The sequence below is a fragment of the Pseudomonas sp. NBRC 111143 genome (genome assembly GCF_001320965.1).
Taxonomy (GTDB): Bacteria; Pseudomonadota; Gammaproteobacteria; order Pseudomonadales; family Pseudomonadaceae; genus Aquipseudomonas; species Aquipseudomonas machongensis.
Genome location: NZ_BCBT01000043.1, coordinates 1 through 57,425, shown reverse-complemented (window position 1 = coordinate 57,425; position 57,425 = coordinate 1). Strand labels below are relative to the sequence as shown.

The window sequence follows — 57,425 nt, the reverse complement described above, 5'->3', positions numbered from 1 at the left end:
CTTGTCCCGCGATGGCATGCGAAGCAGGCCTAGGCCCCTTACCAAAGGATCAAGCATGAGTGATTCCGCCCGCGCCGATGCGCTGTTGGCGAGCCTGCCCCGCAACGGTCGCGGCAGGCTTAAAGTATTTCTGGGCGCAGCTCCCGGTGTGGGCAAGACGTTCGCCATGCTCCAGGCCGCCCATGCCCAGCAGCGCCAGGGGGTAAAGGTGCTGGCGGCGGTGGTGGAGACCCATGGCCGGGCCGAAACCGAGGCGCTGCTCGGTGGCTTGGCGCAGCAGCCCTTGCTGCGCAGCGAGTACCGCGGCGTCATCCTCGAAGAAATGGACCTTGATGGCCTGCTCAAGGCTGCACCACCGCTGGCGCTGGTCGACGAGCTGGCTCATACCAACGCCCCCGGCAGCCGTCACGCCAAGCGCTGGCAGGATGTTCAGGAACTGCTCGCTGCCGGTATCGATGTGTATACCACGGTCAATGTCCAGCACCTGGAAAGCCTCAACGACAAGGTTCGCGACATCACGGGCGTTCAGGTGCGCGAAACCCTGCCCGACTGGGTGCTGCAGGAAGCCTTCGAGCTGGTGCTGATCGACCTGCCGCCACGTGAACTGCTCGAGCGCTTGCGCGAAGGCAAGGTCTACGTGCCTGAGCAGGCACGGGCGGCGATCGATGCGTTCTTCTCCCAGACCAACCTCACCGCCTTGCGCGAACTGGCCATGCAGACCGCTGCAGCCCAGGTCGATGCCGACCTTGCCCATGGCTACCGCCAACGCGGCGAGCAGGCGCCGACCTTGCGAGGGCGCCTGCTGGTCGGGGTCGATGGTGATGAGCAGGCCGAGCGTCTGGTGCGCCATGCCAGCCGCGTCGCCCAGCGTCGGCATTTGCCGTGGAGCCTGGTGCATGTCGACAACGGCAAGCTGCGTGACGAAGGCGCTCGTCAGCGCCTGCAGGCCGCACAGCAACTGGCCGAGCGCCTGGGCGGCGAAGTCGTGGTGCTCAGGGCCGGGGAGGTGGCGCGCACGCTCATCCAGCATGCGCTGGAACGACGGGCGAGCCTGGTGCTGGTCGGCCAGTCCCGCGACCGTCTGCGCCGCCGCGTGCTCGGTGCGGGCGTCGCTGCACGCTTGCTGCGCGACAGCCGGGGGTTGGAGATCAATGTGCTCGACCGCGACGCTCAACCTGTACCGACACGGGCGGTGGTCAATCGTGTGTGGGTCTGGCGCCACTATTGGCTGGCGCTGCTGGCGACCATGCTGGCGGCAGGGCTGGCCTGGGCCGTGTCCAGTGTGCTGGCCTTGCCGAACATTTCGCTGGTGTTCCTCGCGGCGGTGCTGCTGGTCGCGGTGCGCAGCAGCCTGGGGCCTGCGCTGGCCTGTGCGGCGCTGTCGTTCCTGACCTACGACTTCCTGTTCATCCCGCCGAGCTTTTCGTTCAGCATCCAGCGCGAAGAGGACGTGCTGACCCTGGTGTTCTTCCTGCTCATGGCGGCCCTGACCGGCAATCTCGCCGCTCGTCAGCGCCGTCAGTTGCAGGCGCTGCGCGAAACCCAGGGCGAGACCCGGCAACTGCTCGACCTGTCGCGTCGCCTGACCGTGGCCACGGATCGCCAGGCGGTTTTCAGTGCCGCCGGGCAGCACCTGAACGATTGGCAGGGCATCCAGATCTGTCTGCTCGAGCGCGATGCCGAGGGCTTGTTGCAGGTGGCCAGCGGCGGGCCGCAGGTCTTTACCGACAACGAGCGCGCCGCTGCCGAATGGGCCTGGCAACATGGCCAGGCAGCAGGGCATGGCAGCGATACCTTGCCCCATGGCCGCTGGTGGTGGTGGCCGCTGGCGGTCGACGAGACTCCCTTGGCCTTGCTGGGTGTGCAGCCGGCCTCGGGCGAGCCGTTGAGCGCACAGCGCCGTCGCTTGCTGACGGCGCTGGCCGAGCCGCTGGCCCAGGCCCTGGCCCGCGCGCGCCTGGGCGAGCAGCTCGAAGCCGCGCGCCTGCATGGCGAAACCGAGCAGTTGCGCAGCGCCTTGCTTGCCTCGGTGTCCCATGATCTGCGCACCCCGCTGACCGCCATGCGCGGTAGCATCGACAGCTTGCTGGCACTGGGTGATGCGATCCCTCCGGACGATCGCCGTGAGCTGCTCGAAGGCACACGCAACGAAGCCGAGCGCCTGGATCGTTACATCCAGAACCTGCTCGACATGACCCGGTTGGGCCATGGCGGCTTGAAGCTTGCGCGTGACTGGGTGTCGCCCGGCGATATCGTTGGCAGCGCTCTGAACCGTCTGCGCGCGGTGCTGGCACCGTTGCGCGTAGACACCGAGGTACCTGCAGAGCTGCCCCTGCTGTTCGTGCATGCAGCGCTGATCGAGCAGGCGCTGGTCAACGTACTGGAGAATGCCGCACGTTTCTCGCCGGTCGATGGTCGCCTGGCGCTGCGGGTGGAGGTGCAGGACGAGCACCTGTGCTTCGCGGTCGCGGATCAGGGCCCGGGCATTCCGGTGGCCGAGCGCGAGAAGATCTTCGACATGTTCTACACCGCTGCCCGCGGTGACCGCGGCGGGCAGGGCACAGGCCTGGGGCTTGCGATCTGCCAGGGCATGATCGGCGCCCATGGCGGCAGCATACTGGTTGGCGAGGGCATCGATGGCCAGGGCACCTGCATCACTCTATGCTTGCCGTTGCCTCTTCAACCCGACAGCGACAGTGAAGCCCCATGAGCCAAGCCGCCACCCTTCTGGTCATCGACGACGAACCGCAGATCCGCAAGTTCCTGCGCATCAGCCTCGTGTCCCAGGGCTACAAGGTGATCGAGGCTGCGACCGGCGGCGAAGGCCTGGCTCAGGCGGCGCTGAGCAAGCCTGATCTGGTGGTGCTCGATCTCGGCTTGCCGGATATGGACGGCCAGCAGGTGTTGCGCGAACTGCGCGAGTGGAGCGCCGTGCCGGTGATGGTGCTGTCGGTGCGAGCCAGCGAGGTGCAGAAGGTCGATGCGCTGGATGGCGGTGCCAACGACTACGTGACCAAGCCGTTCGGTATCCAGGAGTTCCTTGCCCGGGTGCGCGCGCTGTTGCGGCACAAACCCCAGGCGGGTTCCGGGCAAGCGGCCAGTGCCAGCTTCGGTGCGCTGGTGGTCGACTTCGCCTATCGCAAGGTCACGCTCGACGGCGTCGAGGTGGCACTGACACGCAAGGAGTATGCGCTGCTGGCTCAATTGGCCGGGCATCCGGGACGGGTGATCACCCAACAACAACTGCTCAAGGATATCTGGGGCCCGACCCATGTCGACGACACCCACTACCTGCGCATCGTGGTGGGGCATCTGCGGCACAAGCTGGGCGACGATCCGACCGCACCGCGGTACATCATCACCGAGGCGGGAGTGGGCTATCGGTTGGTGGCGCCGCCATCGGTTTAAACGCTGCGGACGGTCCTTCAGGCTGCAGCCCATCGCGCGATATAAGCCCGGTCAATGGTGGCAGACGTCTCGCACCTTACCCTCTAGATTTCGTCAGGCGTGCTGGAAGCCCTGAATAACGATAACGAGGGACCCGACCATGACCACCGCCCCCCAAGCGTCCAATGCCTGGCGCATCTTGTTCCTGCTGTTTCTGGCCAACCTGTTCAACTTCTTCGACCGTACCATCCCCGCGATTATCATCGAACCGATCCGCCTGGAATGGCACCTGAGCGACTTCCAGATCGGCCTGATCGGCACCGCTTTTACCTTGGTATACGCCATCGCTGGCCTGCCGCTTGCGCGCATGGCCGATACCGGCTCGCGCGCCAAGCTGATGTGCTGGGGCCTGGCGGCCTGGAGCGGGCTGACGGCGGTCAACGGCATGGTCGGCAGCTTCTGGAGTTTTCTGCTGGTGCGCATGGGCGTGGGCATCGGTGAAGCCAGCTATGCGCCGGCCGCCAACTCGCTGATCGGCGATCTGTTCCCGGCCGAGCGACGGTCGCGGGCGATGGGCATCTTCATGCTCGGCCTGCCGCTGGGCCTGTTGCTGGCGTTCTTCACCATCGGCGCCATGGTCCAGGCGTTTGGCAGCTGGCGTGCGCCGTTCTTCATCGCTGCGGTACCCGGCCTGGTGTTGGCGCTGTTCATCTTCCTGATCCGCGAACCTGCGCGCGGCGCTGCGGAAACCGTTGCCATCTCCCAGGCTCCGATTGATCGACCGCTGCGTCGGGTACTGAGCGTACCCACGTTCGCCTGGCTGGTACTGGCGGGACTGACCTTCAACTTCGCCTCGTACGCCTGCAACTCGTTCATGGTGCCGATGCTGCAGCGCTACTTCGCCTTGCCCTTGCACGATGCGGCCGTGGCAACGGGGATGATCGTCGGTCTGAGCGGCCTGGTGGGGCTCACGCTGGGGGGCTGGGTGGCCGACAAGGTGCACCAGCGTTTTGCCAATGGGCGTCTGTTGTTCGCCGCGCTGAGCATGTTGGTTGCCACTCTCGCCACCGCCTGGGCACTGCATGCCGGGCGTATCGAGCTGGGGCTGTTCGTCGCGGTGTTCGGCGTCGGCTGGCTGTTCTCGTACAACTTCTATACCTGCGTGTACACGGCGATTCAGGATGTGGTGCAACCGCGCCTGCGGGCTACCGCCATGGCCCTGTACTTCGCCGGGCTGTACCTGCTCGGCGGCGGCCTGGGGCCGGTGGTGGTCGGCGGGCTGTCGGATCATTTTGCCGTGTCGGCCATGGAGGCGGCGGGACAGGTGGTGATGAGCGAGGCGTTCAAGGCTCAGGGGCTGCATGACGCGATGTACCTGATCCCGGTGGCGCTGCTGCTGACCCTGGTGTTTCTGCTGGCGGCGTCGCGTTGCTTTGTGCGTGATGCGCAGAAGATGCGCGAGGGGATGGTGCTCGAAGGCGACGCAGTGACTGCCCGCGCCGCCGAAGCCTGAGCGCTAGCCGACTTGAGCCTGCTCACTCCTATCAGGGCTGAGCAGGCTCTTGGGTTTTGAACGAGTTAGTCGCTCTTTGTCATTGCACAAAGGGATCAACTGTTCGCCGTCTCCAGAAACGCCGCCTCCAGCAACTGACGCGTATACGGATGCTGCGGCGCATGGAAGATCCCCTGCGCATCGCCTTGTTCCACCACGTGCCCGTGCTTGATCACCATCAACTGGTGACTCAACGCCTTGACCACCGCGAGGTCATGGCTGATGAACAGGTACGTCAGGTTGTACTTCAACTGCAGATTGCGCAGCAGTTCCACGACCTGGCGCTGTACGGTGCGGTCCAGCGCCGAGGTCGGTTCGTCCAGCAGGATCAATGCCGGCTTCAACACCAGTGCCCGGGCGATCGCGATCCGCTGCCGCTGCCCGCCAGAGAACTCGTGCGGATAGCGGTGCCGTGTGCGCGGGTCCAGTCCCACTTCCTCCAGCGCCGCTATGATCGCGGCTTCCTGCTCGGCGGGGGTGCCGATCTTGTGAATCCGCAAGCCCTCGCCAACGATGTCGGCCACGCACATGCGCGGGCTCAGGCTGCCGAACGGGTCCTGGAACACCACCTGCATTTCGCGGCGCAGCGGCCGCACTTCCTGCTGCTTCAGCCCTTCCAGCGACTGCCCGTGGAAGCGAATCCCACCCTGGCTTGCGATCAAGCGCAGGATCGCCAGCCCCAATGTCGATTTGCCGGATCCGCTCTCACCAACGATCCCCAGGGTTTGCCCCTGCGGGAGGCTGAAATTGATCCCGTCGACGGCTTTCACATGATCGACAGTGCGGCGCAGCAGGCCCTTCTTGATCGGGAACCACACCTTCAGATCGTTGACTTCCAGCAGCGGTTTGCCGATCGCGTTCGCCGCCGGGCCACCGCTGGGTTCGGCATTGATCAGCATCTGCGTATAGGGGTGCTGCGGGGCCTTGAACAGTGTCTCGCAGTCGGCCTGTTCGACGATCTTGCCGGACTGCATCACGCACACGCGGTGGGCGATACGCCGCACCAGGTTGAGGTCGTGGCTGATCAGCAGCAGCGCCATGCCCAGGCGCGCCTGCAGGGACTTGAGCAAATCGAGGATCTTGAGCTGCACGGTGACGTCGAGCGCGGTGGTGGGCTCGTCGGCGATCAGCAGCTCGGGTTCGTTGGCCAGGGCCATGGCGATCATCACGCGCTGGCGCTGGCCGCCGGAGAGCTCGTGAGGCAGGGCCTTGAGGCGCTTCTTCGGGTCGGGGATGCCGACCAGTTCGAGCAGCTCCAGGGTGCGCGCGGTAGCCTGCTTGCCGGTGAGGCCTTTGTGCAGCAGGAGGATCTCGTTGATCTGCTTCTCGATGCAATGCAGCGGGTTCAACGAGGTCATCGGTTCCTGGAAGATCATCGCGATGCGGTTGCCGCGGATGCGCTGCATGGGCTTCTCGCCCAGGTGCAGGAGGTCCTTGCCGTCGTAGTGGATGGTGCCGCTGGGGTGGCGGGCGAGCGGGTAGGGCAGCAGGCGCAGGATCGAGTGGGCGGTGACCGATTTGCCCGAGCCGCTCTCACCGACCAGGGCGAGGGTCTCGCCCTTGCGGATGTCGAAACTGATGCCATCGACGACGCGGTTGACCTGTTCGCCGGTGACGAACTCCACCGCCAGGTCGCGCACTTCGATCAGGGTGTCTTGGCTCATGTCATTTCCTCGGGTCGAAGGCATCGCGGGCGGATTCGCCGATGAACACCAGCAGGCTCAGCATGACGGCCAGCACGGCGAAGGCGCTGATGCCCAGCCACGGCGCCTGCAGGTTGGACTTGCCCTGGGCGACCAGTTCGCCCAGCGACGGCGAGCCTGCGGGCAAGCCGAAGCCGAGGAAGTCGAGGGCGGTGAGGGTGCCGATGGCGCCGGTGAGGATGAATGGCATGAAGGTCATGGTCGAGATCATGGCGTTGGGCAGGATGTGGCGGAACATGATCGGGCCGTTGCGCATACCCAGGGCGCGGGCGGCGCGCACGTACTCGAGGTTGCGTCCGCGCAGGAACTCGGCGCGCACGACATCCACCAGGCTCATCCATGAGAACAGCAGCATGATGCCGAGCAACCACCAGAAGTTGGGCTGCACGAAGCTTGCGAGAATGATCAACAGGTAGAGCACCGGCAGGCCCGACCAGATTTCCAGGAAACGCTGGCCAGCAAGGTCCACCCAGCCGCCATAGAAGCCCTGCAGGGCACCGGCGATGACGCCGACGATGGAGCTGGCGATGGTCAGCGTCAGGGCGAACAGCACCGAGACGCGGAATCCGTAGATCACCCGGGCGAGCACGTCGCGCCCCTGGTCGTCGGTGCCGAGCAGGTTGTCGGCCGAAGGCGGCGCGGGGGCAGGGACCTTCAGGTCGTAGTTGATGCTCTGGTAGCTGAACGGGATCGGCGCCCACAGCACGAAGCTGTCCTTTTTTTCCAGCAGTTCGCGGATATAGGGGCTCTTGTAGTTGGCTTCCAGCGGGAATTCGCCGCCGAAGGTGGTTTCCGGGTAGCGCTTGAACGCCGGGAAGTACCACTCGCCGTCGTAGCGCACGGCGATGGGCTTGTCGTTGGCGATCAGCTCGGCACCCAGGCTCAGGCCGAACAGGATGAGGAACAGCCACAGCGACCACCAGCCGCGACGGTTGGCCTTGAAGCGCTCGAAGCGCCGGCGGTTCAGGGGAGAGAGGGCCATGTCAGTGCTCCCGGCTGGCGAAGTCGATGCGCGGATCGACCAGGGTGTAGGTGAGGTCGCCGATCAGTTTCACCACCAGCCCCAGCAGGGTGAAGATGAACAGGGTGCCGAACACCACCGGGTAGTCGCGGTTGATGGCCGCTTCGAAACTCATCAGGCCCAGGCCGTCGAGAGAGAAAATCACCTCGATCAGCAGGGAGCCGGTGAAGAAGATACCGATGAACGCCGACGGGAACCCTGCGATCACCAGCAGCATGGCGTTGCGGAATACATGGCCGTAGAGCACGCGGTTGCGGCTCAGGCCCTTGGCCTTGGCGGTGATCACGTACTGCTTGTTGATCTCATCGAGGAAGCTGTTCTTGGTCAGCAGGGTCATGGTGGCGAAGTTGCCGATCACCAGCGCGGTGATCGGCAGCACCAGGTGCCAGAAGTAGTCCATCACCTTGCCGGTGGTGGACAGCTCGTCGAAGTTGTTGGAGGTCAGGCCCCGGAGCGGGAACCAGTCGAAATAGCTGCCACCGGCGAACAGCACGATCAGCAGGATGGCGAAGAGGAACGCGGGGATGGCGTAGCCGACGATGATCGCCGAGCTGGTCCAGACGTCGAAGTGGCTGCCATGGCGCACCGCCTTGGCAATCCCTAGCGGGATCGACACCAGGTACATGATCAGTGTGCTCCACAACCCCAGCGAGATCGACACGGGCATCTTCTCGGCGATCAGGTCGATGACCTTGGCATCGCGGAAGAAGCTGTCGCCGAAGTCGAGCTGGGCGTAGTTCTTGACCATGATCCACAACCGCTCCGGGGCTGACTTGTCGAAGCCGTACATGCGTTCGATTTCAGCGACCAGCGCCGGGTCCAGGCCTTGGGCGCCGCGGTAGTTGGAGCCGGCTACCGATACTTCGGCACCGCCGCCGGCAATGCGGCTGGTGGCGCCATCGAAGCCTTCGAGCTTGGCGATCATCTGCTCGACCGGGCCACCGGGGGCGGCCTGGACGATGATGAAGTTGATGATGAGGATGCCGAACAGGGTCGGGATGATCAGCAGCAGGCGGCGCAGAATGTAGGCAAGCATGTCAGTTCGCCTCGTCCACGAGTGGCACGCGCGCTTCGCTGACGGCCGGGGTCACGTCAGGCTTGATCCACCAGGTGTCGATGCCGATATCGTATTTGGGTGACACCTTCGGATGGCCAAGGTGGTTCCAGTAGGCGACGCGCCAGGTCTTGATGTGCCAGTTGGGGATGACGTAGTAGCCCCACAGCAGCACACGGTCCAGCGCGCGGGTGTGGGCGACCAGGCTCTGGCGCGAGTCGGCATTGATCAGGTCTTCGACCAGTTGGTCGATGGCCGGGTCGCGCAGGCCGATGGTGTTGCGGCTGCCCGAGCGGTCGGCGGCGGCGCTGGTCCAGTACTCACGCTGTTCGTTGCCCGGCGAGTTGGATTGCGGGAAGCCGCCGACGATCATGTCGAAGTCGCGCGAGCGCAGGCGCGTGATGTATTGCGAGACGTCGACGCGGCGGATGGTCAGGTCGATGCCCAGGTCGGCGAGGTTGCGCTTGAACGGCAGCAGGATGCGTTCGAACTCGGTCTGTGCCAGGAGAAACTCGATCGACACCGGCTTGCCTTGGGCGTCGACCATTTTGTCGTTCTCGATCTTCCAGCCGGCGTCCATCAGCAACTGGTAAGCCTTGCGTTGCTGCTCGCGAATCATGCCGCTGCCGTCGGTGACGGGATTGTGGAACGCCTCGCTGAAGACCTGCTCGGGGATCTTGCCGCGCAGCGGCTCGAGAATCTTCAACTCGTCGGCGGAGGGCAGGCCCGTAGCGGCCATCTCGGAGTTTTCGAAGTAGCTGCCGGTGCGGGTATAGGCACCGTTGAACAGCTGCTTGTTGGTCCATTCGTAATCGAGCAGCAGGCTCAGGGCCTGGCGCACGCGGATGTCCTGGAACACGGGCTTGCGCAGGTTGAAGATGAAGCCCTGCATGCCGACCGGATTGCCGTTGGGCAACTCTTCCTTGATCAGACGCCCGTCGCGCACCGCAGGGACGTTGTAGGCGGTGGCCCAGTTCTTCGCGCTGACTTCCAGGGCATAGTCGAACTGCCCGGCCTTGAGCGCCTCGAGGGCGACGGCAGTGTCGCGGTAGGAGTCGAAGGTCATGGCGTCGAAGTTGAACATGCCACGGTTGATCGGCAGGTCCTTGGCCCAGTAGTCCTTGACCCGCTCGTAACGGATCGAGCGTCCGGCCTTGACCTCGGCGACCTTGTACGGGCCGCTGCCCAGCGGGATCTCTAGGTTGCCGCGGGTGAAGTCGCGAGTCTCGTACCAATGCTTGGGCAGCACTGGCAACTGGCCCAGGATCAGTGGCAGTTCGCGGTTGTTGCTGTGCTTGAACTTGAACAAGACGCGCAGCGGGTCCTCGACGATCACCTCGGAGACATCACCGTAGTACTGGCGGTACAACGGCGCGCCCTGCTGGGTGAGGGCGTTGAAGCTGAACACGACGTCTTCGGCGCGGATGGGGTGGCCGTCATGGAAGCGTGCTTCAGGTCGCAGGTAGAAGCGTACCCAGCTGTTGTCAGGGGCCTTTTCGATCTTGCCGGCGACTAGCCCGTACTCGGTGAAGGGCTCGTCCAGGCTCTGGCGCATCAGGGTGTCGTAGATGATGCTGATGTTGTCGGCCGATACGCCCTTGTTGATGAAGGGGTTGAGGCTGTCGAAACCGCCGAAGCTGGACTGGCGGAAGGTCCCGCCCTTGGGGGCATCGGGATTGACGTAGTCGAAATGCTTGAAGTCGGCGGGGTACTTGGGCGGTTCGTCGTAGAGCGTCAGGGCGTGTTGCGGGGCGGCCAGCGCGGGTAGGCTCAGGCAGGCGAGCAACAGGCTGCAGGCCAGGCGCAGGCGAGGCGTCGGCATCATTTGGCTTTCTCCGAAGTCTTGAGCCACCAGCTGTTCAGGCCCAGGGTGTAGGGCGGCGTGGTGACGAAGGCGAACCGGTTGCGGTAGGCCAGGCGATGGTTGTCCAGGTACCAGTTGGGAATCATGTAGTAGTGCCACGACAGCACCCGGTCCAGCGCGCGCGCAGCGGCGACCTGATCATCGCGGGTGCGGGCGGCCATGAGCGTGTCGAGCAGGTGATCGACCACAGGGTCCTTGATGCCCGCGTAGTTCTTGCTGCCCTTGACGGTGGCCTGGCTCGAGTGGAAGTACTGCCACTGCTCGAGGCCGGGGCTGAGGGTCTGGTTCAGGGTCATCAGGATCATGTCGAAGTCGAATTGGTCCAGCCGTTGTTTGTACTGGGCTCGGTCTACCGTGCGCAAGCGCGCGTCGATGCCGATGCTGGACAGATTTTCGACATAAGGTTGCAGGATGCGTTCCAGATTCGGGTTTACCAGCAGCAGCTCCAGGCGCAACTGGCGGCCTTTGGTGTCGACCAGGCGCTGCCCGTCGAGCTTCCAGCCGGCTTCGCCTAGCAGGCCCAGGGCCGTTCGCAAGGTCTGGCGGTCGATGCCGCGCCCGTCGGTCTGGCTGACCTGGTAGGGCTCGGTGAAGAGCTTGGCGGGTAACTGTTCGCGAAACGGTGAGAGCAGCAGCCATTCCTTGCCGGTGGGCAGCCCGCTGGCGGTGAATTCACTGTTGGGGTAGTAACTGGTCGAGCGACGGTAGGCACTGCTGAACAGGGCACGGTTGGTCCACTCGAAATCGAGCATCAGCCCCAGCGCCTGGCGTACCTTGGGGTCGGCGAAGGCGTCGCGGCGGGTGTTCATGAACAGACCCTGGGTCTGGGTCGGGATCCGGTGCGGGATCTGTGCCTTGATTACATCGCCACGACGGATCGCCGGGAAGTTGTAGCCGTTGGCCCAGTTCTTGGCCTGGTGTTCGATGTAGATGTCGAACTCGCCGGCCTTGAACGCTTCGAAGGCCACGGTCGCGTCGCGATAGAACTCGAACTCCACGCGGTTGAAGTTGTACTTGCCGCGGTTGACCGGCAAATCCTTGCCCCAGTAGTTCTTCACCCGGCTGAATACCAGGCGCCGACCGGGTTGTACCTCGGTGATGCGGTACGGACCGCTGCCCAGCGGCGGCTCGAAGGTGGTGGCCTTGAAGTCACGATCTTGCCAGTAGTGCTTGGGCAGCACTGGCATTTCGCCCAAGCGCAGGATCAGCAGCGGGTTGCCGGCGCGCTTGAAGACGAAGCGGATGCGCAACGGCCCCAGGATGTCGACGCGCTGCACTTCCTGCAGGTTGGTGCGGTACAGCGGATGGCCTTCCTTGAGCAGGGTGCGGTAGGAGAACGCCACGTCGGCCGAGGTGATGGGGTGCCCGTCATGAAAACGCGCCTCGGGACGCAGGTTGAACACCACCCAACTGCGGTCTTCGCTGTACTCCACCGAGCGGGCGATCAGGCCGTAGCTGGAGGTCGGTTCGTCGCCGGAAGGATCGTATTGGCCTGTGCCGACCATCAAGGTCTCGTTCAGCTCGTTGACGCCGTACTGCTGGAAATTCGGCGTCGAAACGGGGCTGGTGCCCTTGAAGGTGTAGGGGTTGAGCGTGTCGAAGTTACCGAATGCCATGGCCCGCAAGGTTCCGCCTTTAGGCGCCTGCGGATTGACCCAGTCGAAATGGGTGAACGTGGCCGGGTACTTGAGCGTGCCGAACTGCGCATACCCGTGGCTTTCGGTCACGGTCGCGACTGCGGGGAAGCTCAAGGCCAGGCTCAGTGACAGGAGGAGGGGTCTTATCAAGTCTGGAATCCGGTCAAGGCGGCGTTGGGCTTGGTCCGGCGTACAGTAACAGCTTGTCTGGAATGGAAAAAGGGTATGGCGGGGGCGGTTGTGGAAGCGGGCTGGCGCCGCGAAAAGACACCGCGGTGCATGGCGCCGGCTCGCCGCCCTGACAAGCCCGCGCCTACGCAGTCAGCGCGTCAGGTAGACGGTGAGGGTCTGGCCGGGCTTGAGTGCCTGGCCGCTGCGCGGGTTCCAGCGCTTGAGGTGTTTCATCTCGACGTTGAACCGTTTGGCCACCAGATAGTACGAGTCGCCCTTGCGTACCTTGTACTGGGTGGAGCGCTGCTTGGCTGCCGCGACGCGGTTGGCTGAGGCGCTCGGCGCGTTACCGCCACGCAGGGCCAGAACCTGGCCGACTTTCAGGTTGCTGCCCGACAGGCGATTCCAGCGCTGGATGTCCTTGACCGACACACGGTTGGCCTTGGCGATGGCGCCCAGGTTGTCGCCGCGCTTGACTCGGTAACTGCTGGTTGCGGCCGGTGCCTTGGCCTCGGCGAGGGCGGCCTGGAACACGGCCTTGTTCGGTTGCAGGCTGACCAGTTGCTCAGGCTTGAGGTTGGACAGGCTGCTGGTCAGCAGTTGCGCCTTGGCGGTAGGAACGAGCAGTTGCTGCGGGCCATCAACCGTCATGCGTTTCTTGAACGCGGGGTTGAGCTGGATCAGTTCGTCTTCGTCGATATTGGCGAAGGCGGCGACGCGGGTCAGGTCGAGGCGCTCGTTGATGGCGACGGCTTCGAAGTAGGGCTCGTTGGCGATGGGGCTGAGGTTGACGCCATAGGCCTGTGGTGTCAGGACCACCTGCGACAGCGCCAGCAGCTTGGGCACGTAGTCGCGGGTCTCCTGAGGCAGCGGCAGGTTCCAGTAGTCGGTGGGCAGGCCGAGGCGCTCGTTGCGTTCGATCGCCCGGCTGACAGTGCCTTCACCAGCGTTGTAGGCGGCCAGGGCCAGCAGCCAGTCGCCATTGAACATGTCGTGCAGGCGGGTCAGGTAGTCCAGCGCGGCATTGGTGGAAGCGGTGATGTCGCGACGACCGTCGTAGAAGTTGGTCTGGCGCAGGTTGAAGTGGCGCCCGGTGGACGGGATGAATTGCCACATGCCTGCCGCGTGGGCGCGGGAGTAGGCCATCGGGTTGTAGGCGCTTTCGATGGCCGGCAGCAGCGCCAGCTCAAGAGGCATGTCGCGTTCTTCGAGGCGCTCGACGATGTAGTGCAGGTAGAGGCTGCCACGCTCGCCGGCGTTCTCGAGGAAGCTCGGGTTGCTGGCGAACCACAGGCGCTGTTGCTCGATACGCGGGTTGACGTCGATGCTGTCTTGCAGGGCGAAGCCCTGGCGCATGCGCTCCCAGACATCCTCGGGCGCTTTTTGCTCGGCCGGCTTGATCATCAGCGGCGCTGGTTTGTGCTTGATCCGGGCCTGGTAGTTGTGTGCGCGAACGCTGTCGGATTCGTCGACCTGACGGGTGCTCTGGCAGCCCACGAGGGTGGCGGCCAAAGCGAGTGCGCTGACTTGGGCCAGGCGCGTCAGGGCGGCGGAATGAGCGGTGCGGCGGCTACGGGAAGACATCGGCGGACACGGTTTTCCGGGCAAAAAATTTCGGCGATTCTAGAAACCGCATCCAGTCGGGTCAACCTTGGATGTCATCCTGCGATATATCGTGAGGTTATCAGAAGCCGTCTTTCCAAGACCTCAAGGCAGCAAAAACAGCGGGTTGGGATTCGTTTGAATGTCCCTTCCATTCGTCTGCTTTTTGTTTAACGGATGTTTCAGTTGTGCGAAGAAACGGATTGGTCAAGCGCTCCAGGCCGATGGTCGAGGGCAGGGTGATGCGATTGTCGGCGCGCAGGCGGGTAACGGCTTCGAAGCGTTGGATAACATGCGGATTATCGGGCTCCACAGCCTTGGCAAAGCGCAGGTTGCTCAGAGTGTATTCGTGGGCGCAGTAGACGGCAGTGGCTTCGGGTAGCGCGGCCAGGCGCTGCAGGGCCGGTTGCATCTGTTCGGGGGTGCCTTCGAACATTCGCCCGCAACCGGCGGCGAACAGGGTGTCGCCGCTGAACAGCAACGGGGTCGGTGTTTTTGCACTGTAATAGGCAATATGGCCGAGGGTGTGGCCAGGTACGGCAAGCACCTCGAAGGTCACGCCCAGCGCCGTCACGGTGTCGCCGTCGTCCAACGCCACGTCGCGGCTCGGAATGCGTTCGTTGGCCGGGCCGTAGACCTTGGCACCGGTCGCCTGCTTGAGTTGTTCCACACCGCCGACATGGTCATTGTGGTGGTGGGTGATGAGGATATCGGTGAGCGTCCAGTCGGTGTGTGCCTGCAGCCACTGCAGCACCGGACCGGCGTCACCGGGGTCGACCACCGCGCACTGGCGTTTGGCAGTATCCTGTAACAACCAGATGTAGTTGTCGGAGAAAGCGGGAAGGGCATCGATCTGTATCATGGCGCGGATCCGAATCATCTGGCGTGGGACATGAAGGCATCTTAGCTGCGATGGCGTGGCTGAAGAAACCTTCGAGGGAGAATGCAATGACCGACCAAGCCTTTGCCCAGGCCGACCCCGAGTGGGTGGAGCTGATCAGCCTGGCCCGCGACTGGTTCGCCGGGCCCATCGGGCAACTGATGCTCAAGGAGGAAGAAAAACTGCTCGAGGATGAGCTGGGCCGCTTCTTCGGCGGTTTTCTCGTGCACTATGGGCCGAGCGCCGATACACCGCCCAGCGCGCCGCAGGTGCAACGCACGGTGCGCCTCGGCGCGCCATTGCCGGGTGTGGAGATCGTCTGCGAGGAACAGGCCTGGCCGTTGTCCGAGCATGCGGCTGATGTGGTGGTGCTGCAGCATGGCCTGGATTTCAGCCTCTCGCCCCACGGTCTGTTGCGCCAGGCTGCCAGCGCGGTGCGCCCGGGCGGGCACCTGCTGATCGTTGGCATCAATCCCTGGAGCGCCTGGGGGGCGCGGCACTTTTTCGGCCGCGGGGCGCTGCGCAAGGCGCGCTGCATCTCGCCGTCGCGGGTCGGCGATTGGCTCAACCTGCTGGGCTTCGCGCTGGAGAAACGCCGCTTCGGGTGCTATCGTCCGCCGCTTTCCTCCCCAGTCTGGCAACAGCGCCTGGCGGGGTGGGAGCGGATGGCCGGGGGATGGCAGACCGCGGGCGGGGGTGTTTACCTGCTGGTGGCGCGCAAGATGGTGGTTGGCCTGCGACCGCTGCCCATGGAGCGCCGCGAGCCGATGGGCAAGCTGTTGCCCCTGCCGCTGGCCAAGGTCAATCGTCGTCACAGCGAGCCCTGACCGCGCCGTCCATGGTCGATAACCTGCAAGCGAACGAAGGCGGTACATGAGCGATAGCGTCGAGATCTACACCGATGGTGCCTGCAAGGGCAATCCTGGCCTGGGTGGCTGGGGCGCCCTGATCGTCTACAAGGGCGTCGAGAAGGAGCTGTGGGGCGGCGAGCGCGACACCACCAACAACCGCATGGAGCTCATGGCTGCGATCTGCGCGCTGATGGCGCTCAAGCGCGAATGCGAAGTGGTGCTGACCACCGACTCGCAGTATGTGATGAAGGGCATCACCGAGTGGATGGCCAACTGGAAGAAGCGCGGCTGGAAGACCGCTGCCAAGGAGCCGGTGAAGAATGCCGACCTCTGGCAGTTGCTCGATGAACAGGTCAACCGGCACAAGGTGACCTGGAAGTGGGTGCGCGGACATATCGGCCATCCGGGTAACGAGCGGGCCGACATGCTGGCCAACCGTGGGGTGGATGAGCTTCGCGCCAAGCGTTGAGGCACCTGCAAAGCCAGTGGCCGGTTTGATGTATACTCGCCCCCTTTCCCAGAAGTCGCTTGGAGCCCCCGCGTGGAGCAGCAGAACACCCGACTGATCGTCCTCGATACCGAAACTACTGGTATGCCGGTCAGCGAAGGCCACCGGATCATCGAGATCGGTTGCGTCGAGGTCATCGGCCGGCGCCTGACCGGGCGCAACTTCCACGTCTACCTGCAGCCAGACCGCGAGAGTGACGAGGGCGCCATTGGCGTTCACGGCATCACCGACGCGTTCCTGGTCGGCAAGCCGCGTTTCGCCGATGTGGCCGAAGAGTTCTTCGAGTACATCCAGGGCGCGCAACTGGTCATCCACAACGCTGCGTTCGACGTTGGCTTCATCAACAACGAATTCGCCTTGATGGGCCGCCAGGACCGCGCCGACATCTCCCAGCACTGCACCATCCTCGACACCCTGATGATGGCGCGCTCGCGCCATCCGGGCCAGCGCAACAGCCTCGATGCGTTGTGCAAGCGCTATGGCATCGACAACTCTGGCCGCGACCTGCACGGCGCGCTGCTCGACTCGGAACTGCTTGCCGACGTCTATCTGGCGATGACCGGTGGCCAGACCAGCCTGTCGCTGGCCGGCCAGGGCGCTGAAGACAACGAAGGGCAGGGCGGCAATGGTAGCGAGATTCGTCGTATCGTCGGGCGTCAGCCGGGGCGGGTGATCATGGCCAGCGAAGAGGAGCTCGAGGCACATGCCGAGCGTCTGGCGGCGATCGCCAAGTCGGCGGGGGCACCGGCAATGTGGCAGGCACTGACCGAAACGCCAGCAGGCTGACACCGCCCATACAGTTGCCCTGAGGCTCGACTACCCTGAAATGGACACGCGTCCTTCGGAGGTAGCGGCCTGATGTACAAGGACCTGAAGTTTCCCATCCTCATCGTCCACCGCGCGATCAAGGCCGACAGCGTCGCCGGTGAGCGCATACGGGGTATCGCCGAGGAACTCAAGCAGGATGGCTTCGCCATCCTCGCCGCCGCCGACCATGCCGAAGCGCGTCTGGTCGCCGCCACCCACCACGGCCTGGCCTGCATGCTGATCGCCGCCGAAGGCGTCGGTGACAATATCCATCTGCTGCAGAACATGGCCGAGCTGATCCACCTGGCGCGGCTGCGTGCACCGGCTCTGCCGATCTTTGCCCTGGGCGAGCAGGTGACCCTCGAAAATGCCCCTGCCGAGGCGATGAGCGAGCTGAACCAGTTGCGTGGCATCCTCTACCTGTTCGAAGACACTGTGCCCTTCCTGGCCCGGCAGGTGGCGAGGGCTGCGCACAATTATCTCGACGGCCTGCTGCCTCCCTTCTTCAAGGCGTTGGTGCAACACACTGCGCAATCGAACTATTCCTGGCACACGCCTGGCCACGGTGGTGGCGTGGCTTATCGCAAAAGTCCGGTGGGCCAGGCCTTTCACCAGTTCTTCGGCGAAAACACCCTTCGCTCGGACCTCTCGGTCTCGGTGCCAGAGCTGGGGTCGTTGCTTGATCACACTGGGCCGCTGGCCGAGGCCGAGGCCAGGGCTGCGCGAAATTTTGGTGCCGATCATACGTTCTTCGTCATCAATGGCACCTCGACCGCCAACAAGATCGTCTGGCATGCCATGGTCGCGCGTGATGACCTGGTGCTGGTGGACCGCAACTGCCACAAGTCGGTGGTGCATGCGATCATCATGACCGGTGCCATCCCGTTGTACCTGTGTCCGGAGCGCAACGAACTGGGCATCATCGGGCCGATCCCGCTCGGCGAGTTCAGCCGCGAGTCGATCGAGGCCAAGATCCAGGCCAATCCACTGACCCGTGGTCGCGCGCCGCGCATTCGCCTGGCGGTGGTGACCAACTCCACCTATGACGGTCTGTGCTACCACGCCGGCCAGATCAAGCAGGCCCTGGGCGCGAGTGTCGAGATACTGCATTTCGACGAGGCCTGGTTTGCCTACGCCGCGTTCCACGACTTCTTCAGTGGGCGTTATGCCATGGGCACCGCCCGCGAGGTCGACAGCCCGCTGTTGTTCAGCACGCACTCTACCCACAAGCTACTGGCTGCTTTCAGCCAGGCCTCGATGATCCATGTGAAGGATGGCGCCCTTCGCCAGCTTGACCGCGATCGCTTCAACGAGGCGTTCATGATGCATATATCGACCTCGCCTCAATACAGCATCCTGGCATCGCTGGATGTTGCCTCGACCATGATGGAAGGCCCGGCCGGGCGATCACTGCTGCAGGAGATGTTCGACGAGGCCCTGAGCTTTCGTCGTGCGCTGGCCAACCTGCGTGCGCACATCGCGACCGATGACTGGTGGTTCAGCATCTGGCAGCCACCGACGGCCGAAGGTATCCAGCGCCTGGCCGCGCAGGACTGGCTGCTGGAGCCCGGCGCCCAGTGGCACGGTTTTGGCGAGGTGGCGCACGACTACGTGCTGCTCGATCCGCTCAAGGTGACCCTGGTGATGCCGGGGCTGACCGCCGAGGGCGTGCTCGGCGAGCATGGGATTCCAGCGGCGGTGGTGAGCAAGTTCCTCTGGGAACGTGGATTGGTGGTAGAGAAGACCGGGCTGTACAGTTTCCTGGTGTTGTTCTCCATGGGAATCACCAAGGGCAAGTGGAGCACGCTGCTGACCGAGTTGCTCGAGTTCAAGCGCCACTATGATGCCAATACGGCCCTGCAGCTGTGCCTGCCCAGCGTTGTGGCCGTCGCACCGTTACGTTATCAGGGGCTTGGCCTGCGCGACCTGTGCGAGCAATTGCACGGCTGCTACCGTGCCAACGCTACGGCCAAACAGCTCAAACGCCTGTTCACACGCTTGCCGGAAGTGGCCATGAGCCCAGGGCAGGCTTACGACCGGATGGTGAAGGGGGAGGTCGAGGCGGTGCCGATCGAGCAACTGCTCGGCCGTATCTCGGCGGTGATGCTGGTGCCTTACCCGCCAGGTATTCCGTTGATCATGCCGGGCGAACGCTTCACCGAGGCGACCCGTTCGATCCTCGACTACCTGGCCTTCGCTCGAGCCTTCGATAGGGGTTTTCCCGGCTTCGTTGCCGATGTCCATGGCCTGCAGCATGAAGGCGATGGGCCTTACACGGTGGATTGCGTCACGGAATACGAATGATCTCGACGCCGCTCTGGGCCAGTTCGAAGCGGTCTTCACCCAGGTAATTGACCCGGTCGCCGATGGCCAGGCGATAGGTGGTGATCGGCGCGCCAAGGGTGCTGCCGTCCGCCTGCAAGGTCGACTCCTGGAACTCATGCACCGGGTAGATGCGGCCTTCGGCGTCGCGGGCGTGGAATTGGCCGACCAGTACTGCTGCCATGTAGGTTGAAACCTCTGAAATATGGAGAAATATCTGCAGTCATAGACCAGCGAAGGGGGCGGGAAGTTTTCTTGTCACGGAAAAAAACCTCGAGGGTGAAGTAGGGTCATCTATAACTACACAGTTCCCCTTCCCCAGCAGAGGATGCAAATCGCCATGAGCCAGGTCTATTCGGTAGCGGTCGTTGTCGGCAGCTTGCGCAAGGACTCCTACAACCGCAAGGTGGCTCGCGCCCTTTCGGAGCTGGCGCCGTCCAGCCTTGCGTTGAAAATCATCGAGATCGGTGATCTGCCGTTGTACAACGAGGATGTCGAGGCCGCGGGTGTACCGGCGCCTTGGCAGCGTTTTCGCGACGAGATCCGCCGCAGCGATGCGGTGCTGTTCGTCACTCCGGAGTACAACCGCTCGGTCCCGGGGGCGTTGAAGAACGCCATCGATGTTGGCTCGCGACCTTACGGGCAGAGTGCCTGGGGCGGCAAGCCGACGGCGGTGGCCAGTGTGTCGCCGGGGGCGATCGGTGGCTTTGGTGCCAACCATGCGCTGCGCCAATCGCTGGTCTTTCTCGACATGCCCTGCATGCAGATGCCCGAAGCCTACATCGGAGGTGCGGCGACGCTGTTCGATGAGGCGGGCAAGCTCAGTGACAAGACTCGGCCGTTCCTGCAGGCATTCATTGATCGGTTTGCCGCGTGGGTGAAGCTCAATAGGGCGGTGTGATAGCGCTCACTGTCCGTTTGGCAGGCAATTCGCAGCGGCTCGCCGCTGCGAATTGCCTGCCAATGAGTCACCGCCAGGCCATCAGACCACCTGCGGCATCTCCCCCTTGGCCAGTCGCCGATTGATATCGGCAACCACCTCCGGCAGCTCATTGATGGTGTCGATCAAGTAATGCGGTCGCGAGCCCTCGAACAGCGCATGGATCCGCTTGCGTTCCTGCTCCAGTCTTTCGGCACCCAGCGCCTGGTATTGCTCCCAGGTCAGCCCCAGGGCATTGCCCGAGCACACCAGCGCCACGGTCCACATCCCGGCACGACGACCTTCCAGAATGCCCGGTACGGTGTCGTCCACCTTCACGCATGCGGCGACATCGTCGATGCCCAGGGCAATGACGTTGGCCAGGGCCTGGGCCGGCCATGGGCGACCATTGGGCGTTTCGTCGGTGGCCACCACGTGGTCGGCGACATAGCCATTGCGTGCTGCCAGCGCTACCACCTTGTCCATCACCACTTTCGGGTAGCCCGAGCACGAGCCGATCTTCAGCCCGTCCTTGCGTAGCCCGGTGAGGGTGTCCAGCGCACCGGGAATCAGCGCCGAATGCACGGCGATCTTCTCGATCTGCAGGGGCATGAAACGTTCGTAGATGGCCGTGACGTCGTCGTCGGTCGGTATACGGCCAAACACCTTGCGGTAACGCTCGGCGATTTCCGGCACATCGCACAGGGTGCGGATATGGTCCCATTTGCCCATGCCCATCGGGCCGCGGGCCTCCTCGATTGACACCGCGACATCGAACTCGGCAAAGGCTTCGACGAAGATCTGGGTCGGGGCGAAGGAGCCGAAGTCGACGACGGTGCCGGCCCAGTCGAGGATGGCGGCTTGCAGCTGGGTGGGGTTGCTGTAGTTCATGTGCACGATTTCCATCAATGGGGTGGGCAAAGAGGTCAGATATCCAGCACTTCCATTTCTCGCAGCACCTGGGCCACGGCATCGACGGCGGCCTGCATGCCTGCCGAACCGACCACACCGATGCAGCCGACGCGGAAGGTTTCGACCTGGGTCAGCTTGCCTGGATAGAGAATGAAACCCTTGGCCTTGACCCGCTCGTAGAAGTCCTTGAACTGGTAGCGGGCGTCCGTGGGTGCGTGGAAGGTGACGATGATCGGCGCCTGGATGTCGGTAGGCAGGAAGCTGCGCAGGCCGATTCTGGCCATGCCGTCGAGCAGGGTCCGGCAGTTGTTGGCGTAGCGTTGGTGCCGCGCTGGCAGGCCGCCTTCTTCAGCGTACTGTTGCAGTGCTTCGTGTAGTGCCGCGACCACGTGGGTAGGCGGGGTGAAGCGCCACTGGCCAGTCTTGGCCATATAGGTGTGCTGGTCGTGAAGGTCCATGGCCAGTGAGTGGGCGTTGCCTTCGGCAGCGGCCAGGGCATTTTTCTCGGCGAACACGAAGCCCATCCCAGGCACACCTTCCAGGCATTTGCCGGAGGCGGCGATCAGGGCTTCGAACGGCACCTCACGCGCATCGATGGGCAGGGCGCCGAACGAACTCATGGCATCGATGATCAAGCGTCTGCCGTGGTTCTTTACGACCTGGGCGATTTGGGCGAGCGGGTTGAGAATACCGGTGCTGGTTTCACAGTGGATCAGTGCGACGTGGGTCACGGCCGGGTCGGCGGCGAGCAGGCGGTCGACATCGGCGGCGGTGGTCGGTTGATCCTCGGCGGTTTCGAAGGTGCTGTAATTGCGGCCCAGCACCTTGCAAATCTTTGCCAGGCGCTGGCCGTACGCACCGTTGATCAACACCAGGACCTTGCCATCACGCGGCACGAGGGTGCCGATGGCCGCTTCCACGGCGAAGGTGCCGCTGCCTTGCAGGGGCACGCAGTGGTGGCTGGCGCTGGCGTCGAGAATCGCCAGCAATTGTTCGCAGACGCTGGCGGTCAGCTGATTGAAATCACGATCCCATGAACCCCAGTCCACCAGCATGGCCTGGCGGGTGCGGATCGAAGTGGTCAGTGGGCCGGGGGTCAGCAGAATCGGGGCGCTGGTCATTGCGGGACTTCCTCGGGGGCAGTGGGCAGAAACGACGGGGCTAGGTTGCGATTCGCCCATTCATCAATCAAATTGTTTGTCGTTATGCCAACCATAAGTCAGGCCGATAAATGAACCTCTTTCAACTCCGTGCCTTCGATGCAGTCGCCCGCGAGGGCAGCTTCACCCGTGCCGCGGCGCGCCTGTTCATCAGCCAGCCGGCAGTGACCGGACACGTCAAGGCGCTCGAGGAGCATTACCAGATCACCCTGCTGCGCCGCACTGCGCGGCGTGTCGAGCTGACCGAGGAGGGCACGCGCCTGGCGGCCATTACCCGGGCCATGTTCGGGCTGGCCGAAGAGGCCCAGGCGATGCTCGAAGCGAACCGTCAACTGCTGACCGGGCGTCTGGAGGTCGCAGCAGACGGACCGCACCGGGTCATGCCGATGCTGGCGCTGCTGCGCGCGCGCTACCCTGGCATCACCGTCAACCTGCGCCTGGGCAATGCCCAGGAGACCTTGGCGGCGCTGCTGTCCGAGCACGCCGATGTGGCGGTGCTGACCGAGGTGGAACCGCGCAAGGGCCTGTATCTGCAGAGTTTGGGCGAGTCGCACCTGTGCGCCTTGTTGCCGGTCGGTCACCCGTGGGCCGCCGAGCCGGGAGAGCTAGCGCTGAGGGCCCTGGACAAGCAGGTCATGGTGCTGCGTGAGCCCAGCTCGATCACCCGGCAGACCTTCGACCGGGCCTGCGCTGCGGTCCATGTGCAACCCCGAGTGGTGTTGGAGCTGGACAGTCGCGAGGCGGTAACCGAAGCGGTGGCCGCGCAGCTTGGCATCGGGATCGTCTCTTCGGCGGAGGTAGCGCATGATCCACGGGTAGTGGCGCGCCCCATGGCGGGCGCAGGGCTGCTCAACCGGCACATGATCGGCTGCCTGGAGCGGCGTCGCCCGTTGCGCTTGATCCAGGCGTTCCTGGGGTTGGCCAGCATGTCCGAAGAGGACGGGAACAGTTCCGGCTGTGCCCCGCTGAGGTGATTGGCAAGAGTAGTCCTGGTTATCTTCCAGGAAACTCCTATGACCACCCTCAAACTCGATCACACTGACAGCTTCATCGTGGACAACATGCCTGCCTGGCTGCACGCCGCTTCGTCCGAGCAAATCACGACCTTGCGACGCCGATTCGACGAGCACCGTGCGGTGGAAGCACGCCTTCAGGCCGCGTTCAAGGCTTTGAAGGCTCCCCAAGACTTCGCCTGTAGCCTCCTGAGTACGGCAATGGAAAACACGCTGAAGGTCCGGTTGGACCTGCGCAATAGCTTATGGCGCCAGCGGTGGGACAATTACAGCCTTTTAGGTGGAGAGACGCTGGTCAATCATTTCACCTTTGAACCTGCGATGAACCACCTGATGCAGAACTTCGTATCGGGGCTTAACTTTGACCACCGCACTGGTCTGATCAAGGCCGGACCCCATGCGTCTCTGACCAGCGAGAAGCTGCTCGTGGATACCGCCCGGTTGGCACAGGTGTGTCGCCAAGTTGATGCTGGCGCGCATTACCAAACGCATCTTGAGCAGGTACTGGATGATTCGGTCACCGCATTGCTGGCCGAGGAGAAAGCCAGGCGCCTGGCGCTGGCGGCTCAGCTTGCGGTTGTGCAGGGTCGCATCGAGGCGGCCGAGCTGGCGGCGCTGGAGCCCCTCCTGGGAAGCGTGTCGACAGTGAATCCGACGCTCCCGAGTGTGAAGGTGAAGCACCTTTATCTGCTGGGTCATGCAGTATTGGGCGCCTTGCTCATAGAGCTGTCGGAGCATGCGAATGCATCGGGACCTTCCGATAGCGCGGGCATATTGCTTTTTCTGCCTCATCGACCACTGCAGCGATTTGCCGACTTGAACGGCGTCGTTACTCATCTGGTCACGATGCTCGCGACCCCGCACGAGCATGAAGCCTTGCTCGCGCTGATTGCCCTCGACAGTCGCATCGGCTTCCAGGCCATGTTGAAAAAGCGTCTGAGCGATGCGGTGCCTGACCTGGAGGTCCTCGGCAGGGTCTGTGGCAAAGCCCTGTTCGCCGAGCTCGCCGAGTTGCAGGTGAAGCAGATCAAGGATGATGCCCGGTACCTGCTGGTGCCAGTGGCGGATGTCGACGACAAGGTCAAGTGGCAACGGTTGCTGACACTGGAGTCCGTCGGCATGAACTTGCTACAGGCGGCATCGCTGTTTGTGCCAGGGCTGGGTCAGTTGTTTCTCGCGGCAACGGTGGTGCAGGTGCTTGACGAGGTCTACGAGGGCGCTGTCGACTGGTCGCGCGGTCATCAACACGAAGCCTTGGAACACATGCTTGGCGTCGCCGAACTGGTTGCTGTCAATGCGTTGGGGGCTGCGGGTGGGGCGGCGGTAGCCCGAGGTTTCCAACGTAGCGGTTTCGTTCAGGAATTGGCTCCTGTCGAGCCACGGCCAGGCACAGGGCGATTGTGGGCCCATGAGCTGGCACCTTACCGCGCCAGGAATGTGCCGCAGCACGCGCAACGTGGCCCCGATGGCCTGTACCGACATGGCGACGAGCGTTGGTGGCTGCATCAAGGCCACCTTCACGGCGTTCGTCGTGATATCGCTGCAGCTCAATGGCGGCTGCAACGAGGCGACGGCAAGTCGGGCTTTGCTCCTGCGTTGCAATGGAACGGTGAATACGGTTGGCGCCTGGCCTGGCAGCGCCCGCAGGAATGGCAGGGCGAGTCGTCTTTGCTCGGACACTTGTGGCCGCTGGCCTCCGAATTCGATGAGCAGCGGATCAAGTCGATTTTGTCGATCGCCGATATTGACCACTCGACCTTGCGCCGCCTCGTCGCCGAGCAACGAGCGCTTCCTGCTGGGCTGCGTGACACCCTCAACCGGTTCGCCGCTGATGGAAGAATCGACCAGTTCTTTCTCGCGTTGCATCATAGCCCGCAAACTGCTGAGGTGGACTTGATGCGTTTTTGCAGCAATCGCCTCAAGCTTGAGCAAATGACGTCTCAGGCTCGTGTACAAGCCATGCTTGATGACGCTGCCATGTTGCGTGAGGAGCTCATGGCACATTTGACCGAGCAGGCGGGCGGGCGCACGGACACTGCCTTGATACAGCGTGATTTCCCCGGCTTGCCTGATGTGTATGCCGCCGATCTGCTTGACCGTGTAAGCCCCGTCCAGCAACAGCGCTTGCGAAGCAGCGGACGTTTGGACCTGGCATTGGCGGAACGCGCACGGCTGGCGTTGCACGAGGCGTGGATTTGCCGATTATTGCAAGGGTTGTACCTCAACAACGCCTACCAGCAAGAGCTGCCGAGACTGATATTCGCGTTGCTGCGCAGGGAGCCGGCCTGGCCCCGCGAAATCAACTTCGAGGTACGCCAAGGCGCTGTCGACGGACGGCTCATCACCAGCCTGTACCCGGCTGATACAGGGGGCAAGCCCAAGGTACTGGTATGGCTCGCAGGGCAGATGCACGTGTTCGAGGATGGCACGCGTCTGCTCGTCGAAACCGAGGGCGCGGGTGGGCTGTTGGAGTGCTTGTGGCATTTTCTGCCCGAGGCAGACCGCCAGCGGCTGGGATGGACGGGCCAGGCAGCCATCGAAGCAATGCGTGCCGACCTCCGGCGCCGTCTACCGAACAGCCGGACCCAGGTACTCGAACTGCTGAATGTGCAGCCGCCCAAACCGACGTTCCGCCCACCGGTCCGCCTTCCGGACAGGCGTTTTGGCTATTTGATGAGTGGCCGTGGTGGGCGCGGCAGTCATGTGGCCGAACGCACGCTGGAGGATCGGGTGCGCAGCCTCTATCCAGGGTTCAGCGAAAGGCAGCTGGAGATCTATCTTCAGGTTCTCGATGAGCAGCCGGGGTCTTCCTTCACAGCCTTGCTCGCGCAGGAGCAAATCTATGCGCAACTTGACCGTGACCTGCAGAGCTGGGCAGAGGATGAAGGCGGTGTAGCGACGCGTCGACAGCGACGTCAGGTGGCTGATGAAATCCGTCGCTGCTGGCGTTTTCAAGGATTGGCTGGCAGGGCGCATAGCAACGGCGACCCTGGCATGGTGCTGGTACTGTCCGGTCTGGATACGGTCGAGCTGCCGGATCTCTCCGGGCATGAGGGGTTCAGTCACGTCAGTGAGATGACCCTGTCGCACATGCAACTGGGCGATCTTCCCACGAGCTTTCTACAGCCATTTGGCAGTTTGCTGACCCTGAATCTGGACAGTAACAGGTTGACCGTAGTCCCCCCGGCGCTTTCTGCATTGCCGCATCTACGTGAACTGACGCTTTCGCGAAACGAGCTCCACATCGATGCAGCAGGCCTTGCCTTACTCGGGCAGATGCGCCAACTGCGTATGCTGGACTTGAGCGAAAACCCGCTCGGGATGATCGGGCTGGCGCTGGATCAAATGCCGCGTCTGCGCCAGTTGGGTCTGCGCAATGTTGGTCTGACCGAGGTCCCGCGACATCTGGCACTGGGGGTCTCCCTGGACTATGTCGATCTGCGCGACAACCAAATCACCGCCTTGCCGCTGAGCCTGCGCAACCGGGCTGGGCAGTGGCGGCGAAGGCTCGCGCTGGTGGGGAATCCGCTACCCGAGCAGTACCGTGACCTGTGGATCGACCCGAGCTGGACGTCTGAGAGCGAGGCCGAGAGCGACGTACACGATGGCACGCGCTGGCTGGAGCGGCTCGACGATGCGTCCCGGGTCACCCGCGCCGCGCAATGGGACCGCCTGCAGGCGGAACCGGGAAGCGCCGATTTCTTTGGCTTGATTCACGCACTGGCGGACACCAGCGATTTTCGCTTGGCGCGGGCGCACCTGGAGGCCAGGGTATGGACCATGTTCGACATGGTCGAACGGAATACGGCTGTGCGTGAACAGTTGTTTGCGCTTGCGAGTGAGCCACGCACCTGCGTGGACAGTGTGATTTCGACCTTCGGCCTGCTGGAAGTCAAGATGCTCAGTACTGCCGTCGAGAGCGGCTCAGCGGACGAGGTCGAGACGCAATTGCTGGACCTGGCACGGAGGTTCTTCCGTCTCGACCAAGTGGAAGCCTACGCGCGAGAGGACGTCAGGCAGCGCCGCGCCGGTGGGCGAGGCGTCGATGAGGTGGAGGTGAGCCTGGCCTACAGGGTAGGGTTGGCGCAAGCCCTCGACTTGCCAGGCCAACCGCGTACGATGCAGTTCGAGACCATCGCCGGGGTGAGTCGGCAAGATCTTCAGGCGGCGCAGGCCGCCGTGCTCGAGGCAGAGGCCAGTGATGCGCTGGCGGTTGACATCAGCCATAGAAGCTTTTGGCTTGATCGTTTGCAAAGATCGCACGAAGCAGCCTTCGGGTTGATACGCGAACCGTTCGTAACGCGAATGGAGGCTGTGTATGCCCGTCGTCACAGCCTCACGGATGCCGAGTACGACGCTCAGGGCAGATCGATCGTTGCGGAGTGTGAGTCGGCAGTAGGTGCCAAGGCACTCGAGCTGACCCGCCAGGCACTGGCACGCCAGACCGAGTGAGGCTCAGCAGACCCGGTCCATGAATTGTTCAGGAGCTGGCCTTTTTTCGTCATGGCCCTAAGATGGCCTGCATTGGGCAATCTGGATAGCCGATGAGCGAGAAAGATACGATTTCCATGCAATTGGTACGCGAAGCGCTGCTGCAGACCTGCCCGCAGGGCAAGGCTGACGCAGCGCTGCTGCGGCGGGCGGGAATCGATGAACGCAGCTTCGAGCAAGCTGATGCGCGCGTTGGTGCCGATGCCTACGCGCGTCTCTGGCGTTTGCTTGCACGTCGATGCAACGACGAATTCTTCGCGATGGACCCGCGCGGTCTGCGTAGCGGCAGCCTCTCGTTCATGTGCCAGGCAAGCATGGCGCAGCCCACGCTTGGCGCAGGATTGGAGACTGCGTTGGGGTTTCTCTCGTTGATGCTCGAAGACCTGCAGCCCGGGTTGGTGCGCCAGCAGAGCCTGGCCGAGATCACTATCAACGAACCGCGTGATGAACCCCGGCGTGCCTTCACCTATTTTACGTTCTGGATGATTGTCCATGGCGTTGCCTGCTGGCTGGCGGGCCGACGCATTCCCATCCTCGCCATTGACCTGCGTTGTGCCGAGCCGCCGTTTTGCGACGATTACCGGGTGATGTTCTCCGAGAACCTGCAGTTCGAGCGCCCGCGTACGCGCATGATCATCGCCGCCGATTGCCTTGACCTGCCCCTCAGGCGCACGCCCGAGGAGTTGCAGAAGTTTCTCGCCGAGGCTCCGGGCAACATCCTGGTCAAATACCGAGATCCAGACAGCCTCGCCCGACGTGTGCGTCGCATCCTGGGGAAGCTCGACCCCGGCCAGTGGCCCGACGCCGAACGTCTGGCCCGCGACCTGTGCCTGTCGTTATCGACCTTGCGCCGTCGCTTGGCAGAGGAAGGGCAGACCTACCAGGGGCTCAAGGATAGCGTACGCCGACAGCTGGCGATCGACTGGCTGAGCGAGGGCTCGCTGGCGATGAGCGATATCGCCGAACGCCTGGGGTTTGCTGACGCCAGTTCGTTCTATCGCGCGTTTCGTAAGTGGTTTGGCTGCAACCCAGGGGGGTATCGGGCCTTCGTATTGGGTGGCACGCAGGTACAAGGCAAGAATTCCGGCTGAATACCGAGTGATGCCTGTGTACGTGAAGCCGAGGCCAGCGATGAGCTGGGCGCAGGTCGCTAATCCGATCAGTCGCAGCCCATGACCGGAGTTCATTCCTCCTGCCATGGCCCGGACGGTCCAGCGAGAGTGCATGACGCGATTTGCGAAAGGAGCCTCTCCCATGACATCTATCCCTCCCTCGACCGTCGGTAAGCCCAGTGTTGCCGATGCAGTCGATGACTTTATCCGCACCGGGTTGCCCGAATGGCTCAAGCGTGCCTCACCTGCCCAGATCAACCGTCTGCGCGATCGCTTCAAGAGCAGCCGGGCCAGCCAGGACAAGGTGCGTGCGGCAACGCTCGACCTGATCCCGCTGCACACCTTCGTACTTGAGCAATTCACAGCGCTGCTCGGCGACCGGTTGCCCAAGGACTGTAAGCTCGATCAGTTGCAGTGGCTGGATGTCAGGCGCGAGTTCGGCCTGGTTCCGGGTGTGCATTGGCCGTTCTATCGACCGGGTTACGTGCGACAGCCAGGGTTGCTGCGACTGATGCAGAACTTTCACGCCGACGACGCCGCACTCGAGGGTAGTGGGCTGGTGCATCCGGGTGCTGATGTTGTGTTGTCAGGCCCGGCGAACGATCTGGCACGCGACTGTCGCAAGAAAAATGTCGGCAGCCTTTACCAGGCCCAGCTAGCGCAGGTTTTCAGTGCATCGAACTGCGCGCTGCTGGCCGAGGACAAGCGCTCGAGCCTGAGCCTTGTGATCGAGATCGCAGCGCTCAAGGGAGAGATATCGGCGCTTGAGCAGATTGCTTTGCAGGATATCGCCCAAGGTTTGCCCGAGCAGCATGAGACGCTGTTGCGAGGCTATTCCGGCATGCTGACGGTGCTGGGTTGCAGTATCACTGATGGCCTGACCATCGCACTGCGCGACGCTGCAGGTGTGAGCAAGGGTGTCATCCTGTACCTGCCCAGTGACCCGCAGCTTGCTCTGCGGCGTTATGACTCGTGGGAAGACCTGAGTGCGGCTATGGTCACCGCGCTTGAGGACAAGGCTTACCTTGAGTTCTTCAGTGGTCTGGTTGCGCTTGAGCAGCGGCCGACGTTCCTGCAGACACTGGGCAAACGTCTGGCCGATGCCAGCCCGGATCTACAGATCGAAGGCAAGACAGTGCAGGGCGAGTTGTTCGCGGAGCTGGTGGCGCAGCAGGTGCAGCGGGTGAAGTCCGACGCACGGTACGTGCTGGTGCCGACCGCTGACGCGGATCATGCTGCGACCCAGTCACGCCTGCAGGCGTGGCAGTCGATCGGGCTTGGCTTGGCCAATCTGGCAGGGCTGTTCATTCCTGCGATCGGTGCGATTTTGTTTGGCCAGTTGGTGGAGCAGACGCTCTCGCAGGTGTTCGAAGGGGCTGCGGACTGGACACGTGGTCATCAACATGAAGCCCTTGAGCATCTGCTCGGTGTGGCCGAGACCGTTGCGGTCACGGCGGCGGTGGCTGGAGGGGCTGCGGTGGTTGCACGGGGGTTCGCCCGCAGCAGCTATGTTGATGGCCTGGAGCCTGTCGACGTGCAAGGTGTCGGCACGCGTCTTTGGTCAAGCACGCTGGATACTTATGTTACCGAGCCGCTACAGCCGCGCTTGCAGGATGACGGGCTCTATCGCACTGCCGACTCGCGCTGGCTGCGGGTTGGCAAGCATTTCTTTGCAGTGCACCAACCGTCGGCTCAAGGTGGCTGGCGCGTGCGTCACCCGCGTCGTGTGGCTGCCTACGGTCCTGCGCTGGAAACCCTCGGCGAGCGTGGCTGGCGGCTGCGCCTGGAGCGACCGCTGGAGTGGTCGGACGAGGCTCGGATGCTGCAGAGCCTATGGCCCCTGGACCCGGCGTTGACCCGCGCCGATGCCTTGGCCGTTCTCGACATGGCGGACATCGATGTCGAAGAGTTGCGTGGCTTGCTGGTGGACAGCCGTGAGGTTCCGGCCAACCTGCGCGAGACGTTGCGGCGCTTCGATGCGGACCGACAGGTATCGGCGTTCTTCAAGGCGTTGGCCGAGGACCAGCTACCTGTGGACGATGCACGTATCGAGGCGTGGTGCCTGGCGTTGCCAGGCTCGCACAAGGCGGACAGTGCCGCGCTGCGTGTTGCCTTGCTGGCGCAGGAGCCGGTGCTGCGCCGCGATCTTTTCCAGTATCTGGTGACCGAAAACCCGCCTGCAGACCCGCTGTGTGCGCTGTTGCAGCGTGACTTTCCCGGGTTGCCTGCACGGTATGCCGTGCAGGCAGCCGCCCAGGTTTCGAGCCGTCTGCGCACGATCGCCGAGGTTGAATCACGCGTACCGCTGGCGGTGGCGAACGACGCCCGGTCACTGCTGCAACTGGCTCGCTTGAACCGCGCCTGCGAGTCGCTTTACCTGGACAATGTATACAGCGACGAAGGTGCCGAACTGGTTCTGGCGCTGGCAGCACGGCTACCCGGGTGGCCGCAGACGTTGCGCCTGGTGTTGCGTGAAGGAGCGTTTGATGGACGGGTGGTCAAGGCCGTCGGACCTGTTGCCGAAACTGGCTCGCAAGTCACACTGGTGCATAAGGATTGCCAGTTCCAACGCTACGACCATGGCGGTCGGAAGCAGGGTGAGCCCGCGTTGTCTATGGCACAGGCGCTGGTCGACGCACTACCGGTCGAGGTACGGACCTCACTGGGGCTTGCAGGTATGCATGCAGGTCTGCTGCTGCGTACGGCGTTGCGTGCGCAACTACCGAGCACACGCAGTGAGCGTGTAAGTCTGCTGGGCTGGACCCCTCGCCAATCCTGGTTCAACCCTGGACGGCGCATGGCCGATGGGCGTGTTGGGTATCCGCTCAGTGGACGCGGGCAGCCCGGCTCGTCCTGGCAGCCGCTACTGGACCGTCTGCGCGCGATCTATCCTGATCTTTTACCCGCGCAACTCGAGGCGCGACTGAGTCAGATGCAGCAAGCGCCTGGGTCCCTGTACCGGCGGCTGGCCGAGCTTGAACGCGATTATGAGCGACTGGAGAGGGCACTCACGGGTTGGCTCAGCGCCGGGCTTGGCGGCCGTAGCCACGCTGCCCGCGTCCAGGCTGCCGAGCGCATGCGCCAGGCCTGGCGCCTTCAGGACGGGCAGCAGACCCTGGTGATCAGTGGCGTACAACTGCAGACCTTGCCCGAGTTCGCCCACCCGACGACGTTCGCCAACGTTACCACGCTGGTGATCAGCGACACCTCGCTCAATCATGTGCCGACCGATTTCCTGCGTTGTTTCAGCGCTTTGAGGGAGCTGAACCTGAGCGGCAATCATCTGCTGGCCCTGCCACGAGGTATCGTTCACCTGGTTGAGCTGCGTCGTCTGCGACTGGCGCGTAACGACATTCGCCTCGATGACGCAGGTGTCCAGGTGCTGACGGGCCTGCAACATCTGAGCGAGCTGGACCTGAGCCACAATCCGTTAGGAGCGTTGATCTTGCGCTTCAATCACCTTCCGCAACTGCGCGAAATCAGTGTGCGCCATTGCCGATTGGGTGCCTGGCCGGACGGTTTGGAGCAGTGTGGATTTCTTGAGCGCGCCGACCTGCGCGACAACCAGATTCGTGTCGTGCCAGCGGCTATCCTCCAGATGCCGAATGTCTTCCGCCGCGGTTTCATGGTCGAAGGCAATCTTTTGTCGAGCGCTGAGCTGCGAGGTCTCTATGCCCTCGACACGATCCAGGAGCACTTGCACCTTCCCGAGCGACTGGCCCGGCAGAATGTCGACGTGGTGCGCACCTGGTGGTTGGACAGAGGCGATGAGGCCTTGTACAACGCGCGGCTGTTCCAATGGGACACGCTGCAGGCGATGCCGGACAGCGATGGGTTCTTCCAGTTGCTGGGGTGGCTGACGCTCACGCAGGACCATGCTCAGGTGCCAGGGGTGCTGTCGACGCGCGTATGGTCGGTGCTCAATGCCATCAGCGCCGACACTGAACTGCGCAACCAGCTTTACGCGCTGGCCGACGACAACCTGACCTGCCTGAATGCGGTCAGTGACCGTTTCAGTGATTTGCAGCGCTGCGCCGCGATTGCGCGTGCCGATGCCAACACCTTGCATGAGCGGGGCAGTGAGCTGATCACACTCGGTCAGGGGCTGTTTCGCCTGGTCCAGTTGGACGCATTCGCTCGTGCCGACATCCGTCGTCGGATCGAAGCCGGCGACAGTGTCGACCAGCTTGCAGTGCGCTTGTACTACCGAGTGAGCCTGAGGGAGCGCCTGAGCCTACCGTTCACTTCGCGGTTCATGGACTATGCCTCGGCGGCCGAGGTGACTGACCGCCAGCTCCAGGAAGCGCTGGTGGCGGTGAGGGCCGCGGAGTCTATCGAAGCCCTGGGTGAAAGCCTGAGCCGGCATTCGTTCTGGCGGCGCTATATGCTTGAGCGCCATGATGCGGTCTTCGAGCGCGTCGAAACGGACCATCAGACACGGTTGGCGGCGCTGCAGGCCAGGGCCGACCAGATTTCGGCCGAGAATCTGGCCCTGGAGATCGAGGCGCTGGAGAGTCGGCGGGACGTCGAGGAACTCGAGATGATACGTGAACTGACCCGGCAAATGCTGATTGGCCGGGAGCGGGGGCTTGGCTGAAAGCTCAGAGCGCTGAGGCCACAGTGGCCAAACCGATCATGCCTGATGAACGCTTTTGCCATTGTCCACAAGCGCTGGCGGCGCGACTATCGTCGGACCTAGGGTTCAACTCCAACAACAAGAAACCAGGAGTCCGACGATGCGTGATTACGCCGAGGCCGCGCGAGCATTCGAATATGACCGGGTTGCCGCAAACGCCTTGCATGGCAACCTGCAAGCACTTAACGCCTGTGTCGAGTGCTGCGACCGGCATGTCGGCCGCAACCTGCCTGCGCTGATCTGTGAAGACCAGGAAGGTAACGGCGCGCGCTACAGTTTCGAGCAGCTGCAGGCCATGTCGGCTCGCATGGGCAATGTCCTGAAGGATCAGGGCGTGGGGCCTGGGGACCGGGTCGCCGGCCTGATGCCACGTACCGTCGAACTGCTGGTGACGATTCTCGCCACCTGGCGACTGGGGGCGGTATACCAGCCGTTGTTCACCGCGTTCGGTCCCAAGGCCATCGAGCACCGTCTGGAGCAATCGCAGGCCCGGGTGGTGGTCACTGATCGCAACAACCGCGCCAAGCTTGACGACGTCAGCGGCTGCCCGACGATCATCACGGTCGGTGCTGCAGCGCACGAGCTGGATTTCCAGCAGGCGTTGGAGGCGGCAAGCGATCACTGCGAGCCAGTACTGCGCAGCGGCGACGACCCCTTCCTGTTGATGTTCACGTCCGGCACCACAGGGCCGGCAAAACCACTCGAGGTCCCGCTGCGTGCGATCGTCGCCTTCCAGGGCTACATGCGCGATGCCATCGACCTGCGCCCTGACGATACCTTCTGGAACCTGGCCGATCCGGGCTGGGCCTATGGCCTGTACTACGCGGTTACCGGCCCCCTGGCGCTGGGGCACGCCACCACGTTCTACGATGGTCCGTTCAGCGTCGAGAGCTGTGCACGGATCATCGACAAGCTGGGCATCAGCAACCTGGCCGGCTCACCCACCGCCTATCGCTTGCTGATCGCAGCCGGTGAGGCGTTCTCGGCACCGATCAAGGGGCGTCTGCGGGTGGTCAGCAGCGCCGGTGAGCCGCTCAATCCCGAGGTGATCCGCTGGTTCGCCGACGCCTTGAACGTGACCATCCACGACCACTATGGCCAGACCGAGCTGGGCATGGTGCTGTGCAACCACCATGGCCTGGCGCACCCGGTACACTTGGGCTCGGCGGGCTTCGCCATCCCCGGGCATCGCATCGTGGTGCTGGACGAAGCTGGCAACGAGCTGCCTGCCGGTCAGCCGGGGATACTGGCAGTCGACCGCGAGCAGTCACCGCTGTGCTGGTTCGGCGGCTATCACGGCGTCCCCACCAAGGCGTTCCTCGGCAAATACTACCTTTCCGGCGACACCGTCGAGCTCAATGCCGACGGCAGCATCAGCTTCGTCGGGCGCAGCGACGATGTGATCACCACCTCCGGCTACCGCGTCGGTCCGTTCGATGTGGAGAGCGCGCTGATCGAACACCCGGCGGTGATCGAGGCGGCGGTGGTGGGCAAGCCTGACCCCCAGCGTACCGAGCTGATCAAGGCTTTCGTGGTGCTGGCCGCAGGCCATAGCGCCAGCCCTGAACTGGAAGAGGCTCTGCGCCAACATGTGCGCCAGCGCCTGTACGCCCACGCTTACCCGCGTGAAATCGAATTCGTCGGCGAGCTGCCCAAGACCCCGAGCGGCAAGCTGCAACGCTTCATCCTGCGCAATCAGGAAATCGCCAAGCAACGCGCTGCGCAGGCCACCCCTGCTGGCGCCTGAAGGAAGACCTCAATGAACGTTCAACGCAAAAGTTTCATCGTCACCGGCGCCGCCTCCGGGCTGGGCGCCGCTACCGCGCAAATGCTGGTCGAGGCCGGCGCCCGTGTGATGCTGGTCGACCTCAACGCCGAGGCGGTCGAGGCCAAGGCGCAGGAGCTGGGTGACAACGCCCGCTTCGCAGTGGCCGACATCAGCAGCGAGCTGGCGGCCCAGGCAGCGGTCGAGGCGACCGTCAGCGCCTTCGGTGGCCTGCACGGGTTGGTCAATTGCGCGGGGATCGTCGGCGCCGAGAAGGTCCTGGGCAAACAGGGGTCGCATGGCCTGGCAAGCTTTGCCAAGGTGATCAATGTCAACCTGATTGGCAGCTTCAACATGCTGCGCCTGGCCGCAGCGGCCATGGCCGAAGGGCCTGCGGACGAGGGCGGTGAGCGGGGTGTGATCATCAATACCGCCTCCATCGCTGCCTATGACGGGCAGATCGGCCAGGCGGCCTATGCCGCCTCCAAGGGGGCGATTGCCAGCCTGACACTGCCGACCGCCCGTGAACTGGCGCGCTTCGGTATCCGCGTGATGACCATCGCCCCCGGCATCTTCGAAACGCCGATGATGGCGGGCATGACCCAGGAGGTGCGTGACTCGCTTGCCGCAGGCGTTCCCTTCCCACCACGCCTTGGGCGCCCGCAGGAGTACGCCGCGCTGGCGCGTCACATCATCGAGAACAGCATGCTCAACGGCGAGGTGATCCGCCTCGACGGTGCACTGCGCATGGCTGCCAAGTAAGGAGAAAAGCTCATGAGCCTCGTCAATGATCCGATTGTCATCGTCAGTGCCGTGCGCACGCCCATGGGTGGCCTGCAGGGCGACCTGAAAAGCCTCACTGCGCCGCAACTGGGCAGCGCAGCGATCCGCGCCGCAGTCGAGCGTGCCGGCATCGATGCCGGCAGTGTCGAGCAGGTGTTGTTCGGCTGTGTATTGCCCGCCGGGCTTGGCCAGGCGCCGGCGCGCCAGGCCGCCCTCGGGGCGGGCCTGGGCAAGCACACCACCTGTACCACCCTGAACAAGATGTGCGGCTCTGGCATGCAGGCGGCGATCATGGCCCATGACCTGTTGTTGGCCGGCAGTGCCGATGTGGTCGTGGCGGGTGGCATGGAGAGCATGACCAACGCACCGTATCTGCTGGACAAGGCCCGCGGCGGCTATCGCATGGGGCATGGCAGGATCATCGACCACATGTTCATGGATGGCCTCGAGGATGCCTACGACAAAGGTCGCTTGATGGGCACCTTCGCTGAAGATTGCGCCCAGGCCGGGGCCTTCAGTCGCGAGGCTCAGGATAACTTCGCCATTGCCTCGCTGACCCGTGCCCAGGACGCGATCAAGAATGGCCGCTTCAGCGCCGAGATCGTGCCGGTGGAGGTCACCGAGGGCAAGGAGAAACGGCTTGTCAAGGACGACGAACAGCCGCCCAAGGCGCGGCTGGACAAGATCCCCCAGCTCAAGCCGGCATTCCGCGAGGGCGGCACGGTGACGGCCGCCAACTCCAGCTCTATCTCCGACGGCGCTGCGGCCCTGGTACTGATGCGCCGCAGTGAAGCCGACAAGCGTGGCCTCAAGCCGCTGGCGGTGATCCACGGTCATGCAGCCTTCGCCGATACGCCGGCGCTGTTCCCGACCGCACCAATCGGCGCCATCGACAAACTGATCAAACGCACTGGCTGGGACGTGGCGGATGTGGACTTGTTCGAGATCAACGAGGCCTTTGCCGTCGTCACCCTGGCCGCCATGAAACACCTGGACCTGCCCCATGACAAGGTCAACATTCATGGCGGCGCCTGTGCCCTGGGCCATCCGATCGGTGCCTCTGGCGCTCGTATCCTGGTGACGCTGCTGTCGGCCCTGCGCCAGAACAACCTGAGCCGCGGTATCGCGGCCATCTGCATCGGCGGCGGCGAAGCCACCGCGATCGCGGTCGAATGCCTGTATTGAGGTGCGCCATGCTGGTAACTGACGAGCAACAACAGATCGCAGACGCGGTAAAGGACTTTGCCCAGGAGCGCCTCAAGCCGTTCGCCGAGCAGTGGGACAAGGAGCACCGTTTCCCGCGTGAAGCGATCGACGAGATGGCCGAGCTTGGCCTGTTCGGGATGCTGGTGCCGGAGCAGTATGGTGGCAGCGATACCGGTTATGTCGCCTACGCCATGGCCCTGGAAGAAATCGCCGCCGGCGACGGCGCTTGTTCGACCATCATGAGCGTGCATAACTCGGTGGGCTGCGTGCCGATCCTGAAGTTCGGAACCGAACAGCAGAAACAGCGTTACCTGGTGCCGCTGGCCAGCGGTTCGATGATCGGCGCCTTCGCCCTCACCGAGCCCCAGGCGGGCTCCGACGCCAGCAGTCTGAAAACGCGCGCGCGTCTGGATGGCGATCACTATGTGCTAAATGGCAGCAAGCAGTTCATCACATCCGGTCAGAACGCCGGCGTGGTGATCGTCTTTGCTGTCACCGATCCTGAAGCGGGCAAGCGTGGGATCAGTGCGTTCATCGTGCCCACCGATTCGCCGGGCTATCAGGTGGTGCGGGTTGAAGAAAAGCTTGGGCAGCACGCCTCCGACACCTGCCAGATCGTTTTCGATGACGTGCGGGTGCCGGTGGACAATCGCCTGGGCGAAGAGGGGCAGGGCTACAAGATCGCTCTGGCCAACCTCGAGGGCGGACGTATCGGCATCGCTTCGCAGGCTGTCGGCATGGCCCGTGCGGCGTTCGAGGCCGCGCGTGACTACGCCAAAGAGCGCCAGAGCTTCGGCAAGGTGCTGGTCGAGCACCAGGCTGTGGCTTTCCGTCTGGCCGACATGGCCACGCGCATCGCCGTGGCCAGGCAGATGATGCTACATGCCGCCGCTCTGCGCGATGCCGGGCGCCCGGCGCTGGTGGAGGCGTCGATGGCCAAGCTTTTCGCCTCGGAAATGGCCGAAAAGGTCTGTTCGGATGCCTTGCAGACGCTCGGCGGATATGGCTATCTGAAGGACTTCCCGCTGGAGCGCATCTATCGCGATGTGCGGGTTTGCCAGATCTACGAAGGCACCAGTGACATTCAGCGCATGGTCATTGCGCGCAATCTTTGAAGGAGCAGCTTGCATGGCATTCGAAACAATCCTGCTGGACATCCACGGCAAGGTCGGCCTGATCACCCTCAACCGTCCCCAGGCGCTCAATGCCCTGAACGCGCAGATCGTGGCCGAGATCAATCAGGCCCTGGACCAGCTCGAGCGTGATCCGAACATCGGTTGCGTGGTCCTGACCGGCTCTGCCAAGGCCTTCGCCGCAGGTGCCGACATCAAGGAGATGGCCGAGCTCAAGTATCCGCAGATCTACGTCGACGACCTGTTCAGCGACGCCGACCGCATCGCCAATCGGCGCAAACCGATCATCGCCGCGGTCTCGGGGTTCGCCCTGGGCGGCGGCTGCGAACTGGCGATGATGTGCGACTTCATTCTCGCCGCTGACAACGCCAGGTTCGGCCAGCCGGAGATCAACCTCGGCGTGCTGCCGGGTATGGGCGGCACCCAGCGCCTGACCCGCGCCGTGGGCAAGGCCAAGGCCATGGAACTGTGTCTGACTGGCCGCCTGATGGGCGCAGAGGAGGCCGAGCGGGCAGGGCTGGTGGCGCGCGTGGTGCCCCAGACCGAGCTGCTGGAAGAGGCGCTGAAGGTGGCGGCGACCATCGCCAGCAAGTCGATTCCGGTGAGCATGATGGTCAAGGAAAGCGTCAATCGTGCTTTCGAGGTGAGCCTGAGCGAGGGTGTCCGTTTCGAACGTCGTGTGTTCCACGCGGCGTTTTCCACGGAAGATCAGAAGGAGGGCATGGCAGCGTTCATCGCCAAGCGCGAGGCTCAGTTCAAGGACCGTTGACGTGGAGGGGCAGCGCCAGGGCGCTGCCCTTTGTTTCAGTTCGTGAGAACGTGCTGCTTCGCGTCGTTCAACGAGAGCGAGCTACGTTATTGGGGCCTGCGCCGCTCTCCGTGCCGGTGTCCATCACCGGTTATGATCCCGGGGCAATCCGTCCGATTCGGCAGATTCCTCTGTCATTTATGTTGCCCCACGGGGCCGGGCACCTTAGACTGCCGCCCCCTGTAAAAGAGTGCCGGTTGGCGCTTGAAGAATTCCGCTGCCTGCGAGCCATCGCCGGCGGCACCCGAATCGCCCAAATGCACATTTTTTCATAGAGAAATCGATGACCAAGGAACAGTTGCTGGCCATGTCGGCCGATGACTACATGAATGCCGATCAGCTCGGGTTTTTCACCGCGCTGCTGCAAGCGATGAAAGTCGAGACCCATGAGCGCATCGAGCTGAGCCGCGCCACCATCGAAAGCCTGGATACGCCCTCTGACCCGGCCGATGTGGCTTCGGTCGAGGAAGAGCGTCATTGGCTGGTCAACGCCATCGAGCGCGACCAGCGCCTGCTGCCGCAGCTGGAGATGGCCCTGGGCCGTATCGCTGACGAGAGCTTTGGCTGGTGCGACGACAGCGGCGAGCCGATTGGTCTGCAACGCTTGCTGATCAGCCCGACCACCAAATACTGCATCGAAGCCCAGGAGCGTCACGAGCAGCTCGACCGCCATCAGCGGCAGATCTGACCGGACGCACTCGGCGCGAGGCCCTGCGGAGCAATCCGTGGGGCCTTTCGCGTTTCCGTAGGGGCTGAAAGCACTTCGATTTGTTGCGATTGATGCAATACAGCTCTGCGGGCAAGCGCTTTTTCCCGGCATTGGAGAGTCGTATTCTGTCCATGTAGTTAGCTTGCTAATTAAGTGGAGGGGAATCATGAAATCCCGGGTCAATGTGGCAGTGGTGATAGGCTCCGGTGTACCAGCGATGCTGCAGGCACAGGGGCAGCGGGCATGCTGGGTGGTGTTGGTCGATGGCGAGCGCCGCGGTACTGCCTTCGCCAGCCGGGCTGAAGCGCTGGAGTGTCAGGCTGCCTGGTTGCAGCAACTGGCGAAGCAACATGCGGCCTAGAGATCCAGGCTTCGCGCCAGCTCGCAGGCTGCCAGGTGGCTGCGGCGAAAGCCCATGACTCGGCCAGTGGCACGCTCGGTGATGTGGAAGAACTCGACGCCGGCGGGAATGACCACGAAGCGAGCGATGTTGCGCACAGGTCGGATGTAAGAAATGCTCAAGAGCTCTCGACGGATTTCGGTGTTTTCGTGCATATTCTTTCCCCTGTAAATGCATGGATGAATACCGGACCCATTCTGCCGAGGGGCCTGGCTTTATCTATTGCATCTTTTCTGGCGGCATTGTTGTCAGACAATATTGTTCCCCCTGTGGGATCTATGCCGAGCGTTCTCTTGGGGTTTTGGCTGGCGTGCGAGGGTAAAAGATCCTGCCTGCCGTATCGACGAGCCCCGCAGACGTTTCACGCATCATGTCACTAACCTTTCAGACATCGTTTTGAAATGGCCGCCGCGTCACGCTTTCACGACTTCGTGTGGCGGCGGGAAACAACCGGTTCGAGGATCACTTCATTGGCAGTCAGTACTCTGGATACCCACGCCCTGTTCGCCCTGGGCGACTTGCGGGCCAAGTTGGTCAAGCTCTTTCAGGGCCGTTTCATCTACGTCACCGAGCAGAACCCCGATGGCCTGTACATGGCCGAGATCGATACCGACAACGCGATGGTCGTCGATGACAAGCAACGTCTGGAACTGAAGGTCGGGGATCACTTCCGGGCCGCGGTCCTGCCCAGCCGCGAGGGTGGCAAGCTCGAGCTGCGCTTTCGCGACATAAAGTTCAACGTCTATGGCGTGGGTGACTATGCGTTCGTCTCGGTACCCGAGGGCGATGGCATTGTCTTCCGTGACGGGCAGGGCGTGATGCTCGTGTTCGCTGCCCAGTCCCAGGTGGCGGAAGGCCTGGGCAAACTGCTCAAGGCGGTGACCGGCAAGGTCGCCAAATGGCGCAAGGGCGAGCTGACCACCTTCAAGGCCAGTGAATGAGTGGCGACGATGAGCTGCCTGCGGGGCGCGCCGAGTTTCACCAGCGCCACAAGGCGCAAGCAATCCTCGACGCCGAGCGCCTGATTGCCCATCGAGCACAGTTGAAGGATGGTTGGCTGGCCTGGGTGGCGGGGGAGCTCTATCGGCTCGGCCCGCCTCCTTATGTGGCTATGGTTCGGCGCGAGCTGCAGCGCCTTACCCAGCACTAACAGCGTTTGCCAGGCGGCTTCAGCGGGCGCTCAGTTGCCCCGATCGCCACCGCTGCTGACCTCATCCGGCACCTGTTCTCCCGACATGCGTTTGCGGAACAAGGCGGCCCGCGCGAGCAGAAGCGTCGTGACCGGTACGGTAATCGACAGCAGGATCGGTATCAGCCAGGCATGCAGCACCGGCCCCTGCTTGAGACCGGAGAAGTACAGGATCGAGGCGAGGCTGACGCACCACGCGCCAATAGTCGAGGCCAGTGCAGGCGGATGCATGCGCTGGAAGTAGTCCTTCAGGCGCACCAGGCCGATTGCACCGATCAAGGCGAACAGGCTGCCTAGCAGCAGCAGCGCGGCCGTGGCCAGCTCCAGCCAGAACGGAAGTTCGACGGTCTGCATCATTCGATCACCTCCCCACGCAGCAGGAACTTGGCCAGGGCAAAGGAGCCGACGAAGCCGAACAGGGCGATCAGCATCGCGCCTTCGAAATAGGTATCACTGGCATAGCGGATGCCTAGCACCAGCATCATCAGCATGGCCAGAATGTACAAGTAGTCCAGCGCCAGGACCCGGTCCTGCGCCGAAGGGCCGCGGAACACCCTGACCAGCGCCAGGGCCATGGCGATGATGAAGATGAACAGGCTGGCGAGAATGGCGTTGGCGAGCAGGCCAGTCATTCGAAGATCTCCATCAGCGGGCGTTCGTAGGTGTGCTTGAAATGTTCGATGAAGGTAGCTTCGTCGTCCAGGTCGAACACATGCAGCAACAGGATGCTGCGATCCAGGGCCAGCTCCGACCAGACCGTGCCGGGTACCACCGTGGTGATCATCGACAGGGCGGCCAGGCCATGGGCGTCGCGCAGTGACAGGGGGATGTGCACGAAGGCAGAGCGCGGTGGATGGCCGCCGGCTCGCAGCACGCCCCGGGCAACTTGCAGGTTCGAGAGGATCACATCCAGGCCCACACGGCCGATCAAGCGAGCAATCACCAGCGGGCGGCGGATATGGGCATGCTGCGGGCGCAATGGTGCCATGAGCACGGGTGCGAGGATGCCGAGGGCGGCGCCAAGCAGCAGATTGCCTGGGCTGACGGAAAGGTTCAGCACCAGCCACAGCACGAACAGCGCCAGCGACAGCAGCGGAGCGGGGAACAGCCGGTTCATGGTTGCACCTGCGTCATGGTGGTCGGCCCAGGCACGGGGCGGGTTGACAGGACCGCCTGAATATAGGCGTCGGGTGCCTGCAGGCCGGCGGCGGTGTCCTGGGTGTAGCGCAGCAGCGGCTCGGCCTGGATGCTGAGGACGATACACAGCCCCAGCAGTACCACGATCGGTATGCATTCATAGCGACGCAGCAATGGCGAGGGCCGCTCCTCAGGCTTCCAGAAGCGCTGGATGCCCACCCGGCCAAAGGCGATCAACGATGCCATGCCCGATAGCAGCAACAGGGCTACCAGACACCAGCCAGCGGCTGACAGAGGCTGCCCGGCCGCCATGCCCAGGCCTTGCGGATTGAACAGGGCGCTGATCAGGTTGAGCTTGCCGATGAAGCCGGACAGCGGCGGCATGCCAATGATCAGCAGGGCGCAGGCGATGAAGCTCAAGCCGAGGAAGGCCATGGTCCAGGGGATGATCTGACCGATCACTGCCTTCTGTTCGTCGTCGAGGTTGATTCCCTTGGGTGGATGCAGGGATTCGAGCGGCGGCGGGATGGCGTCCTCTTCGTCGTCCAGGGGCACTTCGTTGGCCGAGCGCGAACGCTCGATCAATTCGGCCAGCAGGAACAAGGCGCACAAGGCCAGGGTGGAGCTGGCGAGATAGAACAGCGCCGCGCCGGTGAGGGCTGCCTGACCAAAGCCGACCGAGGCAAGCAAGGTGCCAGCCGAGACCAAAATGCTCAGCGCGGCGAGACGCTCCAGGCGCTGGGCGGCGAGAATCGAGACGGCAGCCACCGCGAGGGTGACGAGGCCGCCACACACCAGCCATTCCCCACCGAAATTTGCCGAAGCGCCTGCCTGGCCCGAGAACAAAAGTGTCCACAGCCGCAGCACTGCGTACAGACCGACCTTTGTCATGATGGCGAACAGTGCTGCGACCGGTGCGCTGGCCGAGGAGTAGGCCGGCACCAGCCAGAAGTTCAGCGGCCAGGCCCCGGCCTTGACCAGGAATGCCATGGCCAGGATCGCCGCTCCGGCGTGCAGCAAGCCACGATCGGCTTCTGCGACCAACGGGATCTTCAGCGCCAGGTCGGCCATGTTCAGCGTGCCCGTCACGCCATAGAGCATGGCGGCGCCAACCAGGAACAGGGAAGAGGCGAACAGGTTGATGGCGATGTAGTGCAGCCCGGCCCTGACCCGCGCGCGTCCCGAACCGTGCAGCAGCAGGCCATAGGACGCCGCCAGCAGCACTTCGAAGAATACGAACAGGTTGAAGAGATCGGCGGTCAGGAACGCGCCGTAAAGGCCCATCAGCTGAATCTGGAACAGCGCGTGGAAGCTGGCGCCGGCGCCGTCCCAGCGGGCGCGGGCGAACAGCAGGGCGCTGACGCCGATTACACCGGTCAGGGTAAGCAGCAGTGCGGACAGGTGATCGAGTACCAGCACGATACCGAACGGCGCCGGCCAGTTGCCTGGCAGGTAGACACCGATGGACTCGGCCTGACCCTGGCCGCGTACCCATATCAACAGCGTCACGGCGACACCCAAGCCGATCAGGCTCGACAGCAGGTTCAGGCGGGCCTTGAACTGGCGGTGCTTTTCACCGATCAGCAGCATGATCGCTGCGGTTACCAGCGGTAGCAGGATCGGGGCGACAATCAGTTGATTCATCCAGCTCATTCCTCACGCTCCCGGCCATCGACATGGTCGGTGCCGGTCAGGCCGCGCGAGGCCAGCAGGACCACCAGGAACAGGGCGGTCATGGCGAAGCTGATGACGATGGCGGTCAACACCAGCGCCTGTGGTAATGGGTCGGTGTAGTTCAGCAGGTCCTGTGGGACGCCCTCCTTGATGATCGGCTCCTTGCCGATGAACAGGCTGCCCATGCTGAAGATGAACAAATTGACGCCGTAGGAGAGCAGGCACAGGCCCATGATGACCTGGTAGGTCCGTGGGCGCAGTACCAGCCAGACTCCGGAGGCGGCCAGTACGCCGATGGCGACTGCGATGACTTCTTCCATCAGGCGGCTCCTGTCTGGCTGGATTTCGGATGGCCCGGGCGATAGGCACGCACCGATTGGTGTGCCAGGGCGGTCAGGATCAAGAGCGTGGAGCCGACAACCACGGTGTACACGCCGATATCGAAGAACAAGGCGCTGGCGACATGGATGTCACCGAGCAACGGCAGATGCAGGTGCGCAGTGTGGGTAGTGAGGAACGGATAACCCAGCAACATGGCACCTATGCCGGTAAGCGTGGCGCACAGCAGGCCGGTGCCCATCCAGCGCAGCGGCCGCAGGCTCATCTGGGCCTCGACCCACTGGGTGCCTGCGACCATGTACTGGAGGATGAATGCCACCGACATCACCAGCCCGGCGACGAAGCCGCCGCCTGGTTGGTTGTGGCCGCGCATGAACAGGTACATCGAGACCAGCAGGGCGATCGGCAGCAGCAGGCGTACCAGTACCGCAGGCACCATCATGAAGCCCAGCGCAGTGTCGGTGACATGCCGTGGATTGACCAGGTCGGTGATTACGTCCGGCGCCAGCTGGCGCTGTTGCGTCGGCAGCTGCATGCTCTCTTTCGGTGGGCGGAAGCGGCGCAGCAGGGCGAAGACCGTCAGCGCCACGGCGACCAGTACAGTGATTTCACCCAATGTATCGAAGCCGCGGAAGTCCACCAGCATCACGTTGACCACGTTGGTACCGCCACCCTCGGGGAGTGCACGGCTCAGGTAGAACGATGAGATGTCGTTGGGTGTCGGACGGGTCAACATGGCGTACGACAGCAGTGCCATACCGCCGCCGACCAGCACTGCCAGCAGCAGGTCGCGCAGGCGTCGCAAGCGTGCACGCTCCTGGCTGCCAGGCAGGGGAGAGACGCCTTCGATTCGGCGCGGCAGCCAGCGCAGGCCCAGCAGGATCAACACTGTAGTGACGACTTCGACCACCAGTTGCGTGAGTGCAAGGTCAGGGGCAGAGAACCAGACGAAGGTGATGCACGTCATCAGGCCGCAGACGCTGACCATGATCAGCGCAGCCAGACGGTGGTATTTGGCCTGCCAGGCTGCGCCGATGGCACAGGCAATTGCAATCAGCCACATCGCGACGAATACGCCGGACCCCGGAATCTTGGGGCGGTCCCCCCAGCTGATGCCGCTGTACAGCATGGGGGTGAGGCCGGCGAGGAAGGCGGCGACCACCAGCATGAACAGCTGGGTCTGCAGGCGGCGGCTGGTCAACAGTCCTTCGAGGTGCCGGGCCAGCAGCATCAGACGTACCAGTCCGTGCTCGAACAGCCGCTTGCCATTGAAGCGTTCGATCAGTGGCGGGTAGGGGAAACGGCCCAGGCGCAACTGTTTGCGCAGCAACAGGTAGAGCACCACGCCGCCGCACATGGCGATCAGGCTCATGATCAGGGGGGCGTTCCAGCCATGCCAGATGGCCAGGCTGTATTCCGGAAGGGTGCCGCCCACCACCGGCAACGCTGCGGCGGCGAGCAGCGGGCCCACCGACTGGGCAGGGAAGATGCCGACTACCAGGCAGGTCAGGACCAGCAGTTCGACCGGCGCGCGCATCCAGCGCGGTGGTTCGTGGGGGGTATGCGGAAGGTCCTGGGCGGTCGGGCCGAAGAATACGTCGACCGTGAAACGCAGGGCGTAGGCAACGCTGAACGTGCCTGCAAGGGTGGCGATCACCGGCAAGGCGGCCTCGACCCATGCACTGGAGCTGATGAATACGGTTTCGGCGAAGAACATTTCCTTGGAGAGGAAGCCATTCATCAGAGGTACGCCGGCCATGGACGCACTGGCGACCATGGCCAGGGTGGCGGTATAGGGTACCAGGCGTATCAGGCCGCTGAGACGGCGAATGTCGCGGGTGCCGCTTTCATGGTCGATGATGCCGGCGGCCATGAACAGCGAGGCCTTGAAGGTGGCGTGGTTGAGGATGTGGAACACTGCAGCGACAGCGGCCAGCGGGCTGTTCAGGCCCAGCAGCAGGGTGATCAGGCCCAGGTGGCTGATGGTCGAATAGGCCAGCAGCCCCTTGAGGTCATTCTGGAACATCGCCGCGAAGGCACCCAGCAGGAGGGTACAGGCGCCTGCCCCGCCGACGATCCAGAACCACTCCTCGGTGCCCGACAGCGTTGGCCATAGGCGTGCCAGCAGGAACACCCCGGCCTTGACCATGGTCGCCGAATGCAGATAGGCCGAGACCGGTGTGGGTGCAGCCATGGCATGCGGTAGCCAGAACTGGAAGGGGAACTGCGCGCTCTTGCTCAGGGCGCCAATCAGGATCAGCGGCAGCAATATGGGATAGAGCGCGTGCTGGCGGACGGTTTCGCCAGCGGCCAGGACCTTGTCCAGGTCATAGCTGCCGACCACATGGCCCAGCAGCAAGGCGCCGACCAGCAGGCACAAACCACCTGCACCTGTGACCATCAGCGCCATGTAAGCGCCGCGGCGGGCATCGCTGCGGTGATGCCAGTAGCCGATGAGGAGGAAAGAAAACAGGCTGGTCAGCTCCCAGAAAAACACCAGCTGAATGAGGTTGCCGGAAATCACCAGCCCGAGCATTGCCCCCATGAATGCCAGGAAGAAGGCAAAGAATCGTGGCACGGGGTCTTGGGGTGACATGTAGTAGCGCGCATACAGCGACACCAATGTGCCGATGCCCAGCACCAGCAACGAGAACAGCCAGGCGAAGCCATCCATGCGCAGCACGAGGTTGAGCCCGAGGCTGGGCAGCCAGAGGAATTCTTCGCGGATCACGCCGCCATGGGCGATCTGCGGGTACAGCAGCGCTACCTGGACAGTGCCGACCAAGGCCACGAGCCCGGCGAGAATGGACTCGGCGTTACGCGCATTGTGCGGCAGCACGGCTGCCAGGCAACAGCCGATGAAGGGCAGAAGCAATAGCACTATCAAAGACATAGCGTTCTAATCTACGGAGGTTTGCAATGGATCATACGTGCCACGCTGGTGATCACCAACACGCAAGCTGTGGCAGAATCCTACAAAAGCGCTGTGACAAGCTGTTTTTTTATAACAGTTTTTTTCAGAGCATAGCCGCTGATCAGGAGTTCAACGCCCTGTCTCGCTTTCGCTTGGCGTCAGGCCTTGCGGCTCTGGAAGGGGATCGCGATCGCGGCGAATCTTCAGTTCGCTGACGACCACGGCGATCACGATCAGCAGGCCACCAATAAGCGCCACGCCTGGCAAGCGGTCCCCTGCGATACGACCAACGATGCCGGCCCAGACCGGTTCGCCGGCATAGATCAGCGTGGCACGGGTTGGCGAGACAGATTTCTGCGCCCAGTTCATCGCCACCTGGATTACCGCGCTCATGGCGCCCAGGCCAAGGGCGCTGGCCAACAGCAGCCAGGAGAAATCCGGGATGCGCTCCTGGGTCGGAACGATCATCAGGAATGATAGCGCCGAGGCAGTTGCCAGTTGCACCACGGTGACCCGCCGCACATCGACCTTTCCGGCATAACGGCTGATCAGGATGATCTCGCCGGCGATGGCCACGGCGCTGACCAAGGTCACGATTTCGCCTTCGCTGAAATTCAGCGCACCACCCTCAGGGCCGGCCAGCAGCATCAGGCCGACAAAGGCCAGGCAGATACCGATGCTTGGCATCAGGCCGGGCCGGCGCCCCAGCACCAACCATTGCAGCAGCGGCACGAAGGGTACGTAGAGGGCCGTGATGAAGGCCGACTGGCTGCTGCTGATGGTTTGCAGGCCCATGGTCTGCAAGCCGTAGCCGAGCATGATCGATACACCGATCAGCACGCCGGCTTTGAGTTCGGTGAACGTCAGGCCCGACAGCGCTCGCGCCGATACCAGCCCGACGAACAGTGCCGCTGCCGCGAATCGCAGGCCGACGAAGAACATCGGTCCGCTCACGCTCATGACGTTGTGCACGATCAGGAAGGTGCCGCCCCAGAGCATGGTGATGAACACCAGCACCCATTCGGCTTTGCTCAGGCGAAAGGATACGGACGGCCGCGGGCTGCTGCTGGTGTGGGTCATGGTCTTGCGCACTCGGAAGGGGCGGCGCACAATCGCCGCAAAGTGGGCAGTATACTGCGCAACCCCTACCAGTGAGCAATATAGTGCACAAAGATTCCTCGCACCGCGCTTCGGTGCTGCAGCACGTCAGTCAGAACATCCGCCGCCTGCGTAACGACAGGGGGCTGAGCCAGACCGCCTTGGCCGAAAGCTCTGGTGTCAGCCGGCGCATGCTGGTTGCCATCGAGGCAGGCGAGAAGAACGTCAGCCTCACCACCCTCGACCTGATCGCCGAAGCGCTGGGTGTGGCGTTCAGTACGCTGATCCAGGCGCCCGAGCAACGCGATCCTGCACGCATCAATGAGCTGGCCTGGGCCGGTGAGCAGCCGGACAGCCGCGCGGTACTGCTGGGTAGTAGCCCCGCGCGGCGCGAGGTCGAGCTCTGGGAGTGGACCCTGGCACCGGGCGAGCACTATGCCAGTGAGGCTGATGCCGAGGGTTGGAGCGAGCAGATCTATGTGACCGAGGGCTGTCTGACGCTGCTGATCGAAAGCGGTGAACTGCGCCTGCGCGCTGGGGAGTTCCACATCTTCCCCAGCGACTGCCGCTACGCGTACCGCAACGACGGCGACCAGCCCACGCGATTCGTGCGCAATGTGGTGATCTGATCCACCCAGCCTACTTGGCCAGCAACGTATCGGTACTTTCGACGGCGGCAAAGGCGAAAGCTAGCGCCGCCATGGCCGAGTCGTGCACGTGCGATGAGGGCACCGTCTGTCCATTGAACTCCAGAGCCAGCGTGGCGCAGGCGTCGTGCGCCACCGAGACCTGGTAGCCGAAGTCTGCGGCAGCGCGGGTTGCCGAATCGATGCACATGTGGCTCATGGCGCCGACGATGGTCAGGTTTTTTACCTCATGCTTGTCGAGGAGCGACTTGAGCTCGGTGTCGCGAAACGCGTTGACTTGATGCTTGAGCACCACCGGCTCGCTGCTGATCGGCAGTACCTTGGCGTGGATCTCGGCGCCTGGCGAGCCAGGTGCAAAAAACGGCGCATCGGCTGATTCGAACTCGTGGCGCACATGCACGACCAGGTCGCCGCGCTCGCGGGCAGCGGCGAGCAGGCGGGCGGCGTTGTCGGCCGCCGCATCGGCGCCGTCGAGGGTCCATTTGCCACCGGGGAAGTAATCGTTCTGGATATCGATGAGAATCAGGGCCTGCTTGCTCATGTTGCGCGCCTCCTTGGGCGTGGTCGTGGTGTGGCGATAGTTATAGGCTTGAACGACCGACATGGGGATTGGCGCGACCGACACAATGAGGGCAAAAACTGACATGGGTACAGGCTTGGAAATCGGTGTGCTGGTCTATCCCGATGCGCAGCGTGCCGCTGTACATGGGCTGACCGACCTGTTCACGGTCGCCAATCAGGTCGCCTGTGAACTCGGTGATGGGAAGCTGCTGCCGATCCGTATCAGCCACTGGCAACTCGATCAGGCCGGTGAACTCTGCGAGGTGTACGACAGCCTGCCGGGCGCGCGCCATGACCTCAAGGTACTGGTGGTGCCGCCCAGCCTTGGCCCGGCACCTGCACCTGCGCTCCTTGAGCGACACCGCGCGCACTTGTGCCAGTGGCATGCACGCGGCACTGTGCTCGCTTCGGTGTGCATCGGCGTGTTCTTCATTGCTGCCAGTGGCCTGCTGGACGGGCGTTCGGCGAGTACCCACTGGAATTACGCCCAGACCTTGGCCGAGCGCTACCCGCAAGTACGCGCCGATGCCAGCGTAGCGGTACTGGACGATGGCGACATCATGACGTCGGCCGGGCTGATGGCCTGGACCGAGCTCGGGCTGCGTCTGCTTGAGCGTTTCCTGGGTGCCACCCTGGCGCGCGAGACTGCACGCTACCTGGCGGTCGATCCGGTGCCGACCCCGCTGCCCGGTGCGTTGTTCACACCGAGGCTGGATCACGGCGATGAAGCGGTGCTGAAGGTGCAGCACTGGCTGCAGGGGAGTGGTGCGCGAGAGGCCAATCTGGCAAACATGGCTGGATGTGCCGGGCTCGAAGAGCGTACGTTTCTGCGGCGTTTTCGCGCTGCGACCGGATTGCGCCCTACCCAATACTGCCAGCAGGTCCGGGTAGGACGTGCCTGCCGCCTGCTGGAGTTCACCCGGCGCAGCGTCGACCAGATTGCCTGGGGCGTGGGCTATCAGGACCCCAGTGCCTTTCGTAAGGTGTTCCAGCGCGTCACCGGCCTGACACCCAGTGACTACCGGCGACGTTTCGCCGTGGTTGCCTGAGCGTCTGGGCCTAGCGGGTGAGGCCCAGGGCCTTCCTCGGCGAGGCGATCGCGATGGTTGCGCAGCGGACATTCCTTCAATGACATGCAGCCGCAGCCAATGCAGCCATCCAGCTGGTCGCGCAGCATCATCAAATCTTCGATGCGCTGGTTCAGGTCTTCTCGCCATCGTGCGGAAAAACGCTGCCAGTCTTCAGCGGTCGGCGTGTGCCCTTTGGGCAGGGTATCGAGCGCTTCGGCGACTTGCGCCAGCGGTACTCCCAGGCGCTGCGCCATCTTGATCACTGCCACCCGGCGTAGCATGGCTCGCTCGAAGCGGCGCTGGTTGCCGTTGTTGCGGGTGCTGTGGATCAGTCCCTTGCTTTCATAGAAGTGCAGCGCGGTCACCGCGACGCCGCTGCGCGCGGCCAACTGGCCTACGCTGAGCAGGCGTTCCGGCGCCGTCACGTCCTTGCTGGGCATGTCGAAATATTCCTTGACCTTGACTTAACTCGAGGTTTTACCCTGCTCGCCATCACGCTGCAAGTACCCCGAGCAAGGAGACTGTTCATGGTGGCCACCCCTCATTCCCTATGGTTTACCCAGATGATCGAGTACGAAGTGCCGGCGATTCGGCAACAGGCCCTGGCCGAAGCGTTGGTCCTGCGAGCGGAGGAGATCGCCAGCCGTTGCGATGGTCTGCTGGGTGTCAGCATTCAGGCCAGTGTCGATGGCAGTCGGGTGTTGCAATACCTGCGGTGGCAATCGCGCCAGGAGTGGGCGGCTGCCGCGCCCTGTTTCGTCGAGGAGCCGTTCCTCGACCTGTTGCAGCGTCACCAGGCACGCGGTGTCAATTTCACGGCCTACCAGACCTTGCGCAGCCTGGTGCGAGGCAGCGACGGCGGCTTGCATTGCGAGGTCGGTGAGCCTCAGGCGTACCAGGGAGCGTAGTGCGGGTAGCGGTCTAGCCGTGCGCCGATGACCATTTCTCCAATCCATGTACCCAGGATCGAACTGTAGGCTTTCTGGCTTTCCTCGCTGGACAGTGCATGGTCGGCCCCGTCGACGATGCGATGGGTCAGTGAATGGGCGCCGACGAACGCGGAGCGATAGCTCATCAGGGTGTTGTGCGGCACATAGTCATCGTGCTCGGACTCCACCAGCAGGACATCGCCAGTGAACTCGGCGCAGGCGGCCAAGGCACGATTGTCGGCCGGCCCCAGAATGCGTTGGCGATAGTGATTCAGGCGCTGGCGGTCGAGTGCTTGCTTTGGAGTGTCCCATTCATCGTCCCAGTACAATGCAGGTACCCGCATCGCCAGCCATTTCACGGGTCTATGTGCGGTCAGCAGGGTGGCCAAATAACCGCCATAGCTGCTGCCGATCAGCGCAATGGCGCCGGGATCGACGGCAGGGTGCGAGGCCAGTCGATCGTAGGCGGCCAGCAGGTCGGTGAGGTTCTGCTCACGGGTCACCGTCAATCGCTGGCTTTCGGTCTTTTCGTGTCCGCGCAAGTCGAAGGTCATGCACACGCAGCCCAGCCCGGTAATCTGTCGGGCACGGGCCAGGTCTCGCTGCTGGCTGCCGCCCCAGCCGTGGACGAAGAGAATGCCGGGCATCTTGCTGCCAGGACTGACCAAAGTACCGGCGATACTTTCGCCCTCGACCTGTAGCTCGACCTGTTCACTCTGAATGGCCATGCTCGCGAATCCGTGCAAATTTGCAGAATTGTCCGAGTTCACTGTCGTCCCCCTCATAGAAAAGTGTGGCGTCGGCCGGAAGTTCAGGCGTGCCGAACACCTCGTGGGTGGATGCGCGTACCTGCTGCAGCGTCGGATCGTCGGCGAAGGCGCGCACGGCAAGGAGCTCTGCGCTGCTGGCGCCACCCTGGCGCCACGATTGCTCCAGGACGCCGCTGCGCAGGTGGCCACGTGCGTCGAGGCCACGGGCGATGTCGTAGTTGCGGCGTGAGGCGATGAAACCAGGGAAGTGTCGTTCCGCCGCTTGCTCGTAGGTCATGGCCTGATTGATAGCCAGGCGCAGATAATCTTCCAGCGGGCGCTGCAGCAGCGCCTGATAGTCGCCGCGTACTACCATCAGATCTGAGCCACCGTAGACTTGTTGGCCCTGATGATCCTGGGTGAGTTGCTGGGTACCGTAGTAGCTGCAGGTGAGGCCAGCGACACGCACTTGGCCAACACTGAAGGTTTCTACTTCATGCAGGTCTTCCTCCAGCACTAGTCCCCAAAGGCCAAGTGCCTTGTCGTCCAAGGTCGCGAGCAAGGGGGCAAGTGCGTCAAGGGTATCGATTACCTGCTGGCCGCGACCGGCACGGGCCAATACGGGTTTGACCCGAACGGGGCCGCTGCGCAATAGCAAGTCGGCTGCTCGTCGAGCGTCGTCCTTGGAAAAGACCGTGTAGCCGCGCAACAGGGCACCGCTGGCCTGTTGCGCGAAGGCGTCAGTCCAACCCGGCGGAAAGACTGCATTGGCGGGTAGTGGGTGGGAAATAGCCTTGGTCGCCATGTAGGGATGGCTGACCAGGCCGCCGAACAGGTCCTGTTCGCAGCGGATGCCCTGTTGCTGGCCGATCAAGGTTTCCGTGGGCAGGTAATAATAGTGGTTGGCCTGGCCGGCCGGTTGTCCAGGGTTGAAGACGGATATGCCAAGCAATTGCGCCAGGATCTCGGCGAGCTTCTGGTGAGTGGCATATTCATGGTCCGGGGTGCGTTCGCGGGTGTCGAGGAGTACGACGGCGATTTTCGACTCGTGGGGGTGGGCCATGTGCGATCTCATCCGCTGGGGCTGTACGAACTGTGAAATTCCAGACAGCTCGAAAGTTCAGCCCGTTGGACTGGCGGCCGAGGCGCTCCAAGCTATCGCAGGCTCTTTGTGGGCGATCCGATTGCGGGCGTTCGCAGCCTGTTCCATTATCCCGACCTGGAACCGTCCAAGATGTGATCGCAGGAGAGCGCATGAGCAGTCTGAACCCCCTTAAGGAATCCATACCGGCACGCCTGGCGCGTGTGCGCGATGTCATGGCCAGGGAGGGTGTCGATGCCCTGTTGGTGCCCTCTGCCGATCCGCACCTTTCCGAGTACTTGCCCGGCCATTGGCAAGGACGCCAATGGCTGTCTGGCTTCCAGGGCTCGGTCGGCACGCTGGTAGTGGCCGCGGAATTCGCCGGGCTGTGGGTCGACAGCCGCTATTGGGAGCAGGCAGAGAAGGAATTGGCGGGCAGTGGCATCGAGCTGATGAAGCTACTGCCAGGTCAGCCGGGGGCATTGGATTGGCTGGGTGAGCAGGTTGCCAGCGGCGGTGCCGTGGCGGTTGATGGTGCGGTCATGGCGCTGGCCTTTGCCCGTCAATTGGGAGAGCGCCTGAGCGCTCGCAATGTAAGACTGCTGACTGACCGAGACCTGCTGGGTGAGGTCTGGGGCGATCGTCCGGCCTTGCCTGGCAACCCCGTCTATCAGCACCTGCCGCCCCATGCGACTGTCAGTCGTGCGCAGAAACTCGGAGAGTTGCGGCAGGCCCTGGACAGCAAGGGCGCCGACTGGCATTTCATCGCAACTCTGGACGACATTGCCTGGCTGTTCAACCTGCGCGGTAGTGATGTTTCGTACAACCCTGTGTTCGTTTCCTTCGCCTTGATCGGTCGTGATCAAGCCACGCTCTTTGTCGGTCAGGACAAGATCAATACTCACCTGCGTCAAGTACTGGCGGCCGACGGTATCCAGGTGCGTGACTACGCGGAAGTTGGCCAGGCACTTGCGAGCCTCGTTGGCGGCACCCGCCTGCTGGTCGATCCGGCGCGTGTCACCCAGGGCCTGCTGGACAAGCTCGACGAGCGGGTCGTATTGGTCGAGGGCATCAATCCGACTACGCTGAGCAAGTCGCGCAAAGGCGAGGCGGACCTGGTTCATATTCGTCAGGTGATGGAGCAGGACGGTGCAGCCTTATGCGAGTTCTTCGCCTGGTTCGAAGCCAACCTTGGGCGCGAGACCATCACCGAACTGACGGTCGATGAACAACTGAGCGCGGCACGTGCGCGGCGCCCTGACTTCGTCTCGCTGAGCTTCTCGACCATCGCGGGCTTCAACGCCAATGGCGCGATGCCCCATTACCGCGCCACCGAACAGTCGCATGCGGTGATCGAGGGTAATGGCCTGCTGCTGATCGATTCGGGCGGCCAGTACCTGGGCGGGACTACCGACATTACCCGGATGGTGCCGATTGGTACACCCAGCCTGGAGCAGAAGAAGGACTGTACGCGGGTGCTCAAGGGAGTGATCGCGTTGTCGCGGGCGACTTTCCCACGGGGCATTCTTTCGCCGCTGCTCGATGCCATCGCCCGGGCGCCTATCTGGGCCGATCAAGTCGACTACGGCCATGGCACTGGGCATGGCGTAGGCTACTTCATGAATGTGCACGAGGGGCCGCAGGTCATTGCCTATCAGGCGGCAACTACTCCGCAGACAGCCATGCAGGTCGGGATGATCAGTTCGATCGAACCGGGCACCTATAGACCTGGAGCCTGGGGCGTGCGGATCGAGAATCTGGTGGTTAATCGGGAGGCGGGCAACAGCGCTTTTGGCGACTTCCTGGCCTTTGAAACCCTGACGCTTTGCCCGATCGACACCCGATGCTTGCTGCCCGAGTTGCTCGATGTTTCGGAGCGCCAATGGCTCAACCGTTATCACCAGACCGTGTGTGAGCGATTAGCGCCCCTGTTGCAAGGCGACGCACTGGCCTGGTTGAGACTGCGTACGCAGCCGGTCTGATCGACTGGAACGAGAAAGGGCAGCCTGAGGCTGCCCTTTCGTTTATTTGCAGATGACGATCATGCTGCGGCTGGTATAGCCGGCTGGGTTGATTCCGAACACGTAGTCGCCCGGCTCTTCGTCGCTGTCGCTGGAGCGCGCGATTACCTTGTAGCCTTTGCTGCCGCATGACGCTTGCGCATTGGCGTAGCACTTGTCCCAGGATGATGAAAGCCCGGAGCAGTTGATGTGCAAGCCCTTCTTCCCTCGCTTCACCTCGGTCTTGGCTGTAGCGGCACACCCAGCAATGGCCAAGATGGCCAGGATGAGAAAAATACGTTTCATTCCTGTCCTTATCTGGGCGGTGAGCATTGTCCGCCCTTGTAGTGATGACTGCGTTCTGCCTGAAACTCCCCTGCTTCCGTGCCCGGCTCAGTAGATCGTCTGAAGGTGATGATGCTGTGACAGCTTAAACAGCCTTATAGGCGGGTACAAGGCTGAAGCTGTTCAAATGAAACTATTTCTCAAATCAGTCAGCCGCTACGGGAGGGCTGCTTTCCTTGCGCATCGACAGTGTGGCCCCGACCGAGGCGGTAATGATTGCCAGGATCGCCAACCACTGGGTCAAGCTGAGAACCTCTCCAAGGAATAGAAGCCCCGACAGTGCACCGAATGCGGGTTCGATACTCATCAGTGTGCCGAAGGTTCGCGCGGGCATTCGTGTCAGTGCGACCATTTCCAGGCTGTAGGGGAGGGCGGTAGACAGGATCGCCACGGCAAGTGCGACCGGAATCAGTGCTGGAGTGAGCAAGGCACTACCGGCGTGGGCGATACCGATGGGAGCCACGAACAGCGCCGCGATCAATACGCCCAATGCCGCGGTCTGGATACCGTTTTCCGCGCCTGCTCGCTGGCCATATAAAATGTAGAGCGCCCAGCAGACGCCGGCACCCAAGGCGTAGGCCGCGCCGGTCAGGTCGAGGGAGGCCCCCGTCTGCCCTGTCGGGATGAGCAGTAGCAGGCCGACGATGGCGAGCGCGATCCAGAGAAAGTCCAGGGCGCGGCGCGAAGCGAAGATCGCTACCGCCAGCGGGCCGGTAAACTCCAGCGCCACGGCGATGCCCAGCGGAACGGTGCGCAACGACATATAGAAAAGGAAATTCATGCCGCCCAGGGCCAGCCCATAGATGATGACGCTGCGCAGGGTGCTGGCATTGAACCTGGCGCGCCACGGGCGCAGCAATGCAAGCATGATGATGCTGGCGAAGATCAGGCGCAGCGTTGTGGTGCCCTGAGCGCCGACAACTGGAAACATGCTCTTGGCCAGTGACGCTCCAGACTGGATGGAAGCCATGGCAATCAACAGCAGGCCGATAGGGAACAGCGTGGCGGCCAGGCTGCGGGGCTGGGTGTTCATTTGGGTGGGGCAGTCCTAAATAAGTAGAAGGGGCGAGCTGCGCAATATAGTGCGCAAATCCCAGTGGCAGGTGCAACTGCTCTTGAGCAATGCGCGGGCTAAGCCCTTCATTTCGATCAAGATTTTATGAAATAAAAGGTTGACGCCCTCTCATATCCCCTTATAATGCGCCCCACTTCCGCAGCAAACGGAACGCAAAACTTCTTGTTAATCAACAAGTTAAGCGAGTTCGGTAAGGCGTGAAGGGCTTCGA

49 protein-coding genes are annotated in these 57,425 nt (G+C 63.1%); 25 read left to right on the top strand and 24 right to left on the bottom strand.

All coding sequences use genetic code 11. From position 1 onward, the window contains the following. The first annotated feature begins 55 nt into the window (after positions 1-55). The 3 genes from APH44_RS20755 (at position 56) to APH44_RS20745 (ending at position 4,900) form a co-directional block, all read left to right on the top strand. On the top strand, positions 56-2,710 hold the full coding sequence (locus APH44_RS20755; RefSeq protein WP_054894353.1) for a sensor histidine kinase KdpD: 2,655 nt from the start codon (positions 56-58) through the stop codon (positions 2,708-2,710). Next, positions 2,707-3,408 carry a response regulator gene (locus APH44_RS20750; RefSeq protein WP_054894352.1) on the top strand — a complete coding sequence of 234 codons (702 nt, stop codon included), beginning with the start codon at positions 2,707-2,709 and terminating at the stop codon, positions 3,406-3,408. The genes APH44_RS20755 and APH44_RS20750 overlap by 4 nt, the downstream gene beginning before the upstream one ends. Positions 3,409-3,547: 139 nt before the next feature. Then, on the top strand, positions 3,548-4,900 hold the full coding sequence (locus tag APH44_RS20745; protein ID WP_054894351.1) for an MFS transporter: 1,353 nt from the start codon (positions 3,548-3,550) through the stop codon (positions 4,898-4,900). 95 nt (positions 4,901-4,995) lie between these two features. Here APH44_RS20745 and APH44_RS20740 read toward each other — a convergent pair whose 3' ends face one another. The 7 genes from APH44_RS20740 to gloB all read right to left on the bottom strand — a co-directional run bounded on the left by APH44_RS20740 (position 4,996) and on the right by gloB (position 14,853). Beyond that, on the bottom strand, positions 4,996-6,603 hold the full coding sequence (locus tag APH44_RS20740; protein ID WP_054894350.1) for an ABC transporter ATP-binding protein: 1,608 nt from the start codon (positions 6,601-6,603) through the stop codon (positions 4,996-4,998). Between the two features lies 1 nt (position 6,604). Beyond that, positions 6,605-7,624, bottom strand: a complete 1,020-nt coding sequence (locus APH44_RS20735; protein ID WP_054894349.1) for an ABC transporter permease — start codon at positions 7,622-7,624, stop codon at positions 6,605-6,607. Between the two features lies 1 nt (position 7,625). Next, complete coding sequence (locus APH44_RS20730) at positions 7,626-8,699, bottom strand: microcin C ABC transporter permease YejB (protein WP_054894348.1); 1,074 nt, start codon at positions 8,697-8,699, stop codon at positions 7,626-7,628. A 1-nt stretch (position 8,700) separates the two neighbouring features. Next, a complete protein-coding gene (locus APH44_RS20725) occupies positions 8,701-10,542 on the bottom strand; it encodes an extracellular solute-binding protein (protein WP_054894347.1) in 1,842 nt (613 codons plus the stop codon). Next, on the bottom strand, positions 10,539-12,368 hold the full coding sequence (locus tag APH44_RS20720) for an extracellular solute-binding protein (protein WP_082420868.1): 1,830 nt from the start codon (positions 12,366-12,368) through the stop codon (positions 10,539-10,541). The genes APH44_RS20725 and APH44_RS20720 overlap by 4 nt, the downstream gene beginning before the upstream one ends. Positions 12,369-12,539: 171 nt before the next feature. Then, positions 12,540-13,973, bottom strand: a complete 1,434-nt coding sequence (locus APH44_RS20715) for a lytic transglycosylase domain-containing protein (RefSeq protein ID WP_054894346.1) — start codon at positions 13,971-13,973, stop codon at positions 12,540-12,542. 100 nt (positions 13,974-14,073) lie between these two features. Next, the gene (gene gloB, locus APH44_RS20710; protein WP_054894345.1) at positions 14,074-14,853 is read right to left on the bottom strand and encodes a hydroxyacylglutathione hydrolase; all 780 of its coding nucleotides are present in this window, start codon (positions 14,851-14,853) and stop codon (positions 14,074-14,076) included. 86 nt (positions 14,854-14,939) lie between these two features. Between gloB and APH44_RS20705 the strand changes: the two genes are divergently transcribed. The 4 genes from APH44_RS20705 to APH44_RS20690 all read left to right on the top strand — a co-directional run bounded on the left by APH44_RS20705 (position 14,940) and on the right by APH44_RS20690 (position 19,341). After that, positions 14,940-15,698, top strand: a complete 759-nt coding sequence (locus APH44_RS20705; protein WP_054894344.1) for a hypothetical protein — start codon at positions 14,940-14,942, stop codon at positions 15,696-15,698. Between the two features lie 46 nt (positions 15,699-15,744). Beyond that, positions 15,745-16,191 carry a ribonuclease HI gene (rnhA, locus tag APH44_RS20700; protein WP_054894343.1) on the top strand — a complete coding sequence of 149 codons (447 nt, stop codon included), beginning with the start codon at positions 15,745-15,747 and terminating at the stop codon, positions 16,189-16,191. A gap of 72 nt (positions 16,192-16,263) precedes the next feature. Then, positions 16,264-17,016: a DNA polymerase III subunit epsilon gene (dnaQ, locus tag APH44_RS20695; protein ID WP_256093694.1), complete on the top strand. Its 753-nt coding sequence runs from the start codon at positions 16,264-16,266 to the stop codon at positions 17,014-17,016. A 72-nt stretch (positions 17,017-17,088) separates the two neighbouring features. After that, complete coding sequence (locus APH44_RS20690; RefSeq protein WP_054894342.1) at positions 17,089-19,341, top strand: Orn/Lys/Arg decarboxylase N-terminal domain-containing protein; 2,253 nt, start codon at positions 17,089-17,091, stop codon at positions 19,339-19,341. Here the strand turns inward: APH44_RS20690 and APH44_RS20685 are convergent. Next, entirely contained in the window at positions 19,325-19,543 is a 219-nt protein-coding gene (locus APH44_RS20685; RefSeq protein WP_054894341.1) for a hypothetical protein, read from the bottom strand. The genes APH44_RS20690 and APH44_RS20685 overlap by 17 nt on opposite strands. 156 nt (positions 19,544-19,699) lie before the next feature. Here APH44_RS20685 and APH44_RS20680 point away from each other — a divergent pair, with 156 nt between their 5' ends. Continuing rightward, positions 19,700-20,260 (top strand): NADPH-dependent FMN reductase, encoded by a 561-nt coding sequence (locus tag APH44_RS20680; RefSeq protein WP_054894340.1) that lies wholly within the window; start codon positions 19,700-19,702, stop codon positions 20,258-20,260. 81 nt (positions 20,261-20,341) lie between these two features. Here APH44_RS20680 and phnX read toward each other — a convergent pair whose 3' ends face one another. Then, complete coding sequence (gene phnX / locus APH44_RS20675) at positions 20,342-21,169, bottom strand: phosphonoacetaldehyde hydrolase (RefSeq protein WP_054894339.1); 828 nt, start codon at positions 21,167-21,169, stop codon at positions 20,342-20,344. A 35-nt stretch (positions 21,170-21,204) separates the two neighbouring features. Further along, positions 21,205-22,311: a 2-aminoethylphosphonate--pyruvate transaminase gene (locus APH44_RS20670; protein WP_054894338.1), complete on the bottom strand. Its 1,107-nt coding sequence runs from the start codon at positions 22,309-22,311 to the stop codon at positions 21,205-21,207. A 110-nt stretch (positions 22,312-22,421) separates the two neighbouring features. Between APH44_RS20670 and APH44_RS20665 the strand changes: the two genes are divergently transcribed. The 11 genes from APH44_RS20665 to APH44_RS20615 all read left to right on the top strand — a co-directional run bounded on the left by APH44_RS20665 (position 22,422) and on the right by APH44_RS20615 (position 40,367). Further along, positions 22,422-23,324, top strand: a complete 903-nt coding sequence (locus APH44_RS20665) for a LysR substrate-binding domain-containing protein (protein WP_054894337.1) — start codon at positions 22,422-22,424, stop codon at positions 23,322-23,324. 39 nt (positions 23,325-23,363) lie between these two features. Beyond that, positions 23,364-27,815, top strand: coding sequence for an NEL-type E3 ubiquitin ligase domain-containing protein (locus APH44_RS20660; protein ID WP_054894336.1), 4,452 nt, complete (start codon positions 23,364-23,366; stop codon positions 27,813-27,815). Between the two features lie 92 nt (positions 27,816-27,907). Continuing rightward, complete coding sequence (locus APH44_RS20655; protein ID WP_054894335.1) at positions 27,908-28,945, top strand: AraC family transcriptional regulator; 1,038 nt, start codon at positions 27,908-27,910, stop codon at positions 28,943-28,945. A 163-nt stretch (positions 28,946-29,108) separates the two neighbouring features. Then, positions 29,109-33,563, top strand: coding sequence for an NEL-type E3 ubiquitin ligase domain-containing protein (locus APH44_RS20650; protein WP_054894334.1), 4,455 nt, complete (start codon positions 29,109-29,111; stop codon positions 33,561-33,563). 139 nt (positions 33,564-33,702) lie between these two features. Further along, on the top strand, positions 33,703-35,349 hold the full coding sequence (locus APH44_RS20645; RefSeq protein ID WP_054894333.1) for an acyl-CoA synthetase: 1,647 nt from the start codon (positions 33,703-33,705) through the stop codon (positions 35,347-35,349). 12 nt (positions 35,350-35,361) lie between these two features. Further along, positions 35,362-36,129 carry an SDR family NAD(P)-dependent oxidoreductase gene (locus tag APH44_RS20640; RefSeq protein WP_054894332.1) on the top strand — a complete coding sequence of 256 codons (768 nt, stop codon included), beginning with the start codon at positions 35,362-35,364 and terminating at the stop codon, positions 36,127-36,129. A gap of 12 nt (positions 36,130-36,141) precedes the next feature. Beyond that, the gene (locus APH44_RS20635) at positions 36,142-37,335 is read left to right on the top strand and encodes an acetyl-CoA C-acyltransferase (protein WP_054894331.1); all 1,194 of its coding nucleotides are present in this window, start codon (positions 36,142-36,144) and stop codon (positions 37,333-37,335) included. An 8-nt stretch (positions 37,336-37,343) separates the two neighbouring features. Beyond that, the gene (locus APH44_RS20630) at positions 37,344-38,471 is read left to right on the top strand and encodes an acyl-CoA dehydrogenase (RefSeq protein ID WP_054894330.1); all 1,128 of its coding nucleotides are present in this window, start codon (positions 37,344-37,346) and stop codon (positions 38,469-38,471) included. Between the two features lie 13 nt (positions 38,472-38,484). Next, the gene (locus tag APH44_RS20625) at positions 38,485-39,258 is read left to right on the top strand and encodes an enoyl-CoA hydratase (RefSeq protein WP_054894329.1); all 774 of its coding nucleotides are present in this window, start codon (positions 38,485-38,487) and stop codon (positions 39,256-39,258) included. Between the two features lie 322 nt (positions 39,259-39,580). Continuing rightward, positions 39,581-39,985, top strand: coding sequence for a TraR/DksA C4-type zinc finger protein (locus APH44_RS20620; protein WP_054894328.1), 405 nt, complete (start codon positions 39,581-39,583; stop codon positions 39,983-39,985). A gap of 187 nt (positions 39,986-40,172) precedes the next feature. Continuing rightward, positions 40,173-40,367: a hypothetical protein gene (locus tag APH44_RS20615; protein ID WP_054894327.1), complete on the top strand. Its 195-nt coding sequence runs from the start codon at positions 40,173-40,175 to the stop codon at positions 40,365-40,367. Here APH44_RS20615 and APH44_RS20610 read toward each other — a convergent pair. Continuing rightward, positions 40,364-40,528 carry a hypothetical protein gene (locus tag APH44_RS20610; protein WP_156343774.1) on the bottom strand — a complete coding sequence of 55 codons (165 nt, stop codon included), beginning with the start codon at positions 40,526-40,528 and terminating at the stop codon, positions 40,364-40,366. The genes APH44_RS20615 and APH44_RS20610 overlap by 4 nt on opposite strands. A 348-nt stretch (positions 40,529-40,876) precedes the next feature. Between APH44_RS20610 and APH44_RS20605 the strand changes: the two genes are divergently transcribed. After that, entirely contained in the window at positions 40,877-41,347 is a 471-nt protein-coding gene (locus tag APH44_RS20605) for a hypothetical protein (protein WP_054894325.1), read from the top strand. Beyond that, positions 41,344-41,556, top strand: a complete 213-nt coding sequence (locus APH44_RS20600) for a hypothetical protein (RefSeq protein ID WP_054894324.1) — start codon at positions 41,344-41,346, stop codon at positions 41,554-41,556. Before APH44_RS20605 ends, APH44_RS20600 begins: the two co-directional genes overlap by 4 nt. 30 nt (positions 41,557-41,586) lie before the next feature. Here the strand turns inward: APH44_RS20600 and APH44_RS20595 are convergent, their stop codons facing one another. The 7 genes from APH44_RS20595 to APH44_RS20565 form a co-directional block, all read right to left on the bottom strand. Then, entirely contained in the window at positions 41,587-41,952 is a 366-nt protein-coding gene (locus APH44_RS20595; protein ID WP_054894323.1) for a Na+/H+ antiporter subunit G, read from the bottom strand. Next, complete coding sequence (locus APH44_RS20590; protein WP_054894322.1) at positions 41,949-42,227, bottom strand: K+/H+ antiporter subunit F; 279 nt, start codon at positions 42,225-42,227, stop codon at positions 41,949-41,951. Before APH44_RS20590 ends, APH44_RS20595 begins: the two co-directional genes overlap by 4 nt. Continuing rightward, complete coding sequence (locus APH44_RS20585; protein WP_054894321.1) at positions 42,224-42,712, bottom strand: Na+/H+ antiporter subunit E; 489 nt, start codon at positions 42,710-42,712, stop codon at positions 42,224-42,226. Before APH44_RS20585 ends, APH44_RS20590 begins: the two co-directional genes overlap by 4 nt. After that, on the bottom strand, positions 42,709-44,385 hold the full coding sequence (locus tag APH44_RS20580) for a monovalent cation/H+ antiporter subunit D (protein ID WP_054894320.1): 1,677 nt from the start codon (positions 44,383-44,385) through the stop codon (positions 42,709-42,711). Before APH44_RS20580 ends, APH44_RS20585 begins: the two co-directional genes overlap by 4 nt. Beyond that, positions 44,382-44,726: a Na+/H+ antiporter subunit C gene (locus APH44_RS20575; RefSeq protein WP_054894319.1), complete on the bottom strand. Its 345-nt coding sequence runs from the start codon at positions 44,724-44,726 to the stop codon at positions 44,382-44,384. The genes APH44_RS20580 and APH44_RS20575 overlap by 4 nt, the downstream gene beginning before the upstream one ends. Continuing rightward, a complete protein-coding gene (locus tag APH44_RS20570) occupies positions 44,726-47,638 on the bottom strand; it encodes a monovalent cation/H+ antiporter subunit A (protein ID WP_054894318.1) in 2,913 nt (970 codons plus the stop codon). The genes APH44_RS20575 and APH44_RS20570 overlap by 1 nt, the downstream gene beginning before the upstream one ends. 150 nt (positions 47,639-47,788) lie before the next feature. After that, on the bottom strand, positions 47,789-48,739 hold the full coding sequence (locus APH44_RS20565; RefSeq protein WP_054894317.1) for a DMT family transporter: 951 nt from the start codon (positions 48,737-48,739) through the stop codon (positions 47,789-47,791). A gap of 83 nt (positions 48,740-48,822) precedes the next feature. On the opposite strand from APH44_RS20565, the gene APH44_RS20560 reads away from it, so the two are divergent. Beyond that, on the top strand, positions 48,823-49,386 hold the full coding sequence (locus APH44_RS20560; RefSeq protein ID WP_054894316.1) for a helix-turn-helix domain-containing protein: 564 nt from the start codon (positions 48,823-48,825) through the stop codon (positions 49,384-49,386). Positions 49,387-49,396: 10 nt separating this feature from the next. Here the strand turns inward: APH44_RS20560 and APH44_RS20555 are convergent, their stop codons facing one another. Then, positions 49,397-49,945, bottom strand: coding sequence for a cysteine hydrolase family protein (locus APH44_RS20555; RefSeq protein WP_054894315.1), 549 nt, complete (start codon positions 49,943-49,945; stop codon positions 49,397-49,399). An 85-nt stretch (positions 49,946-50,030) separates the two neighbouring features. On the opposite strand from APH44_RS20555, the gene APH44_RS20550 reads away from it, so the two are divergent. Further along, a complete protein-coding gene (locus tag APH44_RS20550) occupies positions 50,031-51,014 on the top strand; it encodes a GlxA family transcriptional regulator (protein WP_054894354.1) in 984 nt (327 codons plus the stop codon). Here the strand turns inward: APH44_RS20550 and soxR are convergent. Next, complete coding sequence (gene soxR, locus APH44_RS20545) at positions 50,984-51,475, bottom strand: redox-sensitive transcriptional activator SoxR (RefSeq protein ID WP_054894314.1); 492 nt, start codon at positions 51,473-51,475, stop codon at positions 50,984-50,986. The two genes, APH44_RS20550 and soxR, sit on opposite strands and share 31 nt — an antisense overlap. An 87-nt stretch (positions 51,476-51,562) precedes the next feature. On the opposite strand from soxR, the gene APH44_RS20540 reads away from it, so the two are divergent. Beyond that, complete coding sequence (locus APH44_RS20540; RefSeq protein WP_054894313.1) at positions 51,563-51,943, top strand: antibiotic biosynthesis monooxygenase; 381 nt, start codon at positions 51,563-51,565, stop codon at positions 51,941-51,943. Here APH44_RS20540 and APH44_RS20535 read toward each other — a convergent pair. Together APH44_RS20535 and APH44_RS20530 are read right to left on the bottom strand one after the other, a co-directional pair. Further along, on the bottom strand, positions 51,922-52,692 hold the full coding sequence (locus APH44_RS20535; protein ID WP_054894312.1) for a S9 family peptidase: 771 nt from the start codon (positions 52,690-52,692) through the stop codon (positions 51,922-51,924). The genes APH44_RS20540 and APH44_RS20535 overlap by 22 nt on opposite strands. Continuing rightward, the gene (locus APH44_RS20530; RefSeq protein ID WP_054894311.1) at positions 52,676-53,776 is read right to left on the bottom strand and encodes a DUF3182 family protein; all 1,101 of its coding nucleotides are present in this window, start codon (positions 53,774-53,776) and stop codon (positions 52,676-52,678) included. Before APH44_RS20530 ends, APH44_RS20535 begins: the two co-directional genes overlap by 17 nt. Positions 53,777-53,967: 191 nt before the next feature. On the opposite strand from APH44_RS20530, the gene APH44_RS20525 reads away from it, so the two are divergent. Further along, positions 53,968-55,776 (top strand): aminopeptidase P family protein, encoded by a 1,809-nt coding sequence (locus APH44_RS20525; protein ID WP_054894310.1) that lies wholly within the window; start codon positions 53,968-53,970, stop codon positions 55,774-55,776. Between the two features lie 42 nt (positions 55,777-55,818). Here the strand turns inward: APH44_RS20525 and APH44_RS20520 are convergent, their stop codons facing one another. Together APH44_RS20520 and rhtA are read right to left on the bottom strand one after the other, a co-directional pair. Continuing rightward, positions 55,819-56,100, bottom strand: a complete 282-nt coding sequence (locus APH44_RS20520) for a hypothetical protein (protein WP_054894309.1) — start codon at positions 56,098-56,100, stop codon at positions 55,819-55,821. 184 nt (positions 56,101-56,284) lie between these two features. Next, positions 56,285-57,172: a threonine/homoserine exporter RhtA gene (gene rhtA, locus APH44_RS20515; protein ID WP_054894308.1), complete on the bottom strand. Its 888-nt coding sequence runs from the start codon at positions 57,170-57,172 to the stop codon at positions 56,285-56,287. Positions 57,173-57,425 lie beyond the last annotated feature (253 nt).

Bases quoted from the DNA above. Each gene is read 5' to 3' on its own strand.
- APH44_RS20755 (WP_054894353.1), top strand. From the start codon at position 56: ATGAGTGATTCCGCCCGCGCCGATGCGCTGTTGGCGAGCCTGCCCCGC.
- APH44_RS20750 (WP_054894352.1), top strand. From the start codon at position 2,707: ATGAGCCAAGCCGCCACCCTTCTGGTCATCGACGACGAACCGCAGATC.
- APH44_RS20745 (WP_054894351.1), top strand. From the start codon at position 3,548: ATGACCACCGCCCCCCAAGCGTCCAATGCCTGGCGCATCTTGTTCCTG.
- APH44_RS20740 (WP_054894350.1), bottom strand. From the start codon at position 6,603: ATGAGCCAAGACACCCTGATCGAAGTGCGCGACCTGGCGGTGGAGTTC.
- APH44_RS20735 (WP_054894349.1), bottom strand. From the start codon at position 7,624: ATGGCCCTCTCTCCCCTGAACCGCCGGCGCTTCGAGCGCTTCAAGGCC.
- APH44_RS20730 (WP_054894348.1), bottom strand. From the start codon at position 8,699: ATGCTTGCCTACATTCTGCGCCGCCTGCTGCTGATCATCCCGACCCTG.
- APH44_RS20725 (WP_054894347.1), bottom strand. From the start codon at position 10,542: ATGATGCCGACGCCTCGCCTGCGCCTGGCCTGCAGCCTGTTGCTCGCC.
- APH44_RS20715 (WP_054894346.1), bottom strand. From the start codon at position 13,973: ATGTCTTCCCGTAGCCGCCGCACCGCTCATTCCGCCGCCCTGACGCGC.
- gloB (WP_054894345.1), bottom strand. From the start codon at position 14,853: ATGATACAGATCGATGCCCTTCCCGCTTTCTCCGACAACTACATCTGG.
- APH44_RS20705 (WP_054894344.1), top strand. From the start codon at position 14,940: ATGACCGACCAAGCCTTTGCCCAGGCCGACCCCGAGTGGGTGGAGCTG.
- rnhA (WP_054894343.1), top strand. From the start codon at position 15,745: ATGAGCGATAGCGTCGAGATCTACACCGATGGTGCCTGCAAGGGCAAT.
- APH44_RS20690 (WP_054894342.1), top strand. From the start codon at position 17,089: ATGTACAAGGACCTGAAGTTTCCCATCCTCATCGTCCACCGCGCGATC.
- APH44_RS20685 (WP_054894341.1), bottom strand. From the start codon at position 19,543: ATGGCAGCAGTACTGGTCGGCCAATTCCACGCCCGCGACGCCGAAGGC.
- APH44_RS20680 (WP_054894340.1), top strand. From the start codon at position 19,700: ATGAGCCAGGTCTATTCGGTAGCGGTCGTTGTCGGCAGCTTGCGCAAG.
- phnX (WP_054894339.1), bottom strand. From the start codon at position 21,169: ATGAACTACAGCAACCCCACCCAGCTGCAAGCCGCCATCCTCGACTGG.
- APH44_RS20670 (WP_054894338.1), bottom strand. From the start codon at position 22,311: ATGACCAGCGCCCCGATTCTGCTGACCCCCGGCCCACTGACCACTTCG.
- APH44_RS20665 (WP_054894337.1), top strand. From the start codon at position 22,422: ATGAACCTCTTTCAACTCCGTGCCTTCGATGCAGTCGCCCGCGAGGGC.
- APH44_RS20660 (WP_054894336.1), top strand. From the start codon at position 23,364: ATGACCACCCTCAAACTCGATCACACTGACAGCTTCATCGTGGACAAC.
- APH44_RS20655 (WP_054894335.1), top strand. From the start codon at position 27,908: ATGAGCGAGAAAGATACGATTTCCATGCAATTGGTACGCGAAGCGCTG.
- APH44_RS20650 (WP_054894334.1), top strand. From the start codon at position 29,109: ATGACATCTATCCCTCCCTCGACCGTCGGTAAGCCCAGTGTTGCCGAT.
- APH44_RS20645 (WP_054894333.1), top strand. From the start codon at position 33,703: ATGCGTGATTACGCCGAGGCCGCGCGAGCATTCGAATATGACCGGGTT.
- APH44_RS20640 (WP_054894332.1), top strand. From the start codon at position 35,362: ATGAACGTTCAACGCAAAAGTTTCATCGTCACCGGCGCCGCCTCCGGG.
- APH44_RS20635 (WP_054894331.1), top strand. From the start codon at position 36,142: ATGAGCCTCGTCAATGATCCGATTGTCATCGTCAGTGCCGTGCGCACG.
- APH44_RS20630 (WP_054894330.1), top strand. From the start codon at position 37,344: ATGCTGGTAACTGACGAGCAACAACAGATCGCAGACGCGGTAAAGGAC.
- APH44_RS20625 (WP_054894329.1), top strand. From the start codon at position 38,485: ATGGCATTCGAAACAATCCTGCTGGACATCCACGGCAAGGTCGGCCTG.
- APH44_RS20620 (WP_054894328.1), top strand. From the start codon at position 39,581: ATGACCAAGGAACAGTTGCTGGCCATGTCGGCCGATGACTACATGAAT.
- APH44_RS20615 (WP_054894327.1), top strand. From the start codon at position 40,173: ATGAAATCCCGGGTCAATGTGGCAGTGGTGATAGGCTCCGGTGTACCA.
- APH44_RS20600 (WP_054894324.1), top strand. From the start codon at position 41,344: ATGAGTGGCGACGATGAGCTGCCTGCGGGGCGCGCCGAGTTTCACCAG.
- APH44_RS20595 (WP_054894323.1), bottom strand. From the start codon at position 41,952: ATGATGCAGACCGTCGAACTTCCGTTCTGGCTGGAGCTGGCCACGGCC.
- APH44_RS20590 (WP_054894322.1), bottom strand. From the start codon at position 42,227: ATGACTGGCCTGCTCGCCAACGCCATTCTCGCCAGCCTGTTCATCTTC.
- APH44_RS20585 (WP_054894321.1), bottom strand. From the start codon at position 42,712: ATGAACCGGCTGTTCCCCGCTCCGCTGCTGTCGCTGGCGCTGTTCGTG.
- APH44_RS20580 (WP_054894320.1), bottom strand. From the start codon at position 44,385: ATGAGCTGGATGAATCAACTGATTGTCGCCCCGATCCTGCTACCGCTG.
- APH44_RS20575 (WP_054894319.1), bottom strand. From the start codon at position 44,726: ATGGAAGAAGTCATCGCAGTCGCCATCGGCGTACTGGCCGCCTCCGGA.
- APH44_RS20570 (WP_054894318.1), bottom strand. From the start codon at position 47,638: ATGTCTTTGATAGTGCTATTGCTTCTGCCCTTCATCGGCTGTTGCCTG.
- APH44_RS20565 (WP_054894317.1), bottom strand. From the start codon at position 48,739: ATGACCCACACCAGCAGCAGCCCGCGGCCGTCCGTATCCTTTCGCCTG.
- APH44_RS20555 (WP_054894315.1), bottom strand. From the start codon at position 49,945: ATGAGCAAGCAGGCCCTGATTCTCATCGATATCCAGAACGATTACTTC.
- APH44_RS20550 (WP_054894354.1), top strand. From the start codon at position 50,031: ATGAGGGCAAAAACTGACATGGGTACAGGCTTGGAAATCGGTGTGCTG.
- soxR (WP_054894314.1), bottom strand. From the start codon at position 51,475: ATGCCCAGCAAGGACGTGACGGCGCCGGAACGCCTGCTCAGCGTAGGC.
- APH44_RS20540 (WP_054894313.1), top strand. From the start codon at position 51,563: ATGGTGGCCACCCCTCATTCCCTATGGTTTACCCAGATGATCGAGTAC.
- APH44_RS20535 (WP_054894312.1), bottom strand. From the start codon at position 52,692: ATGGCCATTCAGAGTGAACAGGTCGAGCTACAGGTCGAGGGCGAAAGT.
- APH44_RS20530 (WP_054894311.1), bottom strand. From the start codon at position 53,776: ATGGCCCACCCCCACGAGTCGAAAATCGCCGTCGTACTCCTCGACACC.
- APH44_RS20525 (WP_054894310.1), top strand. From the start codon at position 53,968: ATGAGCAGTCTGAACCCCCTTAAGGAATCCATACCGGCACGCCTGGCG.
- APH44_RS20520 (WP_054894309.1), bottom strand. From the start codon at position 56,100: ATGAAACGTATTTTTCTCATCCTGGCCATCTTGGCCATTGCTGGGTGT.
- rhtA (WP_054894308.1), bottom strand. From the start codon at position 57,172: ATGAACACCCAGCCCCGCAGCCTGGCCGCCACGCTGTTCCCTATCGGC.